We start from the raw sequence: 46233 nt of genomic DNA, 5'->3' as shown, positions 1-46233 counted from the left end.
GCGCGGCTTCGCAGCCGGCCGTTGCGGCGCCGCGGCGGCACACGAAATCGCGCCGGCGGGTTGCGGCGCCGCGGACAGCGGCCCCGCGTTGCCACCCATAATGCATAAGATCGCTTCCCGCAACTAGTGACAAATGTCACGAAGTACTGTTTTCGCAGGTACATTGATTGTTCTGAGATGCTAGGCCGGCGCGGTCCCACCACCTTTGCTGCGCGACTTCGCGCATTTGCTACTATGGAGCGCATGGAACGAATGACCGACAAATGCGCCGTATTCATCGCCTGCCTCGTGTGCCTGCTCACCGGGGACGCACTCGCGGGCGAGGCGGGAGGGGCCGCGCTGCTTTCTGCGCCGGGCGTTGCCATGGTGCTGCTCGCCATCTCCGCCGCAGCGCTCGAGCACGCGCTCCCCGCACGGCTGCGGGCTGTCGCACCGATCGCCTATGGCGTCGTCGCGCTTGCCGCCCAACCGGGCCTTTACTTCATGCCCCTCGCACTCTATGACGCCATGCGCGAAATCCACGAGCCGGGCGTTGTTCGCGGCGCGCCGGGCATCGTCGCAGGCTTGCTTGCCGTATCCGTGGTGGCCTGGCACCCGCAGCTTTCGTCCGTTCTCCTCGTCCTCGCTTCATGCGGGCTCGCCGCGCTGCTCGCCCTGCGCACCAACCGCCTGCTCGCGCGGCTCGGCACCTTCAACCGCATACGCGATGACCTTGCCCTCAGGACGCGCTCGCTCCAAGACCGCAACCGCACGCTCGAGGCCGAGCTCCACCATGCCCGGCACGCCGGCGGCGCTCCGGAAACCACTGGCTTCTCCACAGCGGATGGCACGCCTGCAACTGCCGGCACGCCTGCGTGTTCAGCAGGCCTCTCTAGCATGGACGCACCGGCCGAGGCGGATCTTCATTCCGCGGCCTTTGAGCGACCCGCCGCGTTCCGCTGTCTCACCGATCGGGAGTACGAGGTCGCGCGCCTCGTGGCCGACGGGCTCGACAATCGCGAAATCGCCGCTGCGGCCTATATGGGCGAGGGCACGGTGCGCAACCACATCTCTTCGATTCTCTCCAAAATGCAGCTTAGCAACCGCACCCAGCTCGCCGTGTCGTTCTGGCGCGCCCACTACGAGGCGTGAATCCAAGCCCGCCCGCAATCTGCCCCCCGCGCGATTCGCAAGCACCCAATACGTGAATCGCAGACACCCGGTGTTGGCGATTCATTCGCTGCGAACGCACCGCTGCCGCGAGGCTCATTCCCCGCGGCGGAAGGAGCGCGACATGGGCACCGCCACAAGCGCCGTTGCCACCGCCGCCAGCGCAGCGACGAACCATGGGCTCGCAAGGTCGAACGCCGCACCGTACGCTATCTGCCCCGCGGGAGTAGCCAGATTACCGAACATCATCGCGAGCCCCATCACTTTGCCGGTGAGCTCGTCCGGCGTCTCCATCTGCAGATACGACGTCATAAGGATCGACGCGGCCATGCAGCACACCATCACCCAGAGATAGCTCGCGAGCATGCCCGCGAACGCAACGTAGGGCTCCCCCGCAACGAGCAGCACAACCGCCACGGCCCCGATACCTGCCGCCGCAAGCCCAACGAGACGCGGCGTGGCCTTCACCGTGAAGCGCTCCGACATGAACACCACGAGCGCGCCGCCCAGAAGCCCGCCCACGGCAAGAGCCCCCTGTGCGATGCCCATGAGCTGGTTCGAGAGTCCAAGCGACTCGGTCACGATATAGGGCGTGCCGATGTTGATGAACGACGATCCGAAGAGGTTTATCAGCGTGGCGGCGGCGATAATCTGCCAGAGCACAGGCCGCATGCGCAGGAAATGCAGCGCATCGCGGATGTCGCCGGCGGCTGTGCGCAGCACACCCTCGGTCCGGACCGGCGGCTCGTACGGAATGCGCACGAATGCAAGCACCAGCGCGCTCGAGACGGCAAACGACACCGCTGCGACCACTACGATGGGTGCCAAGCCAAAGAATCCGAACACCATGCCGCCGATTACCGGCCCGCCAATACCCGTAATCATGCTCACCTGGTTTGCGACGGCCGTGGCCTGCGGGATGCGCTCGGTGGGGACCACGAGCGGGAGAGCAGACTGCACGCAGGGATGGTAGATGGCCTGAGCTGCGAAGGCGACCATGAGCACGAACACGGTGATTCCCACGAGGTGTTGGGACCCCGAACAGGCAAGGTAGCCGAGCATGATAAACGCGAGAACGGCGTCGAGCGCGGCCATGACCCCGCGCTTGCGGGTACGGTCGGCAATGACGCCGCCCACCGGCGACAGGGCGATATAGGGAACGAAGCCGGCTGCGACCACTCCCCCGTACAGCGTGCCCGATCCAGTCAGGTTGAGCAGATGGAGCGGAAGCACGAACTGCAGGATCTCAATACCAAGGAGCGAGAACACCTGCGCCACCACGATGGCGCGAAACCCCGGCGTAAGCAAACGGCTTTGGGAACCGGTTTTTGGCTCGTCATGAAGCGCCTGCGGAACCTCGTGCGGAGCCCGCGCTTCCCTGCGCCTTCTTTCCATGATACATTCCTTTCTCTTTCATACATTCGGTTGGTATGTAAATACGGTCGAAAGAAAGCCGCTTGTAGCGGCCTCCTCCCGCGATTACAACCATATGGGGCGGACGCGGTTGCATCCACCAACCACTGGTTGCAAGATGAGATGCTACGAATCCGTCTCCCTGGGGCAACCAGCAGGTTCCTCCCCGACGGCAGCGGGGCTGGCCGCCGTACCAGTAGCGGCCCCTTCCTCGGAAGCTGCAGCGGCAGCGGACCCCTCCCCGGCCGTCGCTCCAGCAACGGGCTCCTTCCCGACTACCATGCCAGCAGCGGGTTCCTCCCCGCCGCCGGCCCAAGGCTCCCTCTGCGCCCAGCGCCAGCTCGCCCAGCCCTCTTCCTCCGCTACCTTCCCAACACGTTTTTGGTCAAGGGATTTCCAGTCGACCAGATCAACACCGACCGCATGCGAAACGCGCAGGAACGTTTGGACGCGGCGCTGGTACGCCTCGCGATCGTCTGCCGGCAACGGGTTGAACATTGGCACGAGCCAGAGATTCGCCAAAAGTATCAGCACTTCGGCTACCTCGCGCGGGTGCTCCGCCGCGATGGACCCATCCGCCATGCCCTCGCGAATCACCGGCTCAACATAGCGGTGCGCCGTATCCATGGCATCAACGAACTCCTGCGCGATGAGGCGCGGGTTCTGAACGGGATCAGATGAAGGCTTCATCGCGTGCCACATATCGACTGAAGGACCCTCGGAAGACGCCTTGTCGAGAGCGCGGAACTTCTCCAAACCCGTAAGCGAACGGTCGGCAAGAATCGCATCCGATCGCTCGTACACCGGTCTGTTCGCCCTCTCGAACACGGCCTCGAAAATCTCCTCTTTACTCTTGAAATGATGGTAGACGGCACCCTTGGTAAGGCCCCCAAGGCCATCAACGATATCCGCCATGGTGGTGTGCTCATAACCCTTCGTATAGAAGAGCTCTTCAGCCACATCGAGAATGCGGCGAACGGTCTCCTCGGGATACTTGTTGCGCGCCATCGACTCCTCCTCTTACGCGGCAAGGCACCTGCATGCCACGCCCCGTTCAAAGCCCACCGGGTCTCTTTCGCGACCCGCCCTCACCGGACCTCTCGCGATCTACTCACACGTTGTAACCACATTACATACCATTGGTATGTAAGTGTCAACTGCCATATGCGAACGCCGCGATCTCTTTCGGCTATTCACCCTAGGAAAATACTGATTATTGGACGCAGGAAGCATCCCGCCAAGAGAGATTTCAACTTTTGGCCACTCGCTCGCACTGCGGGCAAGTACAGGCGAACGAGGGGAAGAGAAAGGCGCAGCTCAGGCGGCCGGCGCCCTCCCTGCCGAGGCATGGCTACCCGGACCCCCCGCCCCAAAGTGCCCAAAAGTTGCAATCCCGATCGGCCAGAAGATAAAGTGAGAACCGTTCCGTTAACCCGGGCTCACGCCCCGAATGTCGAGCGAAGCGAGGGCCATGCCGCAACATCCCGCCACACACCGGCCCGAGACCCCCATGTGCAAGCCCCTGCCGGCTGATGAAACGCCAACACCGGGTGTGAACGATTCAGGCAACGCGCTAACGCATGATGTACGCCGCGGGGAGAACGATGAAACGCCAACACCGGGTGTGCGCGATTCACGTGAGGAGGCTTTACGCCGAAGGACGCTCGCCATGCTCGCAGAGCGCGGGCTGCTCATGCAAGCACCTGATGGCACCCATCGCAACCGCAACCGTAGCCACCAGCACTTCGAACACACGCGTGACGCACAGCAGCCAAACGTAATAGAGGCAGAACCGCTCACCATCTACCACCAACCGGCGTGGCGCGCCGTCGATCCCGAACGCAAGCCGCAAGCGCTCATGGATGCCTCTGCACGTCAGCGCGACCTCGTTGCCCTTGCCCACGCCACGCCCGCAGCAGAGGCGGACCAATGCGCCGCCTGGGTTGAGCGCGTCTTCCTTCGCATGGGGCTCGGTGTGGTTACCGGCGATGCGTCCGCCCTCTATCACGCCTGGTGCCAAAGCTCCGACACGCGATGTCTACGCGTGGGTATGATCGTCGCCGTACCCGCACACCCCTATGGCGCGGGTGGACGCTCATGGGGCCATGTTGGTCTTTATCTTGGCGACAGCCGTGTACGGCATTGCACAGACGGGCGCCTCGTAGACGCCCCGTTCGAGCTGTGGGCGTCGGTATACGGCGTCATGGCCGAACCACGCTGGGGCTGGCTCGGCGGTATCGCGCTCGGTTCATAGACTCGATCGTTTTGCACTCAGCCCCATAAACGTTCGCATTGCCGATGGAGCGCCGGTTGGTGGCGATGCCGAGGGAAACCTAACCGGTACCGTGCTCTCTGCCGGTTATGCGCAGCCTGCGATGCCGCCTCCGGTAGCGGGCCGGCTACCAGTGCCGTCCCGGCAGCGAGCCGGCTCATGTCGCAGCCCCATCCCAAGCAGGAGCGCGCAAAAACTTGTCGAGTGCTGCGCACAAACTTGCTGAGTGCCTGGAAATGCGTAACTTCAGCAAGTTTGTGCGCACCACTCGTCAAGTTTGTGAACCCGATCGGCCATGCGAGCCGCTCGGCTACTTAGGCCACTCGGGCACGCGCGCCACCCGGCCACATAGGCCACTCTGCCATACGCGCCGTCCGACGATGGGACCCGCTCGGCCATAGGCCCCTCTCTGCTAGGGGCGCCGCTCGGCCATGCGCACCGCCTAGCAAGACTTTGCGCACCTACCCCGACATTCCCTTGACTCACGCGCCTTTCCTAATAAACTAGTAATTGATAGTTTTAAGAAAGGAGCGCCATGGGGCGACCAGCGGGACCAACGCGCGACACCAAGGCCCTTATCTGCGAGCGGGCGCTCGACGTATTCGCAGAAAAAGGCTACACCGCCTCGACCATGCGCGACATCGCCCATGGGGCGGGGATGAAGGATGCTTCTCTCTACAACCATTTTTCCAGCAAACGCGACCTGTTCGACGCGACGGTCTCGTTGCAGCTCGAGCGGCTCACCAACCTGCTGCGCAGCCACCAGGCCCTCGCTCATCCCGAGGACAACGCGGCAGCATATGCAACCGACGACTCCAACCGACTGCTCTCAACCGTCCTCGCCAGCTACGAACCGTTCTTTTCAGACCCGGCCATCATCAAGCTGCGACACATCCTCGAAGCGGAGCGACACGCCGACCCAAGCATCTTTCAGCTCTACCGCACGATATTCATCACGAGGCCAATCCAGCTGCAGGAGGCGATCTTCGCCCAGCTCATCGCACGCGGATACCTCGGCCCCTGCGATACGGAGCTTGCCGCTAGGCAATTCCACGGAGCGGTGTTCCTAGCGCTCTCAGAGGAGATGCCGTGGGACGACGCCCGTCGGTTTATCGCCAAGCACCTCGACGCATTCCAAAGTGAGCACCGCATCTGAAAGGAGCACGCATGATCACCGCCGTCGTCTACTGCTCCCAAACGGGGTACACCAGGACCTATGCTCGATGGCTCGCTGAGTCGCTCGGCACGGAAGCCCTTCCATTCGAGAGGCGTGACGAGGCAGCAGCGTCCGGTGCCGATACGCTCGTCTTCCTTAGCTGGTTCCATGCCGGCGGGCTCAAGGGCGCAAAATGGCTGCGCGGCCTCATGGATGCGCAGCCGGGCAAACGCTATGTCGTCGTCGGCGTGGGCGCGTACCCCATGCCGAGCGAAGACTGGCCGCAAAGCGATACCGACGAGGCGTTTGAGCGCGCCTTTCCCCACGAGCGGTATTCCGCGCTCAAGCACTTCTATTGCCAGGGCGGCTTTGATTTTGACCGGCTTTGCACGCTCGACAAGCTGGCCATGCGGGCATTCTTCCGCATGCAGGCCAAAGCAGCTGAAACCGATCCGCGCATCGCCTTTGCCCTCGAGTCCATGAAGCAAGGATTCGACGGCACGAACCGCGCTTACCTGCAACCGGTCCTCGACTATCTTGGAGCGTGAAGGCGAAACATGCTCGCACATGGTCGATTGTTCCGCAGTTCAGGCATTCAGCCCTTGCTTGCGACCACAAGGCACCCCGTGAGCCCAATCCGGCTCCAGCGCACTCGCTGGAACCATGTTCCCAGAATCGCGCGAAGCTCCGTCTCCGAGTATATGCGCACATCCCCCTCGTGAGAGAGGGGCATCCAGGCATTCATCACCGCGCGTGCGGGCGCTGGCTGCCACACGTCGCCCAGTACCAGCGCCCCGCCTTTTCTGAGAACGCGCCACATCTGAAACGCCGCGCGATCTGGATCGGGATAGTGATGGAACGAATCGTTGCATACCACAAGGTCGAAGACTCCATCATGAAAGGGCAGACGCTCCGCATCGGCCTCGCGGACCTCTGCCCTGCCCGCAAGGCGCGCTCGCGCACGCTCTACCATGGCAGGCGAAAGATCGATGCCGGTAAGGTGGCAGGAAGGGAATACGCTTAGCAGCTGCTCGGACAGCATCCCGGTCCCACAGCCCACGTCCAGCACGCTGGGGGCGGGGATGCCTTCCAGAGCTCGGTGCGCCTCATCGAGAATACAGGGATAGAGCGCACGGGCATGGTCCCCTTGCATGCCCTCGTCGTATATCGGCGCCTGCTCGTCAAAAGCCGCTTTTGAACGAGCTTTGAGCTGCTCCGAATCGGGCTTGCTGCCCCTGCGCCCGTGCACGTTGAGCCGCCGCGGGGCCGGCGCTTCTCCCCTGCACCCGTGCATGCTGGACCGCCGCGGGGCAGGCATTTCGCCCTTCTCCGCGCGCGCGTCGAGCTGTCCCGAGACCTCTGCCCCGCTCTCGCCCGCTTGCTTGTCGATACCCTCGTCCATCTCTCATCCTTTCTGTTGAACATTGCTCAATTGTTACGTGCAAGAAAAGCCCAAGCCTAAGGACTCGGGCAAATCTCCTATCCTTTGCGCTCGCCGATGTGCCGGAACTCCTTTATAAGGGCCGCTACGTAGCGGCGCGCTGCCCGTCTCGTCTGCTCACCCAACTCGTGCCCATCCGACGCAAGCCCGATGCTTCCGTATACGAGCATCCCGGCAAGCATCTCGGCATCGGGCGCCGACATGCCGCGTGTTGCCGCATCGCGCTCGAGCGCGGCGGTCAGGCTGGGCCGCACCGCTTCGCAGATGCCGAGAGAGAGCCGCTCGTGAAGCGCACCGTGCTCGCTCGCATGGAAGAAATCGGCATACGGAAACGCCTCCCTCTTAGTTCCCAGGTCGAAGGCTAGGTCAAGCTGCTCATCCAGCGAAAGCGAGCGGTCGGAAAAAATCGAGCAGAACCGTTCCGCGCACTGACGTGCGTATTCCTCAATCGCCGCATCGAAGAGCGCCTGCTTGGAATCGAAGTAGTGGTACGCAAGCCCCGATGCCACGCCTGCCTCCCGCGCGACCGCACGAACCGACACGTTATCATAGCCTTTCTCGGCAAACAGCCGCATGGCACACGCCAAAAGCTCGCGTCTGCGCTCCTCGGGATCTTTAACCGTTCGGGCCATACCATCGCCTCCTTGTCAGGCCTCATGGTAGTCCTTGATTGAGCATTGGTCAATAATGGGATCCATTAATCTCTCACTGAAATTCAGAAGTGATGTATATATACATATGATTGAGGTATATTCAATATATCTTCTATATACCAGAGGTGATTGCCATGGCAACGACAACTATTACTTTGGATGATGCCGTCAAGCAAGAAACAACGGAAATCCTCGACACCCTTGGTCTTTCGCTCAGCGGGTACTTCAATCTTGCTGCCCGCCAGCTCATCATCAAGCGCCGCATTCCATTCGATATCGAAGCGCCCGATCCCGCGCCAAACGAGGCAACACGTCGCGCAATGATAGCAGCCGAAGCAAGGGAACTCGGCATCATTCCCGATGATACGCCGACTTTCACCGACGTCGATGACCTTCTCGCTTACCTTGACGAGGCGTAAGCATGTTCGAGCTGAAACCTGAGCCGCAATTTATTGCCGACTATAGGCAAGTGATGCGAAAACACCCTGCTCTAAAATCGGAACTCAGAGCCGCTCTTCGAGAACTTGCCGCCACGGGAACGCTTCCCGCAATGTACCGGCTTCACCAGCTTGCCAATCCGGGAGGAAACTACAACGGGCACATGGAGTTCCATCTCGCCGACGGCATGGTTGATGTCCTTGTCCTATTCATGCCTCACCGCTCCAACCCTGTTATCAGGCTCGTGCGCATGGGGTCGCACCAAGAGCTGTTTCAGGGCCCGCTGAAATAGCGCAGCGTGTTATCATCCGCATACAAAAGCAATTGATAGAAGCCGGGGCAGGGCCTCTCATCCCTCTTGAGAATCCTTTCGAGAAGCCGCCGCATCAACAGGTTTCGCCGCACCGGCACCTCTACGCGGGCGAATCCAAGCAAGCAGCGCATCGGCATCGGCTGCCGAAACATCGCGCAGCGCGAGATCGCCCGTTGCAGCGGTCCTCGTCATGAACGTCGCAACCTGCACCCTCTGCTGGAAAGGGCTCGCCGAAGCGGTCGCGTGTTGGAGGCGCGCGCGTAGCACCACTTCGGTCCGGCGTTTAACGCCGCCCAAAACCATCACGAACCGCGTGCGGTCGTGACCGATGCGGCTATCGCGGTAGCGAAGAACGGCGCTCAGTATCATCCGTGCAACGACCGCGACCCCCATGACGACAAGAAGCGCGCCGACCGCCAAACGCACCATACTCCAAGATTCACCCGCTAGCAGCACGCGCGCCAGAAAGACCCCCACGCCCGCAAGTGCAACGGCAAGCGCCAGGAACTTCATCGCCGTACGGAACGCCAACCTCCGCGCCGCCGCTCGAGGAAGCCGCACCAGGCCGATCTCTTCGAGCTCCTCGGAAGATGAGTCAAAACAAACCCGTCCCGTTTTGACTGTTTCGGCCGCCGAGAAATCTGGAGCGATAGACGCCAGGAACGCTTCGACCTCGGTCACGCGAATGAACGGGTGCAGCACCACGCCGTCGGCAGTGGATGTCTCATCCGAAGACCCGATAGCCCCCACTACAGACGCGCGCACCTCCGCATAGCCTATGAGCTGCCGAATGAGCCCCTGTCGAATGTTAATCGACTGGATGCGCTCCAGCGCAACCGTATGAGACGTACGGCTGAGCAAACCGCGCTCGACCGAGATGCGCCCGGCCGCGCGTTCCGCCCGGTATCCCGCATACCCAATCAAGCTCATGACAAACGAGATCGCGAACCCAACAATCAACGCCAAAGCGAGCAAGAGCGCTGCGACACCAATGAGCAACGCAACGGGAAGCACCGCAATATCTCCTGCCACATCTGAAAGGTTAACGAGCTCGCTTTCCTGCAAGAGGTTGATACCCTGGACGATGAGGATGAGAAATGCCACCGCCTGGGCCACGACGCGTGCCTCGGTAAGGGCCGCGAACACGAGCTGGGCGGTCGTAAGCGTATAGCATGCGTCGGGCGAGGGCGCCGGGGTGGTCGGCGAGGCCTCATCATCCGCTCCGGCGCTTGTATCCGCAGCAGCGGCTCGTGCGTCCAACCCCTGATCCGCCAACACCGCCGCCTTGCGCCGGAAAAGCTCTTCTCGCAGCGCCTCGGCCATGCCCGCTTGCAGGCCCCTGATGCGCGTTGCCTCGCCCTCCGAACTCGCCGCACCTGTATCTAGGTCGAGCGTCATAAGGCCGAGCACGCGCTCAACCAAGTTAGACGACATATTTACCGTGTGGATGTGCTCGTACGGAACCTGCAACTGCCTGGACGTGACAAGCCCGCTCCTCAACATGATGCCCGCATCGGTTAGCTCCCAAGTGCGCGTGCGCCATGTTATAACCGAGCTCACCACACTCAATGCAACGATGGCGATCGCGATGGCAATGACGCCGGGCAGGTCCTTTGCAACGTTACCGCCAACCGTCCGAACGATCGCCACGAGCGACACGCCGAACGCAACGCCCAAGCCGCTCACCGCACCCGTGATGAGCGAAAGCGCGCTTCCCCGATGCACCCCGGAAAGCGGAATACCCGCCTCTTCAAAAAGGGAGTTCCTCGGATTCGCAAGGCGCTCTACCTCGCGTCCAAGGTGCTCCAGGGTCCGGTTCGAACCCGCGCTGCGGGCCTTCTCTGCCGCATGAGCCGCTTTTGCCGCAGGAGTTCCCACCGGAAGCGTCTTGCAATCTGATTCCAGCCGCGCCGGCGCCTCCTCGCTCGCATGCGCGCGCTTCTTATCGTCCTGCCCGGCCATGTTCTATACGTCCTCTTTGGCAAGACGCGCGAGCTCCGCAACGCGGTCGCGCAGCATCCGCGCATCGTCTTCGGCGAGCCCGGGAATCTCAAAGCTCTCCCCCGCCGTTGAGATACGCACGGCGGCCAAACCGTTCGCCTTGAGGATCGGCCCCTGCTTGGTCTCGACATGCTGTACGCGAACGAGGGGAACGATTACGCGCTTCTTAACGAAAACGCCGTGGTAGAGGTCAACATCGGTGGGCGTCACGTCAAATCGCCACGTCGCATACTCAACGCGCGGGCTAATTGCCATATCCGCCAGCTCAACGACGAGCGCAACGCCCATGATGATGAGCGGGACCAAGATAGGACCCCCGAAATGACGGACAATGAGCATAGCAACGAGGCCTACCGCCACGGTTCCCACCATGAGTGCAAGCGATCCGGCATACCATGCCCGCAGCATGCGCGGGTCAAGACGGCGTGAGGGGAGTTCCACGGATGCCTCCTCTTGCTGAACAATATGTCTGCTCATGATAGCACCCCCCCCGAGCGCGACACAACCGCTGTGGACCCGCGCATGGTACGCTTGGCTGACAGCCTTGATTCTCTCCGGAATGAGGGGCGATGGCCCGTCCCGGCTCGGCCCGCCGGCTCGGCCCCGGCTCGGCCCGGATTGACCCCCTTAGCCCCGGCTCGACCCGGCTTGCCCCGCCGGCTCGACCCGCCTTGACTGAAAGGAACTGCCATGGCTCGCATGCAGATTGCGCAGATGTCGTTTGCCAAGGTCTACCCGCTGCTCGTGCAGAAGGCAGAGCGCAAGGGCCGCACTAAGGAGGAGGTCGACCAAGTTCTCTTCTGGCTTACCGGATACGATGCAGCGGGGCTTCAGGCGCAGCTTGAAGCGGACGCCACCTACGAGCAGTTCTTCGCGTCGGCGCCGCGGCTCAACCCCAATCGTTCCCTTATCACCGGTAAAATCTGCGGCGTAGACGTCTCTGCGATTGAAGATCCGGTCGAGCAGAATGCGCGCTATCTGGACAAATTGGTAGACGAGCTCGCCCGCGGGCGCGCCATGGAAAAGATCCTGCGGTCATAGCCGTCGTAAAGCCACCCGCGACGACCGTCACGCCGGAGCTCCTCCGGCGACCGTCATGCCGGCGCTCCTCCGGCGGCGTCATTCCTGGAAGCTGGCTCGCTGGGCGAACCGTCGGCCCTGATTCTCGCCCGAATGAGTCAAAACAGACCCGTCCCATTTTGAGTCGTGCCATTTTGAGTCGTGACCATTTTGAATCGTCGGGCGAACGATCGGCCCCGCCTCTCATTCGAATGAGTCAAAACAACCCCGTCCCGTTTTGACCCCTAGTGCGAGAAAAAAAATGCAAAGTTTACTTGTCATCTTTTGCAAAGTATACTATGCTTATCTTGCAAAGCGAGCTTTGCACTATCAATTGCAATCAGCCGAGGAAGGGAGACCATGAGGAGCCGTATCCGCGAACTCCGGCGGGCGCAAAAGCTCAGCCAGGCCGAGCTTGCCGACGCCGTGGGCACGACGCGCCAAACCATCACCTCTATCGAGGTGGGCAAATACACCGCGTCGCTTCCGCTCGCATACAAAATCGCCCGCTATTTTGGACTCACCATCGAGGAAGTATTTGATTTTTCCGAAATAGATGAGGAACTGTAGCCATTCGATCCGGCAACCCGCCGGCTAGCCCAGCACTTCGAAGAACAAAAGAAAGGGGCCCGTCCATGAAGACCACCATCGAATCCCTGCGTGAAGATGCCGCCAGGCGTCTCCGCCGCGAAACTCTGTCTGCAGCAGCCATCTGCATCGTGCTCGTCATGGGCGGCGCGCTCACGGCGACCGAAAACCTCCCTGCCCTAAACGGCACGACGAGCACGTCGGCCTTCCTCTTGGGGGCTGTGATGGGGCTTTGCACGGTCGCCGCCGTGGTCACCATCAAAAACATCGTTGACCTGCGCCGCGCGCTTTCGGACGACCGGGCGCTTCGCCACCTCCATGCAAAGGAGAACGATGAGCTTCAGGCCCACATGGAACGGGAGATAGCGCGGTCGTTCGTCCAGATCATGCCCGCGCTTGCCGTGATCGCCATGTTCGTTGGGGCGCTCGTGAGCCTTGAGGCCATGGCAGCGGCTGCCGCAACGCTCGTGTTCCTCTCGGTGGCCCTGCTCGTGGTCAAGCTATCCTACAAGATACGCTTGCAGGGCGAAATCGGCGATGAAGCGGAGTAGCAAGCGCGATTGCTCTGCCCGGAACTCGTGAACGCATTGGTGCCCGCCCGCACAATCTCGGTACGGACGGGCACGATTTTACCGAGCTACGGCAAGCATGCCTCTAATGCTTTGACGAGGAACTCCGTTGCTCCCGCGCCGACAGCATCGTCGTAATACGAGCGGAATCGGTCGTCGGCTAGATACATCTGCGCCAAGCCTCGATGCGCCTCGGGCGTGTAGCGCCCGGCACCCCAATGCCCCTCGATCCACTGTGCGTGCATGTGCGCGAGCCGCCGCGCCTCCTCGCCCGCCGGGTCGCCCGTTGCCATGGCAATCGCGAGCTGCCTGTTAATTTCATCGCCCAGCCGCTCGAGCGAATCCCATTCCTCGCGCGAAGCGGCCCGCAAGCGCTCATTCGCCGCATCTACCGCTTTATCGCCCCAGCGCGCCCGTGCCTCGTGACCATACGCACGCTCGTTCTCCGCAATCCTTTCGCCCTTCAGCGCCTCGAAGGCATCGTTCTCGTTCATCTGCTCGATCCTTTCGATTGCGGCAATTGCCGCTTCAGTGCGTTCAATCGCCTCGTCCAGCGAATCTCTCTGCGCGCTCAGAGTAAGAAGGTGCGCATGGAGCACATGGCGGAGATCTCCCTCATCGTTCTCCAGCAAGCTGTGAATCGTAGCCACCGGCAAGCCGCAGGCCCGCATGGACAGGATGTACGCCAAGCGCTTGGCATCGCTGGCGGCGTACACACGATACCCGCTCTCCGCGCGCGAAGGACGGAGTAGCCCCTCCTCCTCGTAGTACCTGAGCGTGCGCGCGCTCACGCCGGCGAGCTTGGCCAACTGGCCCACCGTATAGCTCGCGCCGCTGCGCCCCATACCTCGTTTTCCCATGCCACACCTCCCTACAACCATAGTGCACCTTGCCGCAGCGGAAAGGTCAAGCATGGGACGGCTGAAGCCCCAGCCTCCCTCTCTTCAATACATCGAGCGTACATAGACATACCGGCCGCGCGATTTACCAACCACGCGCCCTCAATGCCCCCTCCTCTTACAAGGTTTCAACTTTTGGGCACTTAACGTGCGCGCCGCCAAGTACAAGCAAAATGGCCCGAAAGAAAAGCGCTGGTAGAACGGTTGATGGCCATTGGCAAACCCGGCTTATACTCGGGACACTCTCGATAAAGTGCCCAAAAGTTGCAATCTCGTATGCGCTTGCATCCGGAGAACGACTCGCAGGCGTTTTCCAGGCCGCCAGCCGACAAGCATGGTGCTCGCGATACAGCGCCCACCGCGTTGCGATGGGCGCCGGCATCAGCTATTCCCTGTTGAGCAGCTGGCCCATCGCTACCGGGTCGTCTGCGTCGATCGGCGTGACCACTGGCTTACCGTCGGCGTCTACCAGAAGGGTGATGCCGCTACCGCCCGTCATGTTGGAAGACATCAGCAGGTAGTTCACCCCGGTTTGCGTGTCGACAATAATCTTGCGAACGTTGGTTACTCCCTGGGAGTAGACCTCGACGAAACGATCGTGTGCCATGGTTGTTCCTTTCTGTAGGTGGACAGCAGCAATCGCACTGGGCATTTCCCACACCCAGGAGATTCCACGAAGCGAAGGCTGGCTCGAGACGAGGTGGCTCGGATCTGGAGGCAAAGCAATCCGAAGCGGGGCGACGCAAGCGCGCGGCAAACCGGGGACGGAGCCTTTCTCGCCGGCGGGCCATCACCCTACGAATCTGAGAACTATGCCGGCGGCTCCCCACCCGCAGCAAAGACCTACGATAATCAACAGAACGGTGAGCGCGATCCGCCGCGCGACCCAGTGCTCGCCGGCACGCTGGTTGAAGCGGCTGTTCACATCGGGGTCTTCGCCCGCTAGGTACGCCTCCACCGACTGGTACGCGTACAGCTGGTTGTCATGACGCATCTTGTCGACTCGAAACGCAGCAACCGATGCGGGAGCGAACAGAACCACGGCGGGGATCACGATGCACGGGACGTCCAGATCCATGATGATTCCGGCTATCACCCACGCCAAGCAGGCAAGACCGAATGCCGTCATGATGATTCCAAGACGACGCATCCTCTTCGAGCCCGCGGCAAGGGCCTCGCGCATCTCAGGCGAATCCTCCCTCACCAGCGCATCGATGCTCACACCAAAGATATTGCTCAGGAGGAGCAGGCTCTGCACGTCGGGGTACGTTCGATCCGTCTCCCAGTTCGAGATGGTGTTCCGTGTCACGAACACTGCCTTCGCCAGCTCTCCCTGGGACATCCCCAGCCGCTCGCGATGCTCCTTGATGCGCTTTGCGAGTTCCACGCGGATCCCTTCGAATCTTGAGGTGTCGGACCGCGGCAACTGTACCATCGAACCGGTTTGGCGAGCGCGCAGCCATGCGAAAATGGCATGCCAAAAGATTTGTGCAACTATGCTGAGCTGGCATGTTTTCGAGCAGACAGTAGGAGCGGCTGCTTGCACTAGAGAGCTTGTCGTACTGGAGCTGCGCGAAGAAGCCCTCGAAGCAAGCCGCCCTGAAGGCCGCATTCATGCGGACCGAACCTATGCAATCCACGCTTACTCACGCCGCACGGGAACCCAAATCTCACTATATGCACTACGTTCAGCGAAGCGAAACGCCGGCAACTCGACGATCTTGTATTCCCTGGTCTGCCTCCACTCGGCCTGCGCACCCAGCACGGCAATCCATCTCGCTACGCCGTTCGGAGCACAGCCTATTTCGCCGAATAGTATGGGCATGCACCGCGCAAGCATGCACTGTTCGCCTCAGACACCGCGCATGAAGGGTCAGCGCCACTCAACTCAAGCCGCGTTCCCAACTCCCGGTTGAACCACGGGACCGCCGCGCGAACCGCGATCCGCGCGTCGCGCTTGCAGCACCGAGGTGCGCCCGCCCGAGCGATATGCTGCAGAATATCGGCAACCATGAGCTGTCCCTCGCTCCAGCCTTCACGCCGTAGCGGGGCGTTACCCGCCACGATGGCAAACGCCATGCCGCACGAGGCGACGGCACCGCACACGCCCCACTTCGCGCATGCCGCGCCAGGGACGCAGACGGCGCGCTGCCCAAGTTCGTCAAGCTCAGCCGTCAGCTCGTCACGCTTGGCGGCATCGCGTTCTCCCGCCCGAGCGCAGGCCAACAACGCTGCTCCAACAAGCGCGTGGTGCACCGGCCCAAACGCCGGGCATTGCTCGTGCGCCATCAAGTTTTCCAGCAGCTCGGAAGGGTCATTGCCCTCCCACGCAAGGCACACGTCCTTAATCCATGCGCTGTCCATCGGCCTTATCTCCTCACTCCGCGCATATGAGCCGCTTCGCTATGCTCTACTATAAAGCCCGTATTACCGCGCCCACTGTGCAAATCGTCACAATCGGAACGCCACGCTTGGCGCTCTTCCTTTTTGTGCTCTTTCTTTGAATTTGAACAGTATTTGCTAAGGGATTCATAATGCGCAAGCGCGCTATGATGGGACGGCGCGGTTGCCATGTTGCTCGCCAGCCTGCCGCATGCCGGCCCGCGCGCTGGCAGCACAGCCAGCCTCTACCATCCATCCAATCGCCCTAAGGAGCGCTATGAAGATCTTCGCGTTTGCCCTGCGCCCGTTCGACGAGCTCGCTTACCTTGAGCGCGCCTGCCACGAGCTGAACATCGAGTTCGACTGGACGAGCGAATATCCCACGCTGGAGAACGCCTCGCTCTCCGCCGGCGCGGACGCGCTCACCATCATCACCAACCCCATGACGGCCGAGCTCCTCGACCGCTATCACGAGCTCGGCATCCGCGCCATCGCCACGCGCTCCATCGGCTACGATCACATTGATGTGGACCATGCCCGCTCGCTCGGCATGCGCGTGGCTCATGCCGCCTATCCGCCCGAAGGCGTTGCAGATTACACCATCATGCTCATGCTGATGGCCCTCCGCCGCGCCAAGCAGGTGTTTCGCCATGCCGGAGTGCAGAACTTCGGGCTCGAGGGCAAACTTGGGCGCAGCTTGGGATCCTGCACCGTGGGCGTAGTGGGCACAGGCGCCATCGGATCGTGCGTGATTCGAGAACTCACCGGATTCGGCTGCCGGGTGCTGGCATGCGACCCGTTCCCGCGTGACGACGTGCGCGCGATGGCCGAGTACGTGGAGTTGGAGGAGCTGCTCTCAGAATCCGATGTGGTGACGCTCCATGCACCTGGACTCGCGGAAAACCGCCACATGATCGGCGCCGCCGAGCTCGCGCTCATGAAGCCCGACGCGGTGCTGATAAACGCCGCTCGCGGTATGTTGGTGGATACCGATGCCCTTATCACCGCGCTCGAACAGGGGAGTTTGGGAGGCGCCGCGCTCGACACCATCGAGCATGAGGCCGGCCTCTACTACCTCGATCGAAGCCTTGACGTGCTCGCCAACCGAGAGCGCGCCATCCTCATGGCTCTGCCCAACGTTGTCGTCTCGCCCCACATGGCGTTCTACACTGCCGAGGACGTGGAGCAGATGGTGCGCACCAACGTCGAGGCGCTGCTAGCGTTCACCAGCGGAGAGGGCACGCCGTACGAGGTGCGGTAACCAGTAGCCTGTGAGAAGATTCCACGCCGTATAAAATGGTTTACGCGGATACCGGAGCTGCCGAAAAGCGTCGCATAACTCGCGGGAGAAGGCCCAATCTGAGCTCCAGTCTCGAGATATGCGACGCTCGGAAGGGCAGAATGCGAATTGCTGGCGTCTACGATGAAGCGCCGGCCGCCCGCGCCTGAGGGACGTCGGCAGCTAGCGCCGGCCACCCGCGCCTGGGACTGCGTCCACACGGGCCGTTGGCGCCCGCGACTGGACCGACTGCCTGCCAGCAGCGAGGCGAATTCCTAGCGCCTGCGGCGGCGACTTCCGAATCTCAGCCATCCGCGTCGGTAGAAGAACACCACCTCTGCAACGACTATGACGATGCAGACACACGCCACTAGCAGGTAGCCGCCCGCAGCATCGATGAGGCCCATATGCGGGAAGTTCATGCCGTACCATCCGGTTATCACCGTGAGCGGCATGGCAATCGTCGTGACCACGGTGAGCCACTGCATCACGTTGTTCTGCCGGATATCAATTCCCTCTTGATAGAGGCCGTTGACCTGCAGCGCATAGTTCTGCAGCGATTCAAGCCGCGCGGACAGGCGGTCGAGCTGACGTGAGAGCGCCGCAAAGCGCGCGCGGGAAACCGGGCTCATGAAGGCTGCATCTTCCCCGCCCAAAAGGCCCGTTATATCGGAAAGTCCCTGGTAAAACGTATCTAGCCCGAGCATTCGGCGAGAATCGGCCATCATTTTCGCTCGGTCGATACGCTCTCGCCCCTCCAAAAGCAACTGCTCGAACTCCTCGAAATCCGCGCGCACGCGAGAGAGGAGCTCGGGCTGCTCGCGCAACGGCTCGGCAAGCAGGCAACAAAGAACGTCGGCGCAGCTTTCCACCGCGACATCGTCTGAGGACAGCGCGTTGAGCACCGGCGCGCAGACGCCGTCGCCATCAACGATGACGAGCTCGCTCGATGTGAGAGAAAAGGCGAAACGCGGAGCCTCTGCAGCCCTCCTACCTGCAGGGGGAAGCACCACCACACCCACAGCACACGTATCGCCCACCTCAGCGAACGGCATCGCTGCATGTGGAAGCTGGGCGACGACCTCCATGCCCACCCGACCGAACTCATAGTCGGCGGCATGCTCGGGGCCGACAATCATAACCGTCGGCACGCGAGATGGCCGTGCCATGCCCTCCGGCTCTGCCGTTCGAGCGCCATGCGGCGCCAACTTTTCCGCAGGTGTCAGCCGATCACCCAAAACTGTCCAGACCTTCGCCATCGCCGCACCTCCATATGGCATCAATCTCTACGCCTCATGGTACCCATCGGGGGGCTTTAGGACCGCGGCCTTGCGGGGAGGTAGTGGCATTGGCTGTATGCGGGATAGACACCCTGGCGCTCTTCGGAGACATTCCGGCGGTTTTGGCACCCATCAGCTGCCTGTGGGAGCGGCCCCGGCGCTCTTCCGAAACTTGCAAGGCAGCCCACGAGCAGGGCTCGAAAGAGCGCACGGCGCGCCCATGGCCCGCGCCACACAAACAGATAAAAGACCGTTATGGCTTCGTTATAGTTGCCCGCGAGCATAGGAAACGTCAGGAAGCGGCACGCGAATAGAAAGGACCTCCATGGCGTTCATGCTCGAAACACGCGGGCTCACCAAACAGTTCGGCCGCGGCGACCACGCCCAAACAGCCGTGGCCAGTGTGAACCTCCACATCAAAGAGGGCGAAGTGTACGGCCTCCTCGGGCCAAACGGCGCGGGCAAGTCCACGACACTCAAGATGATCTGCGGAATGCTTCGCCCCTCGGCAGGGCAAATCCTCATCGACGGCCACCCGTGGCAGCGCGACGACCTCTACCGCATCGGCTCCCTCATCGAAGAGGCGCCGCTCTACCCCAATCTCTCTGCAAGGGAGAACCTGCGCGTCCGCACGACGCTCCTCGGCCTGCCTGAGGAGCGTATCGACGAGGTGCTTGCCGAAGTGGGTCTCGGCAACGTGGGCAGCAAGCGCGCGGGCCGTTTCTCCATGGGCATGAAGCAACGACTGGGAATCGCGCTCGCCCTGCTCGCGCACCCGCATCTGCTCATCTTGGACGAGCCTACGAACGGCCTCGACCCCATTGGCATCGAGGAACTCCGCGACACCATCCGCGGCTTTGCGGCGCGCGGCATCACGGTCCTCGTCTCGAGCCACATCCTTTCGGAGGTGCAGCAGATGGCAGATTCGGTGGGCATCATCCACGAGGGCAGGCTTGCCTATGAGGACCGGTTGCACAAAGGCCAGGACCTCGAGCAGCTCTTCATGGATGTCTGCAGGTACGGAAGGGCTTCTCGGCAGAGGGAGGTGGCGTGATGGCTTTCACAGATCGATGCCACGCAACAGACGCGGGCCGCTTGGGTGCCAGCGCGCAGGCGCCCCGCGCCACCTCGACCGACACCCAGGCGCTCCGCGCCACCCTTAGCTCGGCGCTTGCCGCGGAGGTTCGCAAGTCCCGGCACGCCGCGCCCATGCGCCTCGCCCTCATCATGGCGCTACCGTTTCCACTCATAGCACTCCTTACCGCACCGAGCGGCAACGTGAGTTTCTCGCCCTGGAACTACTGGTACGTGCTCCTCATGCCGGTAGCGATCGCCCTGTTCACCGGGTGCGTGGCCAACGCCGACGCACGCATGCGCAATCGCCCGCTCCTCGGTTCAGGAGCCCCGCTCGGGCAGGCCTGGTGGTCGAAGGCGCTCTGGTGCCTCATGCTCTCGGGGCTCTCCAACCTCGTCGTGCTCGCTCTGTACATCGCAGCGCTCGCCATCGGCGGAAGCCTTTCTACTGCAGCGGTGCTTACCATGGCATTGGCGGCCCTTGCCACCACCATCACGAGCGCGTGGATGATACCTGCTGGGCTTTTCCTCACCGCCCGCGCCGGGCTCTTGGCGGGCATCTTCCTGCCGCTCGCCGTTCAGCTTGTGGGCGGGTTCGCCTGGAGCGCCATCCCCGTGCCGCAGCTCTTCCCGCCCTCGGCGACCACCGTCATCCCCACGGCCTTCATACCCGTGCTACCGAGCGGCGAGCCCCTTGCCGCAGATACCGTGCTGGGCGGTGCGCTGGCAGCGAACGGTACGCTCACCTGGGCGGGCATCGCCGTTGCCGCACTGACGTTTATCCTGCTCACCGCCGTATCCGCAGCATGGTTCGCGCAATCTGAGGAGGTTCGCTGATGAGCATTCTCGCCGAAGCTCGGACAGAGCGCATGACACTCCCTCGCGCCTTGCGTTCCGAGGCACTTCGCCTCGCGCGCTCACCGCTCGCACCCGTCCACCTCGTCTGCGCGCTCACGGGCGGCATCGCCTGCGGGGCGTACTTCGCCTACGCACCGTGGGATCCGGCCTTTGGCGCAGACGCGTACGTGCAGCTGCTTGGCGCGCTTATGCCGCTGATGGCGAGCATCGTATGCGGGCTCAATATGGACGAGGAGCGCCGGGCGGGACGGCTCGCCAATCTCACAGGTGCTCCTTCGCGTGCAGTCGCCATCGCAGCCAAAGCAGCCGTGCTCTGGGCGGCGGGCGCGCTCGCGCTGCTACTCGCAATGAGCATCTTCGCCAGCGCGCTCGCCCTAGCCGGAAGGCTCTCGCTGGGCACCGAAACGCTCGGCTTGGCCACCGCTGGAATCTGCTTGGGGAGCGCCCCACTCTATCTGCTCTTCATCGCCATTTCCCTACAGAGCGGTCGGAATGCCGCTATCGGCGCAGGTGCGGCAGGGCTCGGCATCGGGCTCTTCTCGGTAGGTGGTCTGGCGCATGGCCTCATGACCGGCGAGCTCACGGCGGCAAGCGGAGGCGTGCTCGGCCCGATTCCTTTCTCCTGGCCTGCACGGCTCGGGTCGCTCTCCATCGAAGCGGGCATTGCGCGGGCAACGGATGCCGCCCAGGCCGCCACAATCAGTTCGCTTGCGGGGGCGCTCGCCATCGCAGTGGTCGTGCTCACCGTAGCGGGGCTCGCTGCGCTCATAGCATGGTTCAACCGATTCGAAGGAGGACGAAACGATGCCTAACCCAGATCCTGCCCGTGCTATGGCCAACCCCACCTGCACCCATGCCGTGCCCAACCCCGCCCGCTTCCGCGCTGTCGCGCTCCTGCTTCCCGCGCTGTTCGCCTGTATCCTGCTCTCGGGCTGTGGAGGCGGCTGGGGCGTGGCGGTGAGCTCGTTGTTCGACCGCGTCTTCATGCCCAAGGAGACCGTCTGGGCAGCCTCCCCAGAACCCGATTCGTTCACCGAGAGCTACGCCGATGCCACCGGCGCCGGTACCAACTACGTCTACCGCGTCCAGGGCGCCAACGCCGATGGCTCGCCCGTTGAAGTTACCCTTATTTCGTACGGGGGCAAGACGTCGGGCGAGGGATGGCTCCAAATCGAAGCCCATGGTGGGTCCGGCGTGCGTTACCGGACCATAGATGAACACGATGTGCCGCTCGCAGCGCATGAGGCGCTTGCGGCACCCTCTTCTGCATCGCAGCGGCGATAATCCATCGCAAAACAAGTTCGAAGCTCGAGTCGGAAGGTTTTTTGCGAACCTCCGAGTAGGCACGACCGCACAATCAACAAAACCCCTGTTGGCAGCTGCGCATTACAGCCGGCTACTCGGCCCATCGGCAAAAACCTTCCGACTCGAGCCTCGAACTGTTTCAACCGTGCGGCGGCATCGAGCAAATGGGGCGAGCCCTCTCCCATCGTTATCGCTTCGTTAGAATGTTGGCGCACCATGAAACACGATGAACCACAGACGCCAGGTGCCTACGAGTCAAACGCGGGCACCACGTGAAACGCAGACACCGGGTATCCACGATTCACGAACCACGGCGAACCGACCGCAGCAGAAAGGAGCGAACGTGGCGCGCATCATCGCGATCGACGACGAGCAAGCGATACTCGATGTAATCGAGCGCATCCTTAAGCGCGACGGGCACGACGTGCTCTGCCTCGCCGATCCCACCAGCGCTCTAAAGCTGAACCTTGCCCGAGCGGACCTCATCTTATGCGATGTGATGATGCCCGGCATCGACGGCTTCGAGCTCGTGCGCGAATTGCGGCCGCGCTTCGACGGGCCCATCGTCTTCCTCACTGCCAAAGTTGCCGAAGAAGATGCCGTGACCGGCTATGGCCTCGGCGCCGACGACTACGTACGCAAGCCGTTCGGTGCGGCCGAGCTGCGTGCGAAGGTTGCCGCTCACGTGCGCCGGGAACGGCGCGAGCACACGCATGCCATCGCCTTTGGCCCGGTTCGCCTGGACCTTGGTGCTCGGCAGATCACGGTCGATGGCACACCCGTCGCCCTTACTCCCACGGAATATGAAATCTGCGAGCACCTTGCCCGCCATCCCGGTCAGGCGCTCAGCCGCGCGCAAATCTGCGAGGCGCTTTTCGGTTGGGAGCGCGAAGTGGACGATGCAGCCATTTCCATGCACGTAAGTCGTGCGCGCAAGAAGCTCGCCGCCGCCGGAGCCGACCCGATTGCGACCGTATGGGGAATGGGGTACAAGTGGCAGCTGTAAACAGCAACGAGGACCGGGGAGAGCAGCCTGTGTTTGAGGAACGCGGGGTAGCAGGCACCCGTGAAGAGGGAGCCGATGGGGCAAGAACCGGCAAGACCGATGTTGCCGACGCGCGTGCCCGCCGCGCATGGCGTATACCGCTCTCCTTCCTCATCGCACGCTACTTCTTCTACGTGCTCGCTGCCCTCGCGGGGGTATGGCTCGTTGCGTTCACGGCGTTCAGCATGACGCTCAACGCCGGGCTCGTCTATTCAGCGAATTACGGCGCGGCCCATGCTAACGAGGCCATTGCTGCGGTACAAGAGGCGGGATCGGTAAACGAGGCGAGCATTCCCTCTGCATATCGGTATGCCCATGTAGCCCATGATGGCACGGTGCTTGCCACCGACCTTTCGGCGGAACGGCTACGCCGTACGCTCGATGCCACCGCCAACTTTCGATCTGGGGGCACAAGCAGCCCGCAAACGTTCGGTATGGAAGGAACCACGTATTCGGTGGGCAAGCTCGCAGACGGAACGTTCTGCATTCTCACCAGCACCTACATGCCCGAATACACCACACGAGAGCTACGCGACACACTTCCTAACCCGCAGAACCTCATGATTGCGGCCGGCTGTGCTGGAAGCGCTTTGGCGGTTGCCCTCATCGCTCGACGCGCCTCGTCTGTGCTAACAGGCAAAATGTTGCCGCTAACAGACGCGGCCGAGCGCATCGGAAAGGAGGAGCTCGATTTCGCTGTGGGCACAAGCAATGTGCGCCAAATTGACGACGTGCTTGCAGCGATGGAACGCATGCGCTATTCGCTCGCAGATTCTCTTGAAGCGCGCTGGCGCGCCGAGCAAGCACAACGCGACCAGATCGCAGCGCTCGCGCACGACCTCAAAACACCGCTCACCGTGGTACGAGCCAACGCTGAATTTGTTGCAGAGGAAACGCAGGACCTTACGAAGCCTGGTGCCTGCAATCAACTGGCGAATAGCGCTTTTTCCGATGTCGCCGCCGCTGCGCAGGATGCAGCGCAGGGTTGCAAGCAGGTCGATCGATACGTGCAGCTCCTCATAGAGGCATCGCGTGGAAAGGCAGCCGAGGGACCCAGGCGGCGCATCGATGCTGCCAGCTTGGCAGAGCATCTTGAACGAGAGATCGTCCCGCTCGCACGGACCACGGGGGTGGAACTGCGCGTCATACGCGACGACGCCCTCGGAGGCGCGAGCGTTTTCGTTGAAGCCCAAGCGGTTGAGCGCGCAGTTGCCAATGTTGTCTCGAACGCTGTCGACCATGCGCGAAGCCGAGTGCGCATAGCATTTAGCCTTGCGGAGCATGACAAGGGTTCTGCTCGCGCGCTCGCCATCGACGTGGAAGACGACGGACCAGGCTTCTCGCCTGCAGCCCTCGAACATGGTTGCGAGCGCTTCTTCCGCGACGACGCGTCTCGCACAGGCGCTGCATCGGGGACACATTATGGCATCGGGCTCTTTGCTGCCGCAGAAACCGCTCGCAACCATAACGGTACCATTGAGCTCGCCAACCTCACGAACCCTGATGGCTCCATCCGCGGTGCCCGGGTTACGCTTCAGCTCCCGCTTGCTTAGCCTGCCGCCCCCTTTGTCCGGCTGGCCCCCCTCATGCTTGACGCACCTTTCATCCTGTCCAGCCCGATCTCTCTCCTGGCCAATGTGCTCTCCCATGCTGTTTTACGCAATAAGGGCTCGATTTAAGGTGCTTATTGCGTAATTCGGCATGCTACCTTCATCGCGGCACGCCGCCCCCGCAACACGCCATCCCATTGTGGTCCGTCACGCCCTCGCGGCGCGCACTCCCGTCGCAACCCGTCACGCCCTCGCGGCGCGCGCCTCCGTCGGGGTACGCTACACCCCGACGGCATGCCACCCCCACCGCAAGCAACCAAGCGCCCTCGACAGTTCAGCCTATCGCTTCAATTGGCGAGAATCTCGCGCTGTGCCCTCTTCGTGAGCTTGGAAAACACAAGCCGGTAGCTCATGTCGCACAGATCGAGCACGAGGTCCTCCGACGGGCCACCGGGCCGCCCAACGCAATCGATATCCACCGATATCCAGGTGCGTCCGTCAGAATAATATCCAGGCAACACGGCGTTCGGATACTCCGCGCGCAGTTCGCGAATGCGATCAGGGTCGCACTTGAGCGAAAGAAGATGCCTGCCGGCATAGGGCTTCTTGGCTTCTGGTGCAGAAACGAGCTCGCAGGCAAACTGCTTGCCGCCCACCCAATACACCATCCATCCCCACGCCTCATGGAGCGCCCTCGATGCTCCGGCATGCGAGAGCAAGCGTTCGTCTATGTGCGCGTAGTCCATCTATACCCCCGAAGATTAGAACTGCACTGACAGCATTCATCGAGACGCTCCGCTACACCCCCGCCTAAGCCCGGCAAGCGTAAACCCGGCAAACGCACGCTACACGAGGGCGCTCACCGGATGCCTAATCACCGTCTTGAGATTCTCGGGCTTCGTACGCCGTGGGTCCCCCAGATATACCTCGTGATGCAATCGAACCGCGGGAACAGCACCATGCACATCGAGCGCATCGAGCATCTCAGTGGCATCGAAGTCCCTCGTCGCCTCATGCCCCGCCGGAGACTCGCCGCCCTCGGCGATATCAGTCACCAGCCCTTCGCTCTCGATAAATGACGACAGCTTAGCGATGGTCGCAGGCTCGTCATCGTACGGCCCCCGATGCATAACCTGAGCGCATGATCCTTCAGCGAAGCGGACCAGGCGTAGGTCGCCCCGGTCGACCGGAACAGCAAGCTCGGGCTTTTTCTGGACGAGCAGCTCGCAAACCTTAATGAACACATCGGGAGTCACGAAATCGGGCTGTCTGATGAGCGAGACCCACGACAGGGGCACTCTTGTCGGCGATAACGGTACCATCAAAGGCCCCGGCACCACCCCACCACAGGCCCTCGAGCGGCGGCACCACATAATCGAAGTAGCCGTCAGGCTGCCAGGAACCCATCTTCGCCATCTTCACGGTGTAGGAGAACCCATAGAGCAATGCAAGCGCCCGCGCGTATGCGCCGCCCTCCTCGTTGGGGTCGCCCGTACCGGCGACCGCGGCAAACGTCATCGCCGGCACCTCGACGCGCACCGGCTTCGTCTTGGCCTGATAGAGGTCGCGGTACTCTTTCTTGAAATCGAACGCCATGCCGACCTCCTCTGCCGCCGGGATCCCTTGCGTACATACTACACGAACATGTGTTCTCTTTCAAGGTTCTATTCGCGCCCTCCGCAAACTAGCAACTCTCCTTCCAGCGCTTGAGCGTGGGAAGTACAGCGCCCAGAAGCGAGGCGCTCTCGTCCACCGTCCAACCCATCGCCTCCGCCATGCGCGGGGCGCAATCCTCAATCATGTCCTCCATGGTGGTTTCGTAGGTATAGGCGCCGTCGTCGTAGCACCATCGGCAGAAATCCTCGACCTCGGTACCATCCGCCTCGTGGCCATGCTGGTCGGGCGCCGTAAACATCATTCCGCAGCTCTGGCAATAGTGCTCCGGCATCTCAAGGAGCTCAGTTACGGGTACATCGAGCGTAACGGCGATGAGCTTCGTCATGTCGATCCCTGGCGCCGTCTCGCCCGTCTCCCACCGACTGACCGCTTGACGGGTAATGAAGAGCTTCTTCGCTAGATCTTCCTGTGTGAGCCCGCGCTCGCGGCGCAGACGGGGTAGCACGTCTTTGATAGCCATACCGGCACCTTTCTCGCTGATAACACTCGTGGAATCGCCCTCCCCGAAAGCGGGGCGCGGCATCTCCATTCTCTCCTTGCCCGCCTGTTCCTGTCGAGCAACAGGCTGTTGCGCGGACCCTCTAGATGAAGGAGCTCTACGGGGCGAAGACGAAAGCCCTCGCCGAACGACGAGCCACCACATCCCCCAGCGATGGCCTGCCAAGCGAATCGCCATGCAAGCCCATAAGGAACGGCTACTCCACGGCACGGCCCGCGCACGCGATGCTTGGCCACCGCACTTGCTACAATCATGTGCGCTGGCAACGAAGGAAGGAGCACGGGTGAAGCAGGCGGTCGTAGGTCTTCTGGCGCATGTCGACGCAGGCAAGACAACGCTCGCCGAGGCCATGCTCCTCGCCGCGGGCGCCATCCGCACCGCCGGGCGCGTAGACCGCGGCGACTCGCACCTCGACACCGACCCCATGGAGCGCGAGCGGGGCATCACCATATTCGCCTCACAGGCCTCGCTTGACTGGGACGGCGCCCATATCATGCTTCTCGACGCGCCCGGGCACGTGGATTTTTCCGCAGAAGCAGAGCGCACCATCGCCGCTCTCGACTGTGCGCTCCTCGTCGTGGGCGCCAACGACGGCATCCAGGGCCACACCGAGACGCTCTGGGACCTGCTCCGGCGCCACCAAGTCCCCACGCTCATCTTCGTGAACAAATGCGATCTTGAACACCCCGGGCGCAGCGCGCTTATGGCCGATCTTCGCGCACGCCTTTCCCCTGCCTGCCTCGACGGCGCCGCCTTCGCGTCGGGGGATCCCACGGCTCTTGAAGACGCCGCTTCCGCAGACGAGGCGGCGCTCGATGAATACCTCGAGACGGGCTCGATCGCCCCCGCCTCCTATGCAAAGCTCGTCGCAGAGCGTTCCGTCTTCCCCGTCTTCTTCGGAGCCGCCCTCCGCAACGATGGCGTGCGTGAGCTGCTCGACGCATTGGCAGCCCTCGCCCCCGAACACTCCTGGCCCACCGCCTTCGCGGCGCGCGTATTTCGCATCAGCCGCTCGGATCGCGGCGAACGCCTCTCATGGCTAAAGGTCACGGGCGGCACGCTCCGCGCCAAGATGATGGTCGAGGGCGCCGATCATGGCGCGCCATGGGCCGAAAAGATCAACGAGATTCGCCTCTACCAGGGGAAGCGCCACGAAACGGTGGCCGAGTTGCCCGCCGGCAGCATCTGCGCGGTCACAGGTCTCACGCACACTATGCCCGGCAGCGCGCTCGGTGCCGAGGCCGCCGCACCGCGCCCTCTGCTCGCCCCCGTCCTCTCCTACCAAGTCATCCCCGCGCCGGGAACCGACGCCTCCGCCCTCGTGCGCGCACTTCGCGAGCTTGCAAGCGAGGACCCGCTCCTCGGAGTTACCTGGCATGAACAGCTCCAAGAGGCCCATGTTCAGCTTATGGGCGAGGTTCAGCAGGACGTGGTTCGCGAGCTCCTGCGTGATCGATATGGCATCGAGGTGGAATTCGGCCCCGGCGGCATCCTCTACAAGGAGACGATTGTCGAGCCGGTTGAAGGGGTGGGGCACTTCGAGCCGCTGCGCCACTATGCCGAGGTGCGCGTACAGCTGGAACCGCTGCCGCGCGGAACGGGGATGCAGTTTGGCACGCGCTGCTCTGAAGATGACCTCGATCGCAACTGGCAGCGTCTCGCCCTGAGCAACGCCATGGAGCGCGACCATGCGGGCGTGCTCACCGGGGCGCCCCTCACCGATGTGCGCATCACGCTCATCGCTGGCCGGGCGCACGCCAAACATACCGAGGGCGGAGACTTTCGACAGGCCACGTACCGCGCGGTTCGCCAAGCGCTCATGACGGCTCGCGAGCGGGGAGCGTGTGTGCTGCTGGAGCCATGGTATCGGTTTCGGCTTGTCGTTCCCGCCGATAAGGTTGGTCGCGTGCTCACCGATCTCACGCGCATGGCAGCGGTATTCGAAGCACCCGCAGCGGCAGGCGAGATGGCGACGATCGAGGGAGTCGTCCCGGCTTCCGAAACCGGCGAATATGGGCTCGAAGTCGCTCGGTATACTGGAGGACGCGGTCGCATCTCACTTGAGCTCGAAGGCTATGCGAGCTGCCATGACGCAGAAGCGGTCATCGAAGCCGCCGCATACGATCCGGAGGCAGACCTCCCCAATACGCCTGACTCCGTGTTCTGCAGCCATGGCGCCGGCCATACCGTCAAGTGGTACGACGTACCGGAACACGCCCACACGACGGTCGACCCCGTGCATCTGCGCCCATGGCGCCCAGCCGACGCTGCGTTTTTTACGAAAAGGCCGTAACCGGTGGACTATGAATTTAACGCGCGCGATCAAGCTCCGCCTTGAGGCGGGCGGCGGCGCTGCGATGGGCCAGAAACGAGAACGTCCCGCACGCTGCAACCCATGCGACCATAAGACCTGCAAGCAGTGCAGGCGATGCAGCCGATTCCATGCCGCAGAGCGCCCGGGCGAGCTCCGCCGCCTGGCCACCCGGCATGAACCACCACACCTGCCGTAGCCCCGCGGAAAGAAATGCGATGAGCGGCATCGTCGCCATGAGCGTGATGGGCACCGCGAACACGCTCGACGCCATCTGCTCGGTCGCGAGCAACCCGAAAGCAAGGCCCGCAAGCAAAACGGGCAGCATAGCAGGGACAGACAGCAAAAGAGCCTGTACAGCGAGCTCCATAGGAAGCCCCAACAGCACACACAATAATCCCTCGACCACAAGCGTCGCTACCAAGGCCGCAAGCAGCTTGGCGGCCGCAACCTCAGCGAGCGACACACCCGCCTCGGCAAGCGTGAGGTACATGCCGCGTTCGCGCTCCTCGGCCATCACGTACAGCGTCATCACGCATCCGACGAATGCAGGCGCGCACCCAATCACGAAGGTCATGAGGAACGCCGGCGCCTCACCGGGTTCAAAGCGAACGCCTTGCACCGTGATGGTGCGAAACACCCACCCGAGTGCAGCTGAGGCAGCAACCATCACAAGCACCGTGCGGTTGCGCACGGCGTCCATCAAATCGCGCCGCATGAGCGCGGCGATATGAGAGCGTCCACGTTGGTCCATGCGCCCATGATACCCGATATACTGTATGCTCGGCATTCGACAGGAAGGATGGACATGGCGAGCAGCACCGCGCAACGCGACAACGGGCAACGAGCCGCATATGCCTCGGTGGAAGAGCTGCTTGCCGGCGAGATGGGAGCGAGCGTTCATATCGAATGCGGACGCGAGACCGTAGACCGCGCAGCTCGCTTCGTGCACGAACGCTACCAGCGGCGGCGCTGCGCGTTCTACCTCGCCACCGACCAGGGCTTCGATCGCGAAACCGTCCGTTCCTACCTCACCTTCTTCTCGCGCATCGCGGGCGGCAGCGTCACGGCAAGCGACGCCATCGCGCACTTCGGCCTTGCACATATTGCGAAGACCCAGATAAGGAAGCTCTCCCCCGAGCAGCGCGCGCTCATCAACTTCGCTCGCATGAGCCTCTTCGAGCCGGAGGTCGTGTTCTGCGAGCGCCCCCTCGCGAACATCACCCCCGCTACGCGCGGCGTCGTCACCGCATGGATGGGCGCCGTAGCCGACGCGGGCGGCATCCTCATCACCGCGGGCGAACCGCTCCGCGAGGCGCTCCTCATGCCCGGCACCGCGTATTACGAAGAGGGCGGGCGCCTTCTACCTGCCAAGACTGCCATCGGGTCCGATCCCGAAGAGCCCGACGAGGCGTTCTATGCCGGGGACGAGGTGCATGTGTTCAAGGTGCCGGCCCGCATGGACGGCGCGACGCTCCTCTTCGACCCGCGCGAGGTCGATTTCGTGGAGAGCGTGAACCGCCAGAACTTCGCGAGCGTACGCGGAGAACTCTATCCCGTGAGCATGACGCTCGACGAACTCGAAGCGGAGCTCGAGCGATTCGGGTTCTTCCGCTGCCACCGGTCCTACATCGTGAACGTGCAGAAGGTGGCGAAGGTCGAGCGCTTTACCCGGAACAGTTTCAACTTGACCCTCGCCGACGCACGCGAAACGCAGATCCCGCTCGCCAAGGGTCGTGCCGAGGCCATGCGCGACCGTTACGGCTGGCGATAGCCCTCACGCGCAATAGAGCGGCGAGGGCTAAGACCCCCAACGTCGCCAGCGAGCGTCACGTTAGGGACAGTCCTTTTTTACCTTTTGACATGGGGCATGGCCCGCGCTTCAACGGCGTGCGCCTTTCATTCCGCTTGCGGCGCATGTTCCTCTCGTGGCCTCCCATGCTCCTTTCGTCGTTTGCGCTGCTCCCAATAGGCGGAATGCCTTGAGCGTGCGTCGCCGCCCGGCGAGGATGGTCTCACACGCCAACCGCCCGCCACACCGCGGGCCGACGAAAGGACCATCATGAACGCCTTACCCACCATCGCCATGACCGAGCAGCAAATCGTCGATTTCATGACCGAAGCGCTCGGCCCCAACGCGCCCTTCACGCTCGAACAGCTCGCCACGCTCCTCTTCGTTCTCGCTATTGCCACCATGCTGCTCGCGATGGGACTCGGCTACCAAGCCGCCAAGCTCGACCGCCGCGTGAAGGCACTTGAGGCGGCACAGGGCCTCGCCGCGCCGGCCGCCTGCCGCATCGCCCGCGCCGACAGCGCGAAGGAGGTGCGCTAGCCATGGATCCCGCACTCATGGGCGCCATCATCATCGCCTGCTGTTTTGCCGCCGGCGTGTTTGAGACCGGCCGAAAGAAGAACACGTCGTCCAAGAGATCGCACCGCAACCTTCACGTCGACGCAAAGGAGGCCCGTGATGACCAGCGCTAGACCCTCGCTCCCCGCCGAGCAGCAGAACTACTCTGAGCAGCAGGGCCACGGCGCGCCGCAACGCCAACCGGCGCCGCAAGGATACGTCGCGCACAGCCACGGCGCACCCATCCCCACCGCACCCATCCTCGCCATGGAGGGGGTCTGCCTCTCCTTCGGGCCCAAGCGCGTGCTCGACGGCCTCACCTTCAACGTGCGCCGGGGTGAATGCTTCGGCTTCCTTGGTCCATCCGGCGCAGGCAAAACCACCACGATCAAGCTCCTTACCCGCCAGCTCACCCAAGATACCGGACGCATCCAGCTTTTTGGGCGCCCCATTGAGCACGCAAGCAATGCCGACTACGACCGCATCGGCATCCTCTCCGACACGAGCGCCCTCTACGAGCGCCTTTCCATCGAAGAGAACCTGCGTCTGTATGCCAGCATCCGCGGTCGAGGGCAGCACGATATCGACCGGCTGCTCGAGCGCATGAAGCTCAGCGACGACCGCCGCACCCTCATCAAAAACTGCTCAAAGGGCATGCGCCAGCGAGCCGCCCTCCTCTGCGCGCTCGTCCACGCCCCCGAACTGCTCTTTTTAGACGAGCCGACCTCGGGCCTGGACCCTGCCGCGCGGGCCGAGGTTCATCGGATGCTCTCCGAACTCAAGCGCGCCGGGGCAACGATCTTCATCACCACGCACGACATGGCAGAGGCCGAGGCGCTCTGCGACCGCCTGGCAATCCTCGACCGCGGTCGCATCATCGCCCTCGACGCGCCGCAATCGCTTAGTATGAAGTTCGCCCGCAACCGCATCGTCATCACGACGCGCACCCGCGGCGTGTTGGAGCTCACGCGCGATGCAGCTGCGGCCGACACCGTTCACGACCTTTTGGCCGCAAACGAGGTACTTGCCATCCACTCCGACGAACCAAACCTCGAGGAGGTCTTCCTCGAGCTGACCGGAAGGAGCCTGTAAGATGAACGCCACCATACGGAAGGTCCGTGCGCTCGCCGGTAAAGACTTCGCCGACCTCATCAAGAACCCCACGATGTTCGTCGTCTGCCTCATGCCTATCGGATTCATGGTCCTCTACCGCTTCGTCATCGGCGACGCCGCGACGAGCGCAGGGGTCACCATGGGCGAGCTTGCGGCCGCGAGTGAAGAAATCGCCACGTTCATGCTTGGGTCGTCCCTCTGCATGACCATCGGAATGGTCGCGACGATGATCGTGCTCTACGGCATCGCCGAAGAAAAAGAGAAGCACACGCTCCGAACGCTCATGCTTGCAAACGTTCGAGCCAGCGAGGTCGTAATCTCAAAGAGCTCTGTAGCCCTGCTCGCCGTAACCGTCGTCAACGCCGCCTGCTTCTTCGTGGCCGAGGGTCAGCTGAGCTGGCTCGCGCCGTACCTGGCGCTTGGGATCGTGGGGGCGCTGCCCGTGGTGTTCGTCTCGTTGGTGCTCGGACTCGCTTGCCGCGACCAGATGACCGCTGGGTTCTACAGCGTGCCCGTGCTACTTGTGGCGCTCGTGCCGATATTCGGCATGCTGGGTGAAGGCGCCGCGCGCATTGCGTCCATCTCGCCGCTGGGGGGGGCATCTACGAGCTCATGGGACTCGCGATCGAGGGCGCGCTCTTCACCGAAGCCGCCGTGGCTCCCCTCATCGTGACCATGGCGTGGATCGCAGCCGGGGCGCTCATGTTCGCCGCGCTCTTCCGCCGGCTCGCGCGCGATAACTAGGCTCTGCCGCAGCGCCCTAATCCTCTTTCACCTGGATGCCCAGAAGACCAGCGAGCTGCACGGCCTGCTCGGGACCAACGATGCAACCGCGCAGCTCGCGGAACGTATTCGATACGATGATGCCGGAAATATCGCATGTTGAAAGGTCTATTCCCAAAAGCGACGTGCGGAACACATCCGCGCGCGTTAGGTCGCACGACTCGAACGCGCTGCGCTTGAGCGAGACGTCGTGCCACAGGCTCTCGGCCAGATTCGTCTTCCGTGCGCGCAGATCGCGAATGGAAGCCTCCGAGAACTCTGCGTAGCGCATCTGGCTCTCTGCCAGCAAGACGCTGGTAAAGCGGCCTTTCTGAAAGCTCAGGCCCGGAGCGGAGCACGAGATGAAGTCACACCGGTTGAGCCAGCAGCGCTCCATCGAGCACGAGATGAACCGGCACCCCATGAACTTTACATCGGTAAACGTGCAACGAGAGAAGTTGACGTCCTCGAACACGCAGGATTTGAAGACCACCTGATCGAATGTTGCGCCCCCTGCCGACACCGCGGCAAGCTCAAGACCATCGAAGGCCGTCATCGTCACGAGCGCATCGCCCTCGGCAAAGAGCGCGAGCAGCTCCTTGCTGCCCACATGCGCATTGATATGCTCGCTTGCCCGCGCAAATCCTACACGCCGCGCCATATCGACCTCACCGCACGCCCGAAACTGCCATCGAAGTTGGCCGCCTTGCGAAGGCCCGCTGCGCGGCCCCGCCCATTGTCCCACAAGGTCAACGCACGTGAAAGGAGGGTACGGAGCGCTACGTCCCGCAAATCAGCGTGCGGTGCCAGGGCCTTGCCATGCCCCACGGATTCGAGCGCAAAGCGAAGCCCTGCCATGCCCCGCAAGTCCGCGTGCGGTGCCACTCCCAGCAATGCCCGGGAATCTATGCGCAGCGCCATGCCCTGCAAATCCACTATGATTTGAATTATGGGCGGGCAAGCCCCCGCACGACGCCAGCGAGGCCACCGCCCGTTAGCCGCAACCGCATCTCGCAAAAGGAGCACGCATGGCACTTCAGGAGATACCCATCAGCGATCTCAGCATCAATCCGTTCGAGCTTATCGGCACGGAATGGGGGCTCGTAACCGCCGGCGACGCAACGGGCTTCAACACCATGACGGTGAGCTGGGGCGGCATGGGCGTGATCTGGGGCAAAAACGTCGTAACGATCTACGTTCGCCCGCAGCGCTACACCAAGCGCTTCATCGATGCCGCGGGCCGATTCACGCTCTCGTTTTATGCCCCGGAGCACAAGCGCGCGCTCGGGGTGCTTGGAACGAAAAGCGGCCGCGATGGCGACAAAGTTGCCGAGGTGGGGTTCACGCCGCTCTTCCTCGATGACACAACCGCATTCGAAGAGGCGTGCCTGGTTCTCTCGTGCCGGACGCTCTACGCCGACGACATCAAGCCGGAATGCTTCCTCGACCAAAGCTGCGACAGCGCCCATTACCCCGAGCATGACTATCACACCATGTATATTGCCGAGGTTGAGCACGTCTATCGCGCGGAGTAGGCCGAGTGCAACGTATATGGTTTTCGCGGGTCAGATGGCATGTCAAGACCTTTTGACGACACCAATGCGCTGTGATTGGGGCCATGTCGGGCCCTTTTGATGGTACGCTAGCTCGCGCCATGGCACGCTCCTTCTCGACAGGGCCGTGCCGAAGATCGAGGGAGGGCAAGCATGCAGATCGGAGCGCGCATACGCGACCATCGTACTCAGGCGGGCATGTCGCAAGACGACCTCGCCATGCGCGTATACGTGAGTCGCCAGACCATCAGCTCGTGGGAAAACGATAAGACGTATCCCGATGTGCAAAGCCTGCTTCTGCTCTCCGAGATCTTCGACACGTCCATCGACGACCTCATCAAAGGAGACGTGGAGACCATGACCAGTACGCTCGATTCAGATGCAACCACCATGAAGCGGCTTGGCTACACCATGCTCGGCTTCCTGGCCCTGATGCTGCTTGCTTTGGTTTGGCAAACGGTTCAGCTCGTAGTTTGGGATTGGCCGTTTGCCCAGACGTTGCCTACCTTCGTGCTCGCACTCATGCTATGGGGCATCGCGATGTTCGCAGCCGTTTGGGCGGAGCGCATCAAAAAGGAGCATGACCTCGTAACCTATCACGAGATCGTCTCCTTCTGGAAAGGCGAGCCCATCGACCGCGATACGCCTCGCGGGCGCCGTTTGCGTTTGATCCCTACCTGGATGAAGGTCATCCGCACGATCGGCATGACGCTTCTCGCGGCAGCGATCGGCGCCTTCGTGGGCTACGGCGGCTCCGCACTCGTTGACCTGCTGTTTGGATAAGTTCTAGGGCAATGGCGCCGGCACCGGAATTAAGATGGCGGCTCGGCGCCGGGCAGAATGGCAGCTCGGCGCCGGGCATGGCACGGTCAAATGACAACGCATTACCTGGTGTCGAGCGGCCAATCGGCTCTCCAAAATCCCGTTATGAAACGCCAACACCCGGTATTGAATTGTCAAAACGGCCATTGCCCATTCAGCGCAGGCGGTTAAGGGCGGCGAAGAGCTCGCACGGGCGAGGGCGCGCCAGACCGCAGGCAGCATCTCCGTAAGGCGAAAGCGCCTCCCAACCCTGCTCGTCAAGAACACGGAAGGCCTCGTCTACCACATCCCGTAGCGCGCGCATGCCATCGAGCAGCCCATGCTCGAGCACCACGCGCACCATCTGGGCAAGAGCCGCGGACTGCTCGGCATCCACGAGCTGCTCGACCAAGCGCAGATCTGCGTCGTACGAGCCAACAGTAAACCCGTCACGACCGCGCCCGCGGACCTTGAGATGCTCGTGCCGAGCGGTTCCAGCACCGTCGCCTCCCCTTGCTCGACCACGACGCCCGGGCCGCCCCGTCGAGCGGCGCTCGAGCCTTCCACCCAGCTCGAGCGGACGCGATGCCGGGGCATCTTGATCCGATGACGATGAAGCGGAGGTCTCGCCCGCCTCGCTCGCCTCACCCGCCGAAACGCCCAGGCCGGGTGCCTCCGGGTGCGTGCCCGCCAACCGCGCATCGGCAAGCACAGCCCGTACGCGCTCCGTAATATCGTTTGCCTCGTAGGCGTCCATCTGAATAACGCTATCTGCCACCGGGAAAAACGCTCCCGAGCTTCCCATCACGAGCACGCAGCTCACGCCGTGCCGCTCCCAAAGGGCGCGCACGCGCTCGACGAACGGCGTGATGGGCTCGTGCTCCCCCGCGACCACCGCCTCCATGAGCGCGTCGCGCACCATGAAATTCGTTGCCGATGTGTCTTCATCGATCAGCAGCGTCCGAGCGCCGGCCTCGAGGGCCTCCACGGTCGACGCCGCCTGCGAGGTGCTTCCACTTGCGTCTTCCGTGCTGAACGAGCGCGTATCGCGACCATCTGGAAGGTTGTTTATGAACGGGGAGATATCGACCGCATGCACGACGCGACTGTCTTCCGCGCGCAGCTTCATCGCCGTCTCATCGGTTGCCACAAGTTCGCGCCCATCGCCCGCAATATGGTCGTATACGCCCTCTTGCAGCGCTTTGAGCAGAGTCGACTTGCCATGGTAGCCACCGCCCACGATGAGGGTGATGCCCCGGCGAATGCCCATGCCGCGCACACGGCCGCGGTGGGGCAGCTCGAGCGTCACGCGCATACTTTCGGGAGAGGTGAAGGGCCGAGCGCCCGCAAGCGGCTTCGCCGAGACACCGCTCGACCGTGGCAGGACCGAGCCGTCCGCAACAAAGGCCACGAGGTCCCGCTCCCGCATCGCAGAGCGGACTGCCCGCTGGTCGTCGGCCAATTCCGCTGCCTTCTGAGCCGCACGCCGCCCAGCGTCGTCTAACATGAGCGCGCGCTCCACACAAACCGGGATGAGGTCCAGCAGCATACGCGCTGCAGCGCGTGCATCGATGGTGCGACCATGCGCCGGGAGACCCGCCTCGAAGCGCAGCATCACCGCGCCATCCGGCGCGATCTCGCAGGCCGACCGCGCAAGTATCTCGGGACCCGGATTGCTTGTTCCGATAAACCCGCTCTTGCCCGAGCCCCCCACCTTGAAGCTCGCCTGAGCCGCCTCCTTTGAGAACCGCCGCACGAGTAGGTCCTCCGTCGCCGTGCGCCTATGCGCGGCATCGCGGCAACATGCCGGAAGCCCGGAAACATCGCCTGGAACATATACAGCAAGTTGAGAGGGCGCGGCGAACGGATCCCCCTGTACGTGGGCGATATCCAGCTCGAAATCACCGAAATCGTATGTTCCGCGCAGGCCTTTGTATGCCGGATATCCGCGCCGATCGATTGATGCGAGCTGGCGCTCCAAGTCCCGGTCTGTCTTCATGCCGCCCCCTTTGCTAGCTCATCCGATTGTAGCAAGGTGTCCGAGACGCTGCTTGTGGGCGAAGGAGCGCCCGCAGACACACCGCACGCACCGCGCACACCGCGCACACCGCGCACACCGCGTGCACCGCCCGCCCCCACCACACCTGCCCCCGGCCTCGGTTGGCAAGCAACCGCGCATGGGTACCATGGAGTCATCCCGAGAAACGGAGGTGACCGTGACAACGCTCTTTCTGCTGGCTGCGCTCCTGGCCGTTGTGCTCGCCTATTGCGCTGCAAGCATAATCATCATGCGCGCGGGCCGCAGCACCCCGCCCGAAGATCTTGAGTACCTCATCGTACTCGGCGCCATGGTCCGGCCCGACGGGCTGCCCACGCGCGCGCTGCGCTATCGGCTCGAAGCGGCGCGCTCCTATCTTGCCGAGCACCCAACCGCCATCGCCATCGTATCCGGCGGCCAGGGCTCCGACGAACCCGTTAGCGAAGCGGCTGCGATGGCATGCTGGCTCGCGGACCGCGGCGTCGACAGCGAGCGCATCATTCAGGAGAGCGCCTCGACCACCACAGCCGAAAACCTCTCGCTATCCGCTCAACTCATGCCTGGACTCCGAAAGCGGAGCGTAGGTATCGTGACAAACGACTTCCATCTTTATCGCTCCCTGCTCATCGCTCGCAAACAGGGGTTTCAACGAGTCTGGGGCGTTCCCGCCGCCTCCACGCCCGAAAATCTTCCCGTGAACCTCGCCCGCGAGTGCTTCGCCCTCATCAAAAACCGCATCCAGGGCAACCTCTAGCTTTACCACTCCAGAAACCGCCCGCTCGCGACGCTTGTCGCGCATCCCCGCGCCCCACCGATGTCTTGATGCCCACACGGGGTGTTCGTGCCGCGAATAGGGACCTTTTGGAAGCCGGTACGGCTGGCCACCCCGGGGGTCAACAAAACCCCTGTTGGCACGCATGCGTACCGCACCTTCGGGTGACGTCCCGCTCAAAACGAACAAGTTCGAGGCTCGAATCGGAAGGTTTTTCTGGATACCCCGAGTAGACCCCGTTTTTACGCCAACAAAATCGCAGGTCGCGTCTTCCCGGCGGGGCGCTCTACTCGGCGGGTCACGAAAAACCTTCCGACTCGAGCCTCGAACATTCGAAGGCCCGCCAGAAATCCGTCCCTACCGACAAACGCGGGCCGTGCGGCGCGCCAGAAAGGCCTGCGCCTCCCAGCTCTTATGAAGGGCAGCCCCCCATTGATCCTTCCTAGGTCAGGTCAGAGCTCGTCGTACGGCATGCGGCGGCGGACGAAATAGTAAAGCGCCAGCAGCGGCCATGCGAACGGGAAGAAACAATAGCTCATGCCCAGCACCGCAAGACGCGCCGCGTAGAACACCCCGCGCCCGAGCCCCTCGCGCTCTCTGGTTTCGCACGTCATGCGCACGAAGCTGCCTCCCGGCGTGGACCCACCATGCAACCATGGAAGCACGCCTTCAACCAGCAGGAACGTCGCAACCGACACGACGAGAATCCAGGGCGCTCGCGCCAAGCGATCCCCGCCCGGCACGTTCTCGAATAGCATCGTGAGCATCGTGGTCGCCACGATGACGATCAGCCCCATAAGGAGGCTATCGAGCCAGAACGCCACACAGCGGCGCACGAACCCCGGTCCATGGGTGATATCGCTGGCATTTGCCAGCGCGCCCGGTGGCAGCACGCGCCCAAGCTGCGCTGCGCACCACCAGCCAATCGCCGCGCCAAGCGTGTTGTACATGAGGTCGTTGACATCGGCGGTGCGGTACGCGTACGGATAAATTCCGAACAACCCCGTGCCCTGCGCAAGCTCGATGCAAAGCGAAGCCACGAGCCCCGCCGCCACCGAAGCCCCAAACCCCCAGCGCAGAAGGCGCCCAGCGATGAACCCGAGGGGCACGAAAAACACCACGTTAAACGCAATCTGCGGAATCGTCGATACGCCCTCGCGCGCGAAATCGCCTATACACGCCAAGGGGTTTAGTTGCCATGGCACACCGTACGTGATGCCCAGGCCGGAATCTCCCGACGGCAGCGGGTAGAGGGTAAAACAACCGAGGCCAAGCAGGTAGAGCACTGCGAGATAGGTCGATACCACCGAAACGAATTTGAGGCGCCCATCGCGATGGTAGAGATACGCCAAAATAGGCAAGGTGAGCGCCGTAGCCGCGAGCGGCCATAAGCCCACCGCGAGCATGAAGTTCTCGCTGTATCCGTTTATGAATCGCTCGATCATGCCCATGGCTACTCCGTGTTCAAAATCGCACTTGCACCGCAGCGCTATGCCCTATTGCCTACGTTGCCAGCCATTTTTACAGGTAGACGCCGGACGCACCATCGATTTTGCTTACGTGTGGCTTACGGTTTGGTAAGAAGAGAAACAGGGAGTGTCCAGATGTGCGCTGCCGTCGCGAAAGGGAGCGCGAGGCGCTTCGGGCTTTAGCGCGTGAAGCGCTCTCAAAAGGGCTGCGCAAGACCATAGCGAAAAGGTGCACGGAAGCCCTTGCAAGCGATATGCTAAGAAGATAGCGAACTCATTCTGGAAAACGGGGTTACCCATGGCAATCGAAAAGGTCAGGGCGTATTTAGCCGAACATGACATGGCAGATCGCATCTTGGAATTCGAAGTTTCGAGTGCCACCGTCGAACTTGCCGCCCAGGCGGCGGGCGTGGAACCGGAGCGCATCGCGAAAACGCTCTCGTTTCACGTGAGCGACCGCGTGGCGCTCATCGTTGCCGCGGGAGATGCGCGCATTGACAATCAGAAGTACAAAGCGCAGTTTCACACCAAGGCGAAGATGCTCAAGGCAGAGGAAGCCGAGCAGCTCATCGGCCACGCCGTCGGCGGCGTATGCCCCTTCGCCGTGAACGACGGCTGCGACATCTACCTCGACGCGACGCTCCGCCGCTTCGAAACCGTCTTCCCCGCCTGCGGCAGCGCGAACAGCGCCATCGAGCTCACGCCGAACGAACTCGAAGAGCTCTGCGCACCCTGTACCTGGGTCGACGTGTGCAAGCTACCGGCCTAGCGCGACGTGCAAAACGACCCCATGTAAAATCACCCCAGGGGTTTTTAACATTACCGTCCCGTGCGAGCGAGACGGCAGTCCTGTCCTGGCTATTCCGCAGTACGTCCCGCGCGCGCCAGTCCCACCAGGCAGACGACGGAACCCACAGCTGCAAGCACACCGCCTGCAAGCCCAATGCTCGACAGCGAAAACGCCGTACTCACCATGCCGCCAAAAAACGACCCAGAACCAATCCCCAAATTGAAGATCCCCGAGTATAGCGCGACCGCCACGGAAGCCTCGTCCGGTCGCGTGTAGCGAATGATCTCGGCCTGGAACGCGATACCGAACGCCGTGTTGCACGCTCCCCACAGCGCGAGCATACCGAATATGCCTGCTACAAACGGTGCCGCAACATTCAACAGGAGCAGCGCTGCCGAAAGCCCCGCGAGCGCCGTACCCAAGAACGGAAGCCGGTGCGCGTCGTAGGCACGCGAGAACAGAAGGCTCCCTGCGAGCCCGGCAGCGCCGAAAACCGTGAGCGCCATGGTGGCGGTACCGGCGTCGAGGCGTGCGACCTGCGCAAGATACGGGTCGATGTAGCTGTACGCCGTGTAATAGCCGGTCGCCACGAGCAACGTGCTCACATAGACCGTCAGGAGCGCACGGTTGCGGAAGAGACCAGGCAGCTGACGCAGTCCGAAACGCTCGCCAGCGGGAATGCGCGGAAAGATGAGCGCCATGTAGACTGCGAGAGCTGCACCCACCACGCCCACGCAGGCAAACGTCATGCGCCAGCCCACTGCCAAGCCGATCGCACGACCAAGGGGCAGGCCGAACACCATGGCGACCGACGTTCCCGTCGCGACCATGCTGAGCGCAAGCGACCCATACTCCGGCGCGACTGCCCGCGTCGCCATGACCGAGGCAATCGACCAGAAGATCGCGTGCGCGCAGGCAACGAGCAGGCGCGCTGTAACGAGCAGCTCGAACGTGGGAGCCACAGCGCAGGCGAACTGGCCCGCCGTAAACAGCGCGATTACCGTGAGCAGCAGCCGCTTGAACTCGAAGCGCGAAGCGAACACCATAAGAGGCAACGAGAGCGCCATGACCGCCCATGCATAGATCGAGGTCATCATGCCAGCCTGCGCCTCGGTAAGGCCGAAACCGCCGGCGATGCTGCTCAAAAGACCGATGGGCATGAACTCCGAGGTGTTGAATACGAAGGCCGAGCAGGTGAGACCCGCAAGCGCAAGCCACTGCCGCGCCGTCATGGAGCCGCTCTGCGGGGAAGCTGCGCACGCTGCCGCACCGCGTACTGCAGACGACTCGGTTGCGGCAGCAGCGGATGTGATCTCAGCGGCAACCGCTTCTTCGCACTTTTCCATCGTCCGCCCCCTCTCCCTGCTATTCGGGCGCTCGCCATACCCAACAAACGGTTCGCGATTGTAGCAAAGTGAGGCTCTGGCGTTGGCCTTGGAGGCACGGCAACATTTCCGAAACATCCCGCCGCGAGCAATGGCGCAAACGCGCTCCGCGAGACGCCTGCCGTGCACCCATCAGACAAAAACTTCCGGATATCAACGGTTGTTTTCCGAGCCGCCGAGTATAGACGATTTCCAGATCGCGTTTACCAGCGGAAACAAGCATGGTTTTCGGGTGCGTACTCGACACATCCAATAATAACCGTTGATATCCGAAAGTTTTGGCGCTCAAACACCGGCGACCCCGCCACCGGCATGGGCAGCGGGGCCGCAATGTGAAATAACCCCTGGGGTTATTTCACATATAGCTAGTCCTTCTTGATCCAGCTGAACATCGAGCGAATCTTCTCGCCGGTCTTCTCGATCTCGTGCTCGTTGATCTTCTCGCGTTGCTCGAGCAGCCACTTGTGGCCGTTGTTGCAGTCGTCGACGAACTCCTGCGCGAAGCTGCCGTCCTGAATGCGTGCAAGCAGCTGCTTCATGGCAGCGCGGCTCTCGTCGTTGATGACCTTGGGGCCGGCATAGTACTCGCCGTACTCGGCCGTGTTCGAGATGGAGTAGTTCATGAAGTGGATGCCGCTCTCGTACATAAGGTCGACGATCATCTTCATCTCGTGGTAGCACTCGAAGTACGCAAGCTCGGGCGGGTAGCCGGCCTCGGTCAGGGTCTCAAAGCCCGCCTTCACGAGCTCAACAAGACCGCCGCACAGCACGGCCTGCTCGCCGAACAGGTCTTCCTCGGTCTCCTCCTTGAACGTGGCCTTGATGATGCCAGAGCGGGCACCGCCCACGCCCCAGCAGTACGCGAGCGCGATGTCCCACGCATTGCCGGTAGCGTCCTGCTGCACGCAGGCGAGGTCGGGCACGCCGGAACCCTCGGTGTACTGGCGACGAACGATGTGACCCGGGCCCTTAGGCGCGCACATGATGACGTTCACGTCCTCAGGCGGCACGATGTAGCCGTAGTGGATGTTGAAACCATGGGCGAAGGCGAGCGTGTTGCCGGGCTTGAGGTGCGCCTTGATGTGCTCCTCGTAGACCTTGGGCTGGGTCTCATCGGGCGTGAGGATCATGATGAGGTCGGCTTCCTCAGCTGCGGTGTCCATGTCGCACACCTTGAGGCCCGCCTCCTCGGCCTTGGTCCAGCTGCTCGAGCCCTCGCGCAGGCCCACGCGCACGTCGCAGCCCGAATCGAGCAGGTTGAGCGCATGGGCGTGGCCCTGGCTTCCGTAGCCGATGATGGCGATCTTCATGTTTTGGATCACCTCGGGCTTGCAGTCCGCCTCATAGTAAATCGTTACAGCCATTTCTTGTCTCCTTTGAATCGTGGCTGACAGTACCTTGCTTACATCTCCGTGTTGGGACACCGCCGCGGAATGAGTCAAAATGGACCCGTCCCAAAATGGATCGCTACGAGCGCGACATGGCGATCTTGCCCGTGCGCGTGATTTGGCGCAGCCCGTAGCCGCGGAAGAGGTCCTCCATGGCATCGAGCTTGCTCGCCGTGCCCGTCGCCTCGACGGTCAACGAGTTCTTGCCCACGTCGACCACCTTCGCGCGGAAGATGTTCGCAATCTCGATGATCTCGTGGCGCTTGTCGGCGGGCGCGAGCACCTTGAACAGCACGAGTTCGCGTTCGATGGCGTCCTCATGCGTCATGTCGCTGATCTTATAGACGCTCACGAGCTTATGGAGCTGCTTGGTGAGCTGCTCGTATGCCACCGCATCGGCGTCGACGATGATGGTCATACGGCTCATGGTGGTGTCTTCGGTTGGGGCCACGGTCAGCGAGTCGATGTTGAACCCGCGTCGGCTGATGAGCCCCGTCACGCGACTGAGCACGCCGGGCTTGTTCTCGACGAGCACCGAAAGGATGTATTTCATCTCACTCGCCTCCCTTCTGCGCGGCAACACCGCGCGCAAGCCCGCTGCCCTCGGAGCCGGGTTGCGGACCGGCGGCAACGCGCGCCGACGCATCGGACTCATCGAGCGGCAGCGGCTCTGCCACGGTGCCCGCATGCTCGCCCGCCGGGCTCATGCCCTTCTCGGTCACGCGCACGCCGCCGAGCGTCACATCAATCGCGCCGATGATATCGTCGATGGCCGCGCCGGGCGCCACCATGGGATACACGGTCTGCGCCGTGGGAATGATGACATCCAGCAGATAGGGACCGTCGGCGGCGAGCATCCGGTCCAGGGCGTCATCGATTTGGTCGGGGTGCGCGATGCGCTCCGCCTGCCAGCCGTACGCCTCGGCCAGCTTCACGAAGTCGGGGTTCGCCGTGAACTCCGTGCACGAATAGCGCTCGTGGTAGAACAGCCGCTGCCACTGGTGCACCATGCCGAGTGCATTGTTGTCGATGACGAGCACCTTCACCGCTACACCGTTACCGAGCGCCGTGGCCATCTCCTGGATGTTCATCTGGATGGAACCGTCGCCCGCGACGCACACCACCTGCGCGTCCGGCCGCCCGATCTTGGCGCCGATAGCCGCCGGGAATCCGAAGCCCATCGTACCCAGGCCACCCGAGCTGATGAACGTGCGGCTCTCCTCGCGGTGCACGTGCTGGTGCGCCCACATCTGATGCTGGCCAACCTCGGTCGTGACCACGCTTTCATGGGGATCGAGCTTGTTGGAAAGCGCCTCGAGCACTTGCTCCGGCGCGATGCGGTCGGGATAGTCGACGAAATCCTCGGTATAGAACGGCCAGCGCTCGCGCCACTCGAACACGGTCTCGACCCATTCTGCGCTTCTTGGCTGGGCCTCAACCTTGTCGAGTCGCGCGTTGATGGCCGCGACGACGCCCTGGGCATCGCCCACGATGGGCACCTGCGGGTCGCGCACCTTGCCGATCTCGGCCGGGTCGATGTCGATGTGAATGACCTTCGCATGCGGCGCGAACTCGCTGAGCTTGCCCGTCACGCGATCCGAGAAGCGCGCGCCCACCGCAATGAGGAGGTTGCACTCGGTCACTGCCATGTTTGCATACTTGGAGCCATGCATGCCCACGGGCCCTAAGTTGAGCGGGTTGGAGCAGGGCATGGCCGCCTTGCCCAACAAGGTCGTGACCACGGGAATCTGCATCTTCTCCGCGAGCTCAACCACCTCGTCGCATGCATGGCTCGACACCACGCCGCCACCCACCATGAGCAGCGGTCGCGTTGCCGCGCGGATATACTCGACCGCCTGCTTGACCTGTTTGGCATTGCCGCGATAGTTGGGTCGGTAGCTGGGGATGTCGATATGGTCCGGATAGCGGAACACCATCTGCGCGCCGGCGAGGTCGCTCGGGATGTCGATGAGCACCGGGCCGGGGCGGCCGGTCGAGGCGATGTAGAACGCCTCGCGGAACGTCTTCGTAAGGTCGTCGGTGCTCTGCAAGAGGAAGCTGTGCTTCACCACGGGCATGGTGATGCCCACGATGTCGGCTTCCTGGAAGGCGTCGGTGCCGATGACCCCGCGCGTGACTTGGCCCGTGATGACCACGAGCGGCACGGAGTCCATGTACGCCGTGGCGATGCCCGTCACCGTGTTGGTGGCGCCGGGGCCGGATGTCACGAGCACGACGCCTACCTTGCCGGTGGCGCGGGCGTAGCCATCGGCCTCATGCACCGCACCTTGCTCGTGGCGGGCAAGGATGTGCCGAATCTTCGTGGAGTCGTAGAGCGCGTCGTAGATCTTGATGGCCTGGCCGCCGGGGTACCCGAAGAGCGTGTCCACGCCCTCGGCCTCGAGGCTCGCGATGATGGCCTGGGCGCCGGTCATGGTCTTGCCCTCGTGCTCGGTATGGCTGCCTGGCCCGAAGGGCTTGCCGCTTATGGCGAGCTCCTTGAGCGCCAGCCGCTCGGCGCGCGTGGTGCCCGCCGAAGGAGCGGCCTGCGCGGCTGTTACGCAGACATGCTGGCGAATATCGTCGGGCATGTCCGGCGTG

General features: G+C 62.6%; 49 protein-coding genes. 26 read left to right on the top strand and 23 right to left on the bottom strand.

Annotation, left to right across the window (positions count from 1 at the left end):
* Positions 1–243: 243 nt before the first annotated feature.
* Complete coding sequence (locus HGEM_RS09890) at positions 244–1131, top strand: helix-turn-helix transcriptional regulator (RefSeq protein WP_230197205.1); 888 nt, start codon at positions 244–246, stop codon at positions 1129–1131.
* Between the two features lie 114 nt (positions 1132–1245).
* Here HGEM_RS09890 and HGEM_RS02025 read toward each other — a convergent pair whose 3' ends face one another.
* Entirely contained in the window at positions 1246–2544 is a 1299-nt protein-coding gene (locus HGEM_RS02025) for an MFS transporter (RefSeq protein WP_019127734.1), read from the bottom strand.
* Positions 2545–2688: 144 nt separating this feature from the next.
* Positions 2689–3570, bottom strand: a complete 882-nt coding sequence (locus tag HGEM_RS02020) for a TetR/AcrR family transcriptional regulator (RefSeq protein WP_019127733.1) — start codon at positions 3568–3570, stop codon at positions 2689–2691.
* Between the two features lie 661 nt (positions 3571–4231).
* Here HGEM_RS02020 and HGEM_RS02015 point away from each other — a divergent pair.
* From HGEM_RS02015 to HGEM_RS02005, 3 genes are all read left to right on the top strand, one after another.
* Positions 4232–4816, top strand: a complete 585-nt coding sequence (locus HGEM_RS02015; RefSeq protein WP_019127732.1) for a hypothetical protein — start codon at positions 4232–4234, stop codon at positions 4814–4816.
* Positions 4817–5369: 553 nt separating this feature from the next.
* Positions 5370–5990: a TetR/AcrR family transcriptional regulator gene (locus HGEM_RS02010; RefSeq protein WP_019127731.1), complete on the top strand. Its 621-nt coding sequence runs from the start codon at positions 5370–5372 to the stop codon at positions 5988–5990.
* A gap of 11 nt (positions 5991–6001) precedes the next feature.
* Positions 6002–6538: a flavodoxin family protein gene (locus tag HGEM_RS02005; protein WP_019127730.1), complete on the top strand. Its 537-nt coding sequence runs from the start codon at positions 6002–6004 to the stop codon at positions 6536–6538.
* Positions 6539–6585: 47 nt separating this feature from the next.
* Here the strand turns inward: HGEM_RS02005 and HGEM_RS02000 are convergent, their stop codons facing one another.
* Entirely contained in the window at positions 6586–7392 is an 807-nt protein-coding gene (locus HGEM_RS02000) for a class I SAM-dependent methyltransferase (protein WP_019127729.1), read from the bottom strand.
* Positions 7393–7469: 77 nt separating this feature from the next.
* Positions 7470–8063, bottom strand: coding sequence for a TetR/AcrR family transcriptional regulator (locus HGEM_RS01995; RefSeq protein WP_019127728.1), 594 nt, complete (start codon positions 8061–8063; stop codon positions 7470–7472).
* A gap of 155 nt (positions 8064–8218) precedes the next feature.
* Between HGEM_RS01995 and HGEM_RS01990 the strand changes: the two genes are divergently transcribed.
* Both HGEM_RS01990 and HGEM_RS01985 read left to right on the top strand, forming a co-directional pair.
* Complete coding sequence (locus tag HGEM_RS01990; RefSeq protein ID WP_019127727.1) at positions 8219–8503, top strand: type II toxin-antitoxin system RelB/DinJ family antitoxin; 285 nt, start codon at positions 8219–8221, stop codon at positions 8501–8503.
* A 2-nt stretch (positions 8504–8505) separates the two neighbouring features.
* The gene (locus HGEM_RS01985; protein ID WP_019127726.1) at positions 8506–8814 is read left to right on the top strand and encodes a type II toxin-antitoxin system RelE/ParE family toxin; all 309 of its coding nucleotides are present in this window, start codon (positions 8506–8508) and stop codon (positions 8812–8814) included.
* Positions 8815–8871: 57 nt separating this feature from the next.
* Here the strand turns inward: HGEM_RS01985 and HGEM_RS01980 are convergent, their stop codons facing one another.
* Positions 8872–10797 (bottom strand): PH domain-containing protein, encoded by a 1926-nt coding sequence (locus HGEM_RS01980; RefSeq protein ID WP_019127725.1) that lies wholly within the window; start codon positions 10795–10797, stop codon positions 8872–8874.
* Positions 10798–10800: 3 nt separating this feature from the next.
* Entirely contained in the window at positions 10801–11277 is a 477-nt protein-coding gene (locus tag HGEM_RS01975) for a PH domain-containing protein (RefSeq protein WP_019127724.1), read from the bottom strand.
* Positions 11278–11526: 249 nt separating this feature from the next.
* Here HGEM_RS01975 and HGEM_RS01970 point away from each other — a divergent pair, with 249 nt between their 5' ends.
* The 3 genes from HGEM_RS01970 (at position 11527) to HGEM_RS01960 (ending at position 13034) form a co-directional block, all read left to right on the top strand.
* Positions 11527–11877: a DUF2200 domain-containing protein gene (locus HGEM_RS01970; RefSeq protein WP_019127723.1), complete on the top strand. Its 351-nt coding sequence runs from the start codon at positions 11527–11529 to the stop codon at positions 11875–11877.
* Between the two features lie 378 nt (positions 11878–12255).
* Positions 12256–12465, top strand: a complete 210-nt coding sequence (locus HGEM_RS01965; protein ID WP_019127722.1) for a helix-turn-helix transcriptional regulator — start codon at positions 12256–12258, stop codon at positions 12463–12465.
* 65 nt (positions 12466–12530) lie between these two features.
* Positions 12531–13034 (top strand): hypothetical protein, encoded by a 504-nt coding sequence (locus tag HGEM_RS01960; RefSeq protein ID WP_019127721.1) that lies wholly within the window; start codon positions 12531–12533, stop codon positions 13032–13034.
* An 86-nt stretch (positions 13035–13120) separates the two neighbouring features.
* Here HGEM_RS01960 and HGEM_RS01955 read toward each other — a convergent pair whose 3' ends face one another.
* From HGEM_RS01955 to HGEM_RS01940, 4 genes are all read right to left on the bottom strand, one after another.
* A complete protein-coding gene (locus HGEM_RS01955) occupies positions 13121–13912 on the bottom strand; it encodes a MerR family transcriptional regulator (protein WP_051008424.1) in 792 nt (263 codons plus the stop codon).
* Between the two features lie 424 nt (positions 13913–14336).
* Positions 14337–14558, bottom strand: coding sequence for a DUF6440 family protein (locus tag HGEM_RS01950; protein ID WP_019127719.1), 222 nt, complete (start codon positions 14556–14558; stop codon positions 14337–14339).
* Positions 14559–14741: 183 nt separating this feature from the next.
* The gene (locus tag HGEM_RS01945; protein WP_019127718.1) at positions 14742–15338 is read right to left on the bottom strand and encodes a helix-turn-helix transcriptional regulator; all 597 of its coding nucleotides are present in this window, start codon (positions 15336–15338) and stop codon (positions 14742–14744) included.
* 413 nt (positions 15339–15751) lie between these two features.
* A complete protein-coding gene (locus HGEM_RS01940; protein WP_019127717.1) occupies positions 15752–16315 on the bottom strand; it encodes a DUF5714 domain-containing protein in 564 nt (187 codons plus the stop codon).
* A gap of 295 nt (positions 16316–16610) precedes the next feature.
* On the opposite strand from HGEM_RS01940, the gene HGEM_RS01935 reads away from it, so the two are divergent.
* Entirely contained in the window at positions 16611–17594 is a 984-nt protein-coding gene (locus HGEM_RS01935; RefSeq protein ID WP_019127716.1) for a D-isomer specific 2-hydroxyacid dehydrogenase family protein, read from the top strand.
* A 293-nt stretch (positions 17595–17887) separates the two neighbouring features.
* Here the strand turns inward: HGEM_RS01935 and HGEM_RS01930 are convergent, their stop codons facing one another.
* Positions 17888–18781 carry a CorA family divalent cation transporter gene (locus tag HGEM_RS01930; RefSeq protein ID WP_195891230.1) on the bottom strand — a complete coding sequence of 298 codons (894 nt, stop codon included), beginning with the start codon at positions 18779–18781 and terminating at the stop codon, positions 17888–17890.
* A 436-nt stretch (positions 18782–19217) separates the two neighbouring features.
* On the opposite strand from HGEM_RS01930, the gene HGEM_RS01925 reads away from it, so the two are divergent.
* The 6 genes from HGEM_RS01925 (at position 19218) to HGEM_RS01900 (ending at position 24727) form a co-directional block, all read left to right on the top strand.
* Positions 19218–19946: a lantibiotic protection ABC transporter ATP-binding protein gene (locus HGEM_RS01925; RefSeq protein ID WP_019127714.1), complete on the top strand. Its 729-nt coding sequence runs from the start codon at positions 19218–19220 to the stop codon at positions 19944–19946.
* The gene (locus tag HGEM_RS01920) at positions 19946–20803 is read left to right on the top strand and encodes a lantibiotic immunity ABC transporter MutE/EpiE family permease subunit (protein WP_019127713.1); all 858 of its coding nucleotides are present in this window, start codon (positions 19946–19948) and stop codon (positions 20801–20803) included. The genes HGEM_RS01925 and HGEM_RS01920 overlap by 1 nt, the downstream gene beginning before the upstream one ends.
* The gene (locus HGEM_RS01915; protein ID WP_019127712.1) at positions 20803–21636 is read left to right on the top strand and encodes an ABC-2 family transporter permease; all 834 of its coding nucleotides are present in this window, start codon (positions 20803–20805) and stop codon (positions 21634–21636) included. Before HGEM_RS01920 ends, HGEM_RS01915 begins: the two co-directional genes overlap by 1 nt.
* On the top strand, positions 21629–22108 hold the full coding sequence (locus HGEM_RS01910; protein WP_019127711.1) for a hypothetical protein: 480 nt from the start codon (positions 21629–21631) through the stop codon (positions 22106–22108). Before HGEM_RS01915 ends, HGEM_RS01910 begins: the two co-directional genes overlap by 8 nt.
* Before the next feature lie 364 nt (positions 22109–22472).
* Positions 22473–23135 (top strand): response regulator transcription factor, encoded by a 663-nt coding sequence (locus HGEM_RS01905; RefSeq protein ID WP_019127710.1) that lies wholly within the window; start codon positions 22473–22475, stop codon positions 23133–23135.
* Positions 23123–24727: a sensor histidine kinase gene (locus tag HGEM_RS01900; protein ID WP_019127709.1), complete on the top strand. Its 1605-nt coding sequence runs from the start codon at positions 23123–23125 to the stop codon at positions 24725–24727. The genes HGEM_RS01905 and HGEM_RS01900 overlap by 13 nt, the downstream gene beginning before the upstream one ends.
* A 344-nt stretch (positions 24728–25071) precedes the next feature.
* Here HGEM_RS01900 and HGEM_RS01895 read toward each other — a convergent pair whose 3' ends face one another.
* From HGEM_RS01895 to HGEM_RS01885, 4 genes are all read right to left on the bottom strand, one after another.
* Positions 25072–25470, bottom strand: a complete 399-nt coding sequence (locus HGEM_RS01895) for an MmcQ/YjbR family DNA-binding protein (RefSeq protein WP_035100559.1) — start codon at positions 25468–25470, stop codon at positions 25072–25074.
* Between the two features lie 99 nt (positions 25471–25569).
* Positions 25570–25968 carry a GyrI-like domain-containing protein gene (locus HGEM_RS10410; protein WP_230197204.1) on the bottom strand — a complete coding sequence of 133 codons (399 nt, stop codon included), beginning with the start codon at positions 25966–25968 and terminating at the stop codon, positions 25570–25572.
* Entirely contained in the window at positions 25958–26320 is a 363-nt protein-coding gene (locus tag HGEM_RS10405; protein ID WP_230197203.1) for a GyrI-like domain-containing protein, read from the bottom strand. Before HGEM_RS10405 ends, HGEM_RS10410 begins: the two co-directional genes overlap by 11 nt.
* 88 nt (positions 26321–26408) lie before the next feature.
* The gene (locus tag HGEM_RS01885; protein WP_035100998.1) at positions 26409–26861 is read right to left on the bottom strand and encodes a zinc ribbon domain-containing protein; all 453 of its coding nucleotides are present in this window, start codon (positions 26859–26861) and stop codon (positions 26409–26411) included.
* Between the two features lie 322 nt (positions 26862–27183).
* Here HGEM_RS01885 and HGEM_RS01880 point away from each other — a divergent pair, with 322 nt between their 5' ends.
* Positions 27184–29193: an elongation factor G gene (locus HGEM_RS01880; RefSeq protein WP_019127706.1), complete on the top strand. Its 2010-nt coding sequence runs from the start codon at positions 27184–27186 to the stop codon at positions 29191–29193.
* A gap of 16 nt (positions 29194–29209) precedes the next feature.
* Here the strand turns inward: HGEM_RS01880 and HGEM_RS01875 are convergent, their stop codons facing one another.
* Positions 29210–29965: an ABC transporter permease gene (locus HGEM_RS01875; protein ID WP_019127705.1), complete on the bottom strand. Its 756-nt coding sequence runs from the start codon at positions 29963–29965 to the stop codon at positions 29210–29212.
* A 54-nt stretch (positions 29966–30019) separates the two neighbouring features.
* On the opposite strand from HGEM_RS01875, the gene HGEM_RS01870 reads away from it, so the two are divergent.
* The 5 genes from HGEM_RS01870 to HGEM_RS01855 all read left to right on the top strand — a co-directional run bounded on the left by HGEM_RS01870 (position 30020) and on the right by HGEM_RS01855 (position 33347).
* Entirely contained in the window at positions 30020–30985 is a 966-nt protein-coding gene (locus HGEM_RS01870; protein WP_019127704.1) for a LytTR family transcriptional regulator DNA-binding domain-containing protein, read from the top strand.
* 288 nt (positions 30986–31273) lie between these two features.
* Complete coding sequence (locus HGEM_RS01865) at positions 31274–31543, top strand: hypothetical protein (RefSeq protein ID WP_019127703.1); 270 nt, start codon at positions 31274–31276, stop codon at positions 31541–31543.
* 2 nt (positions 31544–31545) lie between these two features.
* A complete protein-coding gene (locus tag HGEM_RS10185) occupies positions 31546–31695 on the top strand; it encodes a hypothetical protein (RefSeq protein ID WP_019127702.1) in 150 nt (49 codons plus the stop codon).
* Complete coding sequence (locus HGEM_RS01860) at positions 31682–32653, top strand: ABC transporter ATP-binding protein (RefSeq protein ID WP_019127701.1); 972 nt, start codon at positions 31682–31684, stop codon at positions 32651–32653. The genes HGEM_RS10185 and HGEM_RS01860 overlap by 14 nt, the downstream gene beginning before the upstream one ends.
* A 1-nt stretch (position 32654) precedes the next feature.
* A complete protein-coding gene (locus tag HGEM_RS01855) occupies positions 32655–33347 on the top strand; it encodes an ABC transporter permease (RefSeq protein WP_019127700.1) in 693 nt (230 codons plus the stop codon).
* A gap of 87 nt (positions 33348–33434) precedes the next feature.
* Here HGEM_RS01855 and HGEM_RS01850 read toward each other — a convergent pair whose 3' ends face one another.
* On the bottom strand, positions 33435–34097 hold the full coding sequence (locus HGEM_RS01850; protein ID WP_019127698.1) for a pentapeptide repeat-containing protein: 663 nt from the start codon (positions 34095–34097) through the stop codon (positions 33435–33437).
* Positions 34098–34464: 367 nt separating this feature from the next.
* Between HGEM_RS01850 and HGEM_RS01840 the strand changes: the two genes are divergently transcribed.
* Both HGEM_RS01840 and HGEM_RS01835 read left to right on the top strand, forming a co-directional pair.
* Positions 34465–34971, top strand: a complete 507-nt coding sequence (locus HGEM_RS01840; protein ID WP_019127696.1) for a flavin reductase family protein — start codon at positions 34465–34467, stop codon at positions 34969–34971.
* Between the two features lie 171 nt (positions 34972–35142).
* Positions 35143–35772 (top strand): helix-turn-helix domain-containing protein, encoded by a 630-nt coding sequence (locus HGEM_RS01835; RefSeq protein WP_019127695.1) that lies wholly within the window; start codon positions 35143–35145, stop codon positions 35770–35772.
* Between the two features lie 193 nt (positions 35773–35965).
* Here HGEM_RS01835 and HGEM_RS01830 read toward each other — a convergent pair whose 3' ends face one another.
* On the bottom strand, positions 35966–37789 hold the full coding sequence (locus tag HGEM_RS01830) for an ABC-ATPase domain-containing protein (protein ID WP_019127694.1): 1824 nt from the start codon (positions 37787–37789) through the stop codon (positions 35966–35968).
* 217 nt (positions 37790–38006) lie between these two features.
* Here HGEM_RS01830 and HGEM_RS01825 point away from each other — a divergent pair, with 217 nt between their 5' ends.
* Positions 38007–38582, top strand: a complete 576-nt coding sequence (locus HGEM_RS01825; RefSeq protein WP_195891229.1) for a YdcF family protein — start codon at positions 38007–38009, stop codon at positions 38580–38582.
* 470 nt (positions 38583–39052) lie between these two features.
* Here the strand turns inward: HGEM_RS01825 and HGEM_RS01820 are convergent, their stop codons facing one another.
* Entirely contained in the window at positions 39053–40051 is a 999-nt protein-coding gene (locus tag HGEM_RS01820) for a VanZ family protein (RefSeq protein ID WP_019127692.1), read from the bottom strand.
* 316 nt (positions 40052–40367) lie between these two features.
* Here HGEM_RS01820 and HGEM_RS01815 point away from each other — a divergent pair, with 316 nt between their 5' ends.
* A complete protein-coding gene (locus HGEM_RS01815) occupies positions 40368–40838 on the top strand; it encodes a YbaK/EbsC family protein (protein WP_035100552.1) in 471 nt (156 codons plus the stop codon).
* Between the two features lie 89 nt (positions 40839–40927).
* On the opposite strand, the gene HGEM_RS01810 is transcribed toward HGEM_RS01815, so the two are convergent.
* The 4 genes from HGEM_RS01810 to ilvB all read right to left on the bottom strand — a co-directional run.
* Positions 40928–42205 carry an MFS transporter gene (locus HGEM_RS01810; RefSeq protein WP_019127690.1) on the bottom strand — a complete coding sequence of 426 codons (1278 nt, stop codon included), beginning with the start codon at positions 42203–42205 and terminating at the stop codon, positions 40928–40930.
* A 404-nt stretch (positions 42206–42609) separates the two neighbouring features.
* Positions 42610–43608: a ketol-acid reductoisomerase gene (ilvC, locus tag HGEM_RS01805; protein WP_019127689.1), complete on the bottom strand. Its 999-nt coding sequence runs from the start codon at positions 43606–43608 to the stop codon at positions 42610–42612.
* Between the two features lie 103 nt (positions 43609–43711).
* The gene (ilvN, locus tag HGEM_RS01800) at positions 43712–44185 is read right to left on the bottom strand and encodes an acetolactate synthase small subunit (protein WP_019127688.1); all 474 of its coding nucleotides are present in this window, start codon (positions 44183–44185) and stop codon (positions 43712–43714) included.
* Between the two features lies 1 nt (position 44186).
* Positions 44187–46233 (bottom strand): biosynthetic-type acetolactate synthase large subunit (gene ilvB, locus HGEM_RS01795; protein WP_338081879.1); only part of this gene is annotated, 2047 nt, incomplete at its 5' end.

Origin of the sequence: Enorma massiliensis phI (genome assembly GCF_000311845.1) — a bacterium.
GTDB classification, from domain to species: Bacteria; Actinomycetota; Coriobacteriia; order Coriobacteriales; family Coriobacteriaceae; genus Enorma; species Enorma massiliensis.
This window is presented reverse-complemented; position numbering and strand designations above follow the sequence as displayed.

What these genes read in the sequence shown, in the direction of transcription:
- HGEM_RS01820 (WP_019127692.1), bottom strand. Translation starts at nt 40,051, where the DNA reads ATGGGCATGATCGAGCGATTCATAAACGGATACAGCGAGAACTTCATG.
- HGEM_RS02015 (WP_019127732.1), top strand. Translation starts at nt 4,232, where the DNA reads ATGCTCGCAGAGCGCGGGCTGCTCATGCAAGCACCTGATGGCACCCAT.
- HGEM_RS01970 (WP_019127723.1), top strand. Translation starts at nt 11,527, where the DNA reads ATGGCTCGCATGCAGATTGCGCAGATGTCGTTTGCCAAGGTCTACCCG.
- HGEM_RS01855 (WP_019127700.1), top strand. Translation starts at nt 32,655, where the DNA reads ATGAACGCCACCATACGGAAGGTCCGTGCGCTCGCCGGTAAAGACTTC.
- HGEM_RS01810 (WP_019127690.1), bottom strand. Translation starts at nt 42,205, where the DNA reads ATGGAAAAGTGCGAAGAAGCGGTTGCCGCTGAGATCACATCCGCTGCT.
- HGEM_RS01995 (WP_019127728.1), bottom strand. Translation starts at nt 8,063, where the DNA reads ATGGCCCGAACGGTTAAAGATCCCGAGGAGCGCAGACGCGAGCTTTTG.
- HGEM_RS01895 (WP_035100559.1), bottom strand. Translation starts at nt 25,470, where the DNA reads ATGGACTACGCGCACATAGACGAACGCTTGCTCTCGCATGCCGGAGCA.
- HGEM_RS01980 (WP_019127725.1), bottom strand. Translation starts at nt 10,797, where the DNA reads ATGGCCGGGCAGGACGATAAGAAGCGCGCGCATGCGAGCGAGGAGGCG.
- HGEM_RS01885 (WP_035100998.1), bottom strand. Translation starts at nt 26,861, where the DNA reads ATGGCTATCAAAGACGTGCTACCCCGTCTGCGCCGCGAGCGCGGGCTC.
- HGEM_RS01985 (WP_019127726.1), top strand. Translation starts at nt 8,506, where the DNA reads ATGTTCGAGCTGAAACCTGAGCCGCAATTTATTGCCGACTATAGGCAA.
- HGEM_RS01935 (WP_019127716.1), top strand. Translation starts at nt 16,611, where the DNA reads ATGAAGATCTTCGCGTTTGCCCTGCGCCCGTTCGACGAGCTCGCTTAC.
- HGEM_RS01915 (WP_019127712.1), top strand. Translation starts at nt 20,803, where the DNA reads ATGAGCATTCTCGCCGAAGCTCGGACAGAGCGCATGACACTCCCTCGC.
- HGEM_RS10185 (WP_019127702.1), top strand. Translation starts at nt 31,546, where the DNA reads ATGGATCCCGCACTCATGGGCGCCATCATCATCGCCTGCTGTTTTGCC.
- HGEM_RS01865 (WP_019127703.1), top strand. Translation starts at nt 31,274, where the DNA reads ATGAACGCCTTACCCACCATCGCCATGACCGAGCAGCAAATCGTCGAT.
- HGEM_RS10405 (WP_230197203.1), bottom strand. Translation starts at nt 26,320, where the DNA reads ATGGCGTTCGATTTCAAGAAAGAGTACCGCGACCTCTATCAGGCCAAG.
- HGEM_RS02025 (WP_019127734.1), bottom strand. Translation starts at nt 2,544, where the DNA reads ATGGAAAGAAGGCGCAGGGAAGCGCGGGCTCCGCACGAGGTTCCGCAG.
- HGEM_RS02000 (WP_019127729.1), bottom strand. Translation starts at nt 7,392, where the DNA reads ATGGACGAGGGTATCGACAAGCAAGCGGGCGAGAGCGGGGCAGAGGTC.
- HGEM_RS01840 (WP_019127696.1), top strand. Translation starts at nt 34,465, where the DNA reads ATGGCACTTCAGGAGATACCCATCAGCGATCTCAGCATCAATCCGTTC.
- HGEM_RS01875 (WP_019127705.1), bottom strand. Translation starts at nt 29,965, where the DNA reads ATGGACCAACGTGGACGCTCTCATATCGCCGCGCTCATGCGGCGCGAT.
- HGEM_RS01955 (WP_051008424.1), bottom strand. Translation starts at nt 13,912, where the DNA reads ATGGGAAAACGAGGTATGGGGCGCAGCGGCGCGAGCTATACGGTGGGC.
- HGEM_RS01860 (WP_019127701.1), top strand. Translation starts at nt 31,682, where the DNA reads ATGACCAGCGCTAGACCCTCGCTCCCCGCCGAGCAGCAGAACTACTCT.
- HGEM_RS01990 (WP_019127727.1), top strand. Translation starts at nt 8,219, where the DNA reads ATGGCAACGACAACTATTACTTTGGATGATGCCGTCAAGCAAGAAACA.
- HGEM_RS01930 (WP_195891230.1), bottom strand. Translation starts at nt 18,781, where the DNA reads ATGGCACGGCCATCTCGCGTGCCGACGGTTATGATTGTCGGCCCCGAG.
- HGEM_RS01910 (WP_019127711.1), top strand. Translation starts at nt 21,629, where the DNA reads ATGCCTAACCCAGATCCTGCCCGTGCTATGGCCAACCCCACCTGCACC.
- HGEM_RS01870 (WP_019127704.1), top strand. Translation starts at nt 30,020, where the DNA reads ATGGCGAGCAGCACCGCGCAACGCGACAACGGGCAACGAGCCGCATAT.
- HGEM_RS01965 (WP_019127722.1), top strand. Translation starts at nt 12,256, where the DNA reads ATGAGGAGCCGTATCCGCGAACTCCGGCGGGCGCAAAAGCTCAGCCAG.
- HGEM_RS01850 (WP_019127698.1), bottom strand. Translation starts at nt 34,097, where the DNA reads ATGGCGCGGCGTGTAGGATTTGCGCGGGCAAGCGAGCATATCAATGCG.
- HGEM_RS01835 (WP_019127695.1), top strand. Translation starts at nt 35,143, where the DNA reads ATGCAGATCGGAGCGCGCATACGCGACCATCGTACTCAGGCGGGCATG.
- HGEM_RS01950 (WP_019127719.1), bottom strand. Translation starts at nt 14,558, where the DNA reads ATGGCACACGATCGTTTCGTCGAGGTCTACTCCCAGGGAGTAACCAAC.
- ilvN (WP_019127688.1), bottom strand. Translation starts at nt 44,185, where the DNA reads ATGAAATACATCCTTTCGGTGCTCGTCGAGAACAAGCCCGGCGTGCTC.
- HGEM_RS09890 (WP_230197205.1), top strand. Translation starts at nt 244, where the DNA reads ATGGAACGAATGACCGACAAATGCGCCGTATTCATCGCCTGCCTCGTG.
- HGEM_RS01830 (WP_019127694.1), bottom strand. Translation starts at nt 37,789, where the DNA reads ATGAAGACAGACCGGGACTTGGAGCGCCAGCTCGCATCAATCGATCGG.
- HGEM_RS01925 (WP_019127714.1), top strand. Translation starts at nt 19,218, where the DNA reads ATGGCGTTCATGCTCGAAACACGCGGGCTCACCAAACAGTTCGGCCGC.
- HGEM_RS01920 (WP_019127713.1), top strand. Translation starts at nt 19,946, where the DNA reads ATGGCTTTCACAGATCGATGCCACGCAACAGACGCGGGCCGCTTGGGT.
- HGEM_RS02005 (WP_019127730.1), top strand. Translation starts at nt 6,002, where the DNA reads ATGATCACCGCCGTCGTCTACTGCTCCCAAACGGGGTACACCAGGACC.
- ilvC (WP_019127689.1), bottom strand. Translation starts at nt 43,608, where the DNA reads ATGGCTGTAACGATTTACTATGAGGCGGACTGCAAGCCCGAGGTGATC.
- HGEM_RS01960 (WP_019127721.1), top strand. Translation starts at nt 12,531, where the DNA reads ATGAAGACCACCATCGAATCCCTGCGTGAAGATGCCGCCAGGCGTCTC.
- HGEM_RS02020 (WP_019127733.1), bottom strand. Translation starts at nt 3,570, where the DNA reads ATGGCGCGCAACAAGTATCCCGAGGAGACCGTTCGCCGCATTCTCGAT.
- HGEM_RS01940 (WP_019127717.1), bottom strand. Translation starts at nt 16,315, where the DNA reads ATGGACAGCGCATGGATTAAGGACGTGTGCCTTGCGTGGGAGGGCAAT.
- HGEM_RS01815 (WP_035100552.1), top strand. Translation starts at nt 40,368, where the DNA reads ATGGCAATCGAAAAGGTCAGGGCGTATTTAGCCGAACATGACATGGCA.
- HGEM_RS02010 (WP_019127731.1), top strand. Translation starts at nt 5,370, where the DNA reads ATGGGGCGACCAGCGGGACCAACGCGCGACACCAAGGCCCTTATCTGC.